This is a genomic window from Cryobacterium sp. TMN-39-2, assembly GCF_004402745.1.
GTDB classification, from domain to species: Bacteria; Actinomycetota; Actinomycetes; order Actinomycetales; family Microbacteriaceae; genus Cryobacterium; species Cryobacterium zongtaii.
In genome coordinates, this window is record NZ_SOFX01000024.1 from 1 (window position 1) to 56,499 (window position 56,499).

At 66.1% G+C, this 56,499-nt stretch carries 54 protein-coding genes and 1 tRNA gene; 36 read left to right on the forward strand and 19 right to left on the reverse strand.

Annotated elements, in window-relative coordinates; all coding sequences use genetic code 11:
- Positions 1 to 489: 489 nt before the first annotated feature.
- Entirely contained in the window at positions 490 to 1,326 is an 837-nt protein-coding gene (locus E3O57_RS07445) for a hypothetical protein (RefSeq protein WP_133159712.1), read from the forward strand.
- Entirely contained in the window at positions 1,320 to 1,676 is a 357-nt protein-coding gene (locus E3O57_RS07450; RefSeq protein WP_103460698.1) for a GntR family transcriptional regulator, read from the forward strand. The genes E3O57_RS07445 and E3O57_RS07450 overlap by 7 nt, the downstream gene beginning before the upstream one ends.
- Before the next feature lie 116 nt (positions 1,677 to 1,792).
- Here the strand turns inward: E3O57_RS07450 and E3O57_RS07455 are convergent, their stop codons facing one another.
- The 4 genes from E3O57_RS07455 to E3O57_RS07470 form a co-directional block, all read right to left on the reverse strand.
- Positions 1,793 to 2,227 carry a hypothetical protein gene (locus tag E3O57_RS07455; protein WP_103460697.1) on the reverse strand — a complete coding sequence of 145 codons (435 nt, stop codon included), beginning with the start codon at positions 2,225 to 2,227 and terminating at the stop codon, positions 1,793 to 1,795.
- A 288-nt stretch (positions 2,228 to 2,515) separates the two neighbouring features.
- Complete coding sequence (locus E3O57_RS19235; protein ID WP_103460695.1) at positions 2,516 to 3,001, reverse strand: HXXEE domain-containing protein; 486 nt, start codon at positions 2,999 to 3,001, stop codon at positions 2,516 to 2,518.
- A gap of 247 nt (positions 3,002 to 3,248) precedes the next feature.
- A complete protein-coding gene (locus tag E3O57_RS07465; RefSeq protein WP_133159714.1) occupies positions 3,249 to 3,515 on the reverse strand; it encodes a hypothetical protein in 267 nt (88 codons plus the stop codon).
- Positions 3,516 to 3,783: 268 nt separating this feature from the next.
- Positions 3,784 to 4,287, reverse strand: a complete 504-nt coding sequence (locus E3O57_RS07470) for a hypothetical protein (protein ID WP_103478775.1) — start codon at positions 4,285 to 4,287, stop codon at positions 3,784 to 3,786.
- A 1,237-nt stretch (positions 4,288 to 5,524) separates the two neighbouring features.
- Between E3O57_RS07470 and E3O57_RS07475 the strand changes: the two genes are divergently transcribed.
- Entirely contained in the window at positions 5,525 to 5,890 is a 366-nt protein-coding gene (locus E3O57_RS07475) for a hypothetical protein (protein WP_133159715.1), read from the forward strand.
- A gap of 1,323 nt (positions 5,891 to 7,213) precedes the next feature.
- Positions 7,214 to 7,843, forward strand: coding sequence for a recombinase family protein (locus E3O57_RS07480; protein ID WP_103478777.1), 630 nt, complete (start codon positions 7,214 to 7,216; stop codon positions 7,841 to 7,843).
- A 291-nt stretch (positions 7,844 to 8,134) separates the two neighbouring features.
- Here E3O57_RS07480 and E3O57_RS07485 read toward each other — a convergent pair whose 3' ends face one another.
- From E3O57_RS07485 to E3O57_RS07500, 4 genes are all read right to left on the reverse strand, one after another.
- A complete protein-coding gene (locus E3O57_RS07485; RefSeq protein ID WP_103460685.1) occupies positions 8,135 to 9,502 on the reverse strand; it encodes an NAD(P)-binding protein in 1,368 nt (455 codons plus the stop codon).
- 204 nt (positions 9,503 to 9,706) lie between these two features.
- Positions 9,707 to 9,778, reverse strand: a tRNA-Arg gene (locus E3O57_RS07490).
- 100 nt (positions 9,779 to 9,878) lie between these two features.
- Positions 9,879 to 11,396: an HNH endonuclease signature motif containing protein gene (locus tag E3O57_RS07495; protein WP_103478778.1), complete on the reverse strand. Its 1,518-nt coding sequence runs from the start codon at positions 11,394 to 11,396 to the stop codon at positions 9,879 to 9,881.
- Between the two features lie 106 nt (positions 11,397 to 11,502).
- Positions 11,503 to 12,144 (reverse strand): iron ABC transporter ATP-binding protein, encoded by a 642-nt coding sequence (locus tag E3O57_RS07500; protein WP_103478779.1) that lies wholly within the window; start codon positions 12,142 to 12,144, stop codon positions 11,503 to 11,505.
- A gap of 43 nt (positions 12,145 to 12,187) precedes the next feature.
- On the opposite strand from E3O57_RS07500, the gene argS reads away from it, so the two are divergent.
- From argS to E3O57_RS07550, 9 genes are all read left to right on the forward strand, one after another.
- A complete protein-coding gene (gene argS / locus E3O57_RS07505; protein ID WP_103478796.1) occupies positions 12,188 to 13,864 on the forward strand; it encodes an arginine--tRNA ligase in 1,677 nt (558 codons plus the stop codon).
- Between the two features lie 16 nt (positions 13,865 to 13,880).
- Positions 13,881 to 14,675 (forward strand): DUF2993 domain-containing protein, encoded by a 795-nt coding sequence (locus tag E3O57_RS07510; protein WP_165787870.1) that lies wholly within the window; start codon positions 13,881 to 13,883, stop codon positions 14,673 to 14,675.
- Positions 14,676 to 14,820: 145 nt separating this feature from the next.
- Complete coding sequence (gene lysA / locus E3O57_RS07515; protein WP_103478780.1) at positions 14,821 to 16,287, forward strand: diaminopimelate decarboxylase; 1,467 nt, start codon at positions 14,821 to 14,823, stop codon at positions 16,285 to 16,287.
- Entirely contained in the window at positions 16,284 to 17,621 is a 1,338-nt protein-coding gene (locus E3O57_RS07520) for a homoserine dehydrogenase (protein WP_088455436.1), read from the forward strand. Before lysA ends, E3O57_RS07520 begins: the two co-directional genes overlap by 4 nt.
- Complete coding sequence (gene thrC / locus E3O57_RS07525; RefSeq protein WP_370028224.1) at positions 17,621 to 18,742, forward strand: threonine synthase; 1,122 nt, start codon at positions 17,621 to 17,623, stop codon at positions 18,740 to 18,742. The genes E3O57_RS07520 and thrC overlap by 1 nt, the downstream gene beginning before the upstream one ends.
- A complete protein-coding gene (thrB, locus tag E3O57_RS07530) occupies positions 18,739 to 19,692 on the forward strand; it encodes a homoserine kinase (RefSeq protein WP_088455437.1) in 954 nt (317 codons plus the stop codon). The genes thrC and thrB overlap by 4 nt, the downstream gene beginning before the upstream one ends.
- A gap of 295 nt (positions 19,693 to 19,987) precedes the next feature.
- Positions 19,988 to 22,666, forward strand: coding sequence for a transcription termination factor Rho (gene rho, locus E3O57_RS07540; protein WP_174776320.1), 2,679 nt, complete (start codon positions 19,988 to 19,990; stop codon positions 22,664 to 22,666).
- On the forward strand, positions 22,666 to 23,745 hold the full coding sequence (gene prfA, locus E3O57_RS07545; protein WP_088455438.1) for a peptide chain release factor 1: 1,080 nt from the start codon (positions 22,666 to 22,668) through the stop codon (positions 23,743 to 23,745). Before rho ends, prfA begins: the two co-directional genes overlap by 1 nt.
- A 107-nt stretch (positions 23,746 to 23,852) precedes the next feature.
- Entirely contained in the window at positions 23,853 to 24,335 is a 483-nt protein-coding gene (locus E3O57_RS07550; protein WP_103478781.1) for a GNAT family N-acetyltransferase, read from the forward strand.
- Positions 24,336 to 24,342: 7 nt separating this feature from the next.
- Here the strand turns inward: E3O57_RS07550 and E3O57_RS07555 are convergent, their stop codons facing one another.
- The 3 genes from E3O57_RS07555 to cysK all read right to left on the reverse strand — a co-directional run bounded on the left by E3O57_RS07555 (position 24,343) and on the right by cysK (position 27,041).
- On the reverse strand, positions 24,343 to 25,356 hold the full coding sequence (locus tag E3O57_RS07555; RefSeq protein WP_103478782.1) for an isopenicillin N synthase family oxygenase: 1,014 nt from the start codon (positions 25,354 to 25,356) through the stop codon (positions 24,343 to 24,345).
- A gap of 126 nt (positions 25,357 to 25,482) precedes the next feature.
- Complete coding sequence (gene epsC / locus E3O57_RS07560; RefSeq protein ID WP_103478783.1) at positions 25,483 to 26,061, reverse strand: serine O-acetyltransferase EpsC; 579 nt, start codon at positions 26,059 to 26,061, stop codon at positions 25,483 to 25,485.
- A 41-nt stretch (positions 26,062 to 26,102) separates the two neighbouring features.
- On the reverse strand, positions 26,103 to 27,041 hold the full coding sequence (cysK, locus tag E3O57_RS07565; RefSeq protein ID WP_088455442.1) for a cysteine synthase A: 939 nt from the start codon (positions 27,039 to 27,041) through the stop codon (positions 26,103 to 26,105).
- Positions 27,042 to 27,258: 217 nt separating this feature from the next.
- Here cysK and prmC point away from each other — a divergent pair, with 217 nt between their 5' ends.
- The 15 genes from prmC (at position 27,259) to E3O57_RS07640 (ending at position 40,022) form a co-directional block, all read left to right on the forward strand.
- Entirely contained in the window at positions 27,259 to 28,101 is an 843-nt protein-coding gene (prmC, locus tag E3O57_RS07570; RefSeq protein ID WP_103478784.1) for a peptide chain release factor N(5)-glutamine methyltransferase, read from the forward strand.
- Positions 28,098 to 28,589 carry an N-acetyltransferase gene (locus E3O57_RS07575; protein WP_198416815.1) on the forward strand — a complete coding sequence of 164 codons (492 nt, stop codon included), beginning with the start codon at positions 28,098 to 28,100 and terminating at the stop codon, positions 28,587 to 28,589. The genes prmC and E3O57_RS07575 overlap by 4 nt, the downstream gene beginning before the upstream one ends.
- A gap of 118 nt (positions 28,590 to 28,707) precedes the next feature.
- Entirely contained in the window at positions 28,708 to 29,406 is a 699-nt protein-coding gene (locus tag E3O57_RS07580; RefSeq protein ID WP_103478785.1) for an L-threonylcarbamoyladenylate synthase, read from the forward strand.
- Positions 29,406 to 30,632 carry an MraY family glycosyltransferase gene (locus E3O57_RS07585; protein ID WP_088455445.1) on the forward strand — a complete coding sequence of 409 codons (1,227 nt, stop codon included), beginning with the start codon at positions 29,406 to 29,408 and terminating at the stop codon, positions 30,630 to 30,632. The genes E3O57_RS07580 and E3O57_RS07585 overlap by 1 nt, the downstream gene beginning before the upstream one ends.
- A complete protein-coding gene (locus E3O57_RS07590) occupies positions 30,629 to 31,129 on the forward strand; it encodes a hypothetical protein (RefSeq protein ID WP_103478786.1) in 501 nt (166 codons plus the stop codon). The genes E3O57_RS07585 and E3O57_RS07590 overlap by 4 nt, the downstream gene beginning before the upstream one ends.
- A 178-nt stretch (positions 31,130 to 31,307) precedes the next feature.
- On the forward strand, positions 31,308 to 32,093 hold the full coding sequence (gene atpB / locus E3O57_RS07595) for a F0F1 ATP synthase subunit A (protein WP_088455447.1): 786 nt from the start codon (positions 31,308 to 31,310) through the stop codon (positions 32,091 to 32,093).
- Between the two features lie 57 nt (positions 32,094 to 32,150).
- Entirely contained in the window at positions 32,151 to 32,381 is a 231-nt protein-coding gene (atpE, locus tag E3O57_RS07600; RefSeq protein ID WP_088455448.1) for an ATP synthase F0 subunit C, read from the forward strand.
- Between the two features lie 11 nt (positions 32,382 to 32,392).
- Positions 32,393 to 32,950 (forward strand): F0F1 ATP synthase subunit B, encoded by a 558-nt coding sequence (locus tag E3O57_RS07605; RefSeq protein ID WP_088455449.1) that lies wholly within the window; start codon positions 32,393 to 32,395, stop codon positions 32,948 to 32,950.
- Positions 32,951 to 32,955: 5 nt separating this feature from the next.
- Positions 32,956 to 33,753: a F0F1 ATP synthase subunit delta gene (locus E3O57_RS07610; protein WP_103478787.1), complete on the forward strand. Its 798-nt coding sequence runs from the start codon at positions 32,956 to 32,958 to the stop codon at positions 33,751 to 33,753.
- 87 nt (positions 33,754 to 33,840) lie between these two features.
- Positions 33,841 to 35,478: a F0F1 ATP synthase subunit alpha gene (gene atpA, locus E3O57_RS07615; RefSeq protein WP_103459663.1), complete on the forward strand. Its 1,638-nt coding sequence runs from the start codon at positions 33,841 to 33,843 to the stop codon at positions 35,476 to 35,478.
- An 88-nt stretch (positions 35,479 to 35,566) separates the two neighbouring features.
- Complete coding sequence (locus E3O57_RS07620; RefSeq protein WP_088455451.1) at positions 35,567 to 36,466, forward strand: F0F1 ATP synthase subunit gamma; 900 nt, start codon at positions 35,567 to 35,569, stop codon at positions 36,464 to 36,466.
- 18 nt (positions 36,467 to 36,484) lie between these two features.
- On the forward strand, positions 36,485 to 37,948 hold the full coding sequence (atpD, locus tag E3O57_RS07625; RefSeq protein WP_088455452.1) for a F0F1 ATP synthase subunit beta: 1,464 nt from the start codon (positions 36,485 to 36,487) through the stop codon (positions 37,946 to 37,948).
- Between the two features lie 2 nt (positions 37,949 to 37,950).
- Entirely contained in the window at positions 37,951 to 38,217 is a 267-nt protein-coding gene (locus E3O57_RS07630) for a F0F1 ATP synthase subunit epsilon (RefSeq protein ID WP_088455453.1), read from the forward strand.
- Between the two features lie 23 nt (positions 38,218 to 38,240).
- Positions 38,241 to 39,011 (forward strand): YaaA family protein, encoded by a 771-nt coding sequence (locus E3O57_RS07635; protein WP_103478788.1) that lies wholly within the window; start codon positions 38,241 to 38,243, stop codon positions 39,009 to 39,011.
- Between the two features lie 9 nt (positions 39,012 to 39,020).
- The gene (locus E3O57_RS07640; protein ID WP_103478789.1) at positions 39,021 to 40,022 is read left to right on the forward strand and encodes a malate dehydrogenase; all 1,002 of its coding nucleotides are present in this window, start codon (positions 39,021 to 39,023) and stop codon (positions 40,020 to 40,022) included.
- On the opposite strand, the gene E3O57_RS07645 is transcribed toward E3O57_RS07640, so the two are convergent.
- Together E3O57_RS07645 and E3O57_RS07650 are read right to left on the reverse strand one after the other, a co-directional pair.
- A complete protein-coding gene (locus E3O57_RS07645; RefSeq protein WP_103478790.1) occupies positions 40,019 to 40,624 on the reverse strand; it encodes a DNA-3-methyladenine glycosylase I in 606 nt (201 codons plus the stop codon). The two genes, E3O57_RS07640 and E3O57_RS07645, sit on opposite strands and share 4 nt — an antisense overlap.
- Positions 40,621 to 41,130, reverse strand: a complete 510-nt coding sequence (locus E3O57_RS07650; protein WP_088455457.1) for a methylated-DNA--[protein]-cysteine S-methyltransferase — start codon at positions 41,128 to 41,130, stop codon at positions 40,621 to 40,623. Before E3O57_RS07650 ends, E3O57_RS07645 begins: the two co-directional genes overlap by 4 nt.
- A gap of 132 nt (positions 41,131 to 41,262) precedes the next feature.
- Between E3O57_RS07650 and E3O57_RS07655 the strand changes: the two genes are divergently transcribed.
- From E3O57_RS07655 to E3O57_RS07665, 3 genes are read left to right on the forward strand one after another with little or no spacing between them, the layout of a single operon-like run.
- Complete coding sequence (locus tag E3O57_RS07655; protein WP_088455458.1) at positions 41,263 to 42,225, forward strand: aldo/keto reductase; 963 nt, start codon at positions 41,263 to 41,265, stop codon at positions 42,223 to 42,225.
- Positions 42,225 to 43,958 (forward strand): ABC transporter ATP-binding protein, encoded by a 1,734-nt coding sequence (locus E3O57_RS07660; RefSeq protein WP_103459631.1) that lies wholly within the window; start codon positions 42,225 to 42,227, stop codon positions 43,956 to 43,958. The genes E3O57_RS07655 and E3O57_RS07660 overlap by 1 nt, the downstream gene beginning before the upstream one ends.
- Positions 43,955 to 45,913, forward strand: a complete 1,959-nt coding sequence (locus E3O57_RS07665; RefSeq protein ID WP_103459630.1) for an ABC transporter ATP-binding protein — start codon at positions 43,955 to 43,957, stop codon at positions 45,911 to 45,913. Before E3O57_RS07660 ends, E3O57_RS07665 begins: the two co-directional genes overlap by 4 nt.
- Before the next feature lie 86 nt (positions 45,914 to 45,999).
- On the opposite strand, the gene E3O57_RS07670 is transcribed toward E3O57_RS07665, so the two are convergent.
- Positions 46,000 to 46,644 carry an acetate uptake transporter family protein gene (locus E3O57_RS07670; protein WP_103459629.1) on the reverse strand — a complete coding sequence of 215 codons (645 nt, stop codon included), beginning with the start codon at positions 46,642 to 46,644 and terminating at the stop codon, positions 46,000 to 46,002.
- Between the two features lie 133 nt (positions 46,645 to 46,777).
- Here E3O57_RS07670 and E3O57_RS07675 point away from each other — a divergent pair, with 133 nt between their 5' ends.
- Positions 46,778 to 48,007: a DUF4192 family protein gene (locus E3O57_RS07675; protein ID WP_103478791.1), complete on the forward strand. Its 1,230-nt coding sequence runs from the start codon at positions 46,778 to 46,780 to the stop codon at positions 48,005 to 48,007.
- Here the strand turns inward: E3O57_RS07675 and E3O57_RS07680 are convergent.
- The 5 genes from E3O57_RS07680 to E3O57_RS07700 form a co-directional block, all read right to left on the reverse strand.
- On the reverse strand, positions 48,002 to 48,877 hold the full coding sequence (locus E3O57_RS07680; protein ID WP_133159716.1) for a hypothetical protein: 876 nt from the start codon (positions 48,875 to 48,877) through the stop codon (positions 48,002 to 48,004). The genes E3O57_RS07675 and E3O57_RS07680 overlap by 6 nt on opposite strands.
- A gap of 73 nt (positions 48,878 to 48,950) precedes the next feature.
- Positions 48,951 to 49,367, reverse strand: a complete 417-nt coding sequence (locus E3O57_RS07685; protein ID WP_103459626.1) for a VOC family protein — start codon at positions 49,365 to 49,367, stop codon at positions 48,951 to 48,953.
- 9 nt (positions 49,368 to 49,376) lie between these two features.
- Entirely contained in the window at positions 49,377 to 49,835 is a 459-nt protein-coding gene (locus tag E3O57_RS07690; RefSeq protein WP_103459662.1) for a helix-turn-helix transcriptional regulator, read from the reverse strand.
- Between the two features lie 32 nt (positions 49,836 to 49,867).
- Positions 49,868 to 51,292, reverse strand: a complete 1,425-nt coding sequence (locus tag E3O57_RS07695; RefSeq protein WP_103459625.1) for an aspartate aminotransferase family protein — start codon at positions 51,290 to 51,292, stop codon at positions 49,868 to 49,870.
- Positions 51,293 to 51,297: 5 nt separating this feature from the next.
- Entirely contained in the window at positions 51,298 to 51,780 is a 483-nt protein-coding gene (locus tag E3O57_RS07700) for an Lrp/AsnC family transcriptional regulator (protein ID WP_088455464.1), read from the reverse strand.
- Positions 51,781 to 51,874: 94 nt separating this feature from the next.
- Between E3O57_RS07700 and E3O57_RS07705 the strand changes: the two genes are divergently transcribed.
- The 4 genes from E3O57_RS07705 to E3O57_RS07720 all read left to right on the forward strand — a co-directional run.
- Complete coding sequence (locus tag E3O57_RS07705; RefSeq protein WP_103459624.1) at positions 51,875 to 53,302, forward strand: gamma-aminobutyraldehyde dehydrogenase; 1,428 nt, start codon at positions 51,875 to 51,877, stop codon at positions 53,300 to 53,302.
- A 46-nt stretch (positions 53,303 to 53,348) separates the two neighbouring features.
- Complete coding sequence (locus E3O57_RS07710) at positions 53,349 to 54,386, forward strand: FHA domain-containing protein (protein ID WP_103478793.1); 1,038 nt, start codon at positions 53,349 to 53,351, stop codon at positions 54,384 to 54,386.
- 48 nt (positions 54,387 to 54,434) lie between these two features.
- Positions 54,435 to 55,325 carry a PP2C family serine/threonine-protein phosphatase gene (locus tag E3O57_RS07715; RefSeq protein WP_103478794.1) on the forward strand — a complete coding sequence of 297 codons (891 nt, stop codon included), beginning with the start codon at positions 54,435 to 54,437 and terminating at the stop codon, positions 55,323 to 55,325.
- 130 nt (positions 55,326 to 55,455) lie between these two features.
- Positions 55,456 to 56,499, forward strand: a 1,044-nt coding sequence (locus E3O57_RS07720; protein WP_134456581.1) for a serine/threonine-protein kinase, incomplete at its 3' end; no start/stop codon positions are given.

The following is a 56,499-nucleotide window of genomic DNA, read 5'->3' on the forward strand; positions in this document are numbered from 1 at the left end:
CCGGCTCAGTGACTTCCTCATTGTTAACCCGGACGCCAAGAGCTAATTGCCCCGCAGCTCGTCATCGAGCCCGGAACGAACGCCGGTGGATTTGAGTCGTCTTTCCCGCCATTCGTCGCGCATCGACGAATGACAGCTTGGTCTCGTATCCCATGGGTTATGAGGCACTAGGTTATGCGACAGCTCTCTCCAAAAATTGCATTCGCGGAGGCCTTCATGGTGGCGAACACCAGAGACCTGTCTTGAATCGCAAATCACTGGATAGCCGAAGGCCAGGCCTCGGTAGAGGGCGACGTCCCACCCTGATCGACCTCGCGTGCGGCACTAACCGAGTGAGCGCCGGCAGACTGCCAGAGCGATGGCGTCCCGGACCGGCACGCGCGCGGCATCGTCTAGTTGTACGCTCGGTCCCCGAACGAGTACCTTGGTACAAGGTTGCGACAATTGGGGGTATGGTCCATGGGCTTTGTGTTGGGATTCATTGGCGCGATGACAGCGCTTCTCCTTGTGACGTTCTGGTACGGATCCACCAGGAGGCGCCGTGAAGTTGAAGTTTTCGCTTTCATAGAGCGCATTGGCCTGCCCATGACTGATCACGTGTATAGCCGCGTGGATCGACGCCTGCGTGCGCGTTCCAAAGGGGCGACGGCCGGTGGTCTGATCTCGCTGTTCGCGTTTGCCGTTCTCTTCGGAATCACGCTGGACTATTGGCCGATCGGCGTCGCGGGAGCATCTACGACTGGCATTCTTACGGCCGCGCTGGCCCTGGGAGGAGCAGTGTCTGCCCTCGGCCAATTCACCGCGCCGCAGCCGGGCGCTCCGCGATTCGCTCGAGCACAATCGCCTTCCCTCGGTGACTATGTGCATCCAGGCTGGGTGCTTGGCGCGGCAGTTCTGGCCGTGGTCAGTGCAGCGCTTTCGATCGCGCTCTTTATCGGTCTCAGGCCAACGACGCTGCAAGGCGGCTTACCGCTAGGGGCAGTGCTCGCTCTGGCGGTTCTGGCCTTGACCGGAATCGTAGCTGTCGCTGCTCTGAGTTCGATGCTCTTGGCGGTTCCGCAGCCAGCGTCGAGTGAGCTTGAGCTCCAGTGGGACGACGCTCTTCGGGCGTACGCTCTTCGCGACCTGTGGATCGCTTCCATTGCCCTTAGCACTGCGGCGTTCGTAGCGGGCTTCTCGTGGCTATTCGACTACAGCTCGCCGTTCGTCTTCGTGGGACTAGTCGTCGGGCTGTCACCTTTGTGGTTGGTGAACCTTCCCGTCAGCCGCCGGCCCATTGGGCGGCTATGGGAGCCCTCCGCTACCACCGATCCGAGCCGATGCTGACAATCGACCCGACCTCGTCAACTCCGCCGTACGAGCAAATACGAATACAGATAGCTGACCTAGTACGAGACGGAGAGCTCGTTCCCGGAACACGTCTGCCGACCGTGCGTCGGCTCGCTGGTGACCTTGGGCTAGCGCCCAACACGGTGGCGCGTAGCTACCGAGAGCTTGAGCGGGACGAAATCATCCAGACGCGCGGTCGGCATGGTTCCTACATCGCGATGCACGGCACCTCCAATCAGCGTCACGCCCAGGCAGCCGCGCAAGCGTACGTCCTGCGCCTTGTAGAACTTGGCATCGGCATGGACGAAGGTCTCGAATACGTTCGGGCTGCGTTCCAATCGAGATAAATCGACGCGACGAGAAAGGGTGTCTCGTTTCCCATGGGTTTCGAGGCGCTCAGGTTGCGAGACATTTCGGCCCGTTGGATCACCGAAACACTCCCCGGCCGTCACCGCAGGGCAGGTCATTCCACCAGCCGGTAACCCTGCACTTCTGGAGCTCCGCGCAAGACGTGCTTCATGATGACCCGGCCGTACCAGCCGATGTCGAACTCGTACTCGGCGCCAACTTGAAAAGAGGACGCTAGCTCCTCTTGCTCATCGGAAGTCACACCTCTGGAAATTCCCAAGGGACCGCAGTTCGCCGTCAAGATGACAACCGCAGGCGTCGACACCGACCCTCTCAAACCGCCCGACGCCGTCCTCGGCTCCGCCGATACCACCACACAGCGCACGCTTTCAACATCAAAGGTGTTCCACACCGGGCTGAACAATACACCCACAGCAACCACGACCGTAAAAAGGAAAACTGCCCAGGACAACGACCTGACGATTCGCTTAGTGGCCTTCGGTTTTGCAGGGCTACCCGTTGTCGGCATTTCGTTGTACACCTTTTCCATTACCAGCCACCTGTATGGAGGCCCGATGACGGTCCGGAAGGCCCGCTCCCGAATCATTGAATGGCACCGTCTGCTAAACCTATCGAATGCGGCACCCCAGGCCACGGGGACAGCCGTTCGGCAAGTCCCAGCGTCTCGAAACCCTACCGATGCGAGGCAGGTCCAGATACGAGACAAGTCAGCTGCCGCTTGTCGCTTGAGCAAGCGATCTTTGACGTCTCATATCCGATGGGTTACGAGGCGCTCAGGTTACGAGACAAACGCTGTTGGGTGGTGGCCCCGTGACAGTCATGATGAAGGTCGGGACCCGGGGCATGCAAGTCTGGCGACGAAATGAGATGCAAGAGCTGCGCTCAACATCAGGGCAGCTCCTCGCGCGGTGTCGCGCGCGGCGAGAGGCGTGCCGCTGCGTCTGAGGGAGGCGCGGGAGATCCGGGCCCCGGGCAGCATTACGAATGGTGCGGTAACCAGTCCGGCGGTATATCGCTTGAGAACAACGGAGGCCAGGACGTGGGTGGCCACATGCGCTTCTAAGCCCGCTGTGACAGCGCGATACAGTCGTGACTTGCCGTTGCTCTGTATACCCCGAACGCACGCCCCTCCGACGAGCAAGCCCATTAAAGCAATGGCGATCAAGGACTGGGCCGGAGTTACCAGAATGCGGGAGGATCCCAACCGCGCGGCGATGATCCTTGATGTAGCCGGGAACGTGAACGCCTCCTCCGCATCGTGTATCAGCCACGCAATGAAGAGCGATGCTGCGGAGGTTCGCATGCCAACGGGTGTTCTCTTCACGGGGGAATCGTACTGCGCAACAGGAGCAACCCGAGGATGAACGATTCTGGCTGTCAGAGTCAATCAGCGACGGTTCAGACGGTTTCTGGTGCCTCATATCCCATGGGTTTCGACACACGGGTGTTACGAGACAAGACCGAAGTGCCCAATGAGCGAAATATAGGACAGGGGATTCGACCCGGCCCATCGCACGGCAATGAATGACGCTGCGGCAGGCCTAACTCTCTCAGTCGCGCAGCGGCCGGCCATACGGATAGTCCACCCATTCGCCCGGCACGCCATCACCGGCCACTGCCTTCGCACCGTCCACGACCGTGTGATAATCAGCTGGAAAACGGGCGCCCTGTAAAACAGCATCGATGTTCACGTCCTGTTGAACCTTGCCATCCTTGAATCGGACGTCGTACGAAAGGTGCGTACGACCAAAAATAAGTGAACGGCGCTTCCTGGTGACAACGGTGGCCCTAACCGCAACAGGCAGAGTTTCTCCCACTTCAGATCTGTTCATCAATTTCGACCAGGAGACTCGGCAACGCGCAGATTGCTATTCGGTTGAAAGTCTCCTGAGGGCCCAGCATGCCCATTGACTCCTAAACAAACCATTGCCCACGCTCCAGTCCTGTTGTCTGTCCTGACGGTACCGTGTCGCGGCGGCGATCTTCGACGTCTCATAACCCATGGGTTTTGAGGCAGGTCGGTTATGGGACAACAGCGCGCTGCAAGAAATCTCGCCTAATAGCCGATTGGCAAGCGACGGCGCGCTACTCAGGGGTGTCGAAGTCTTCTACATTTACCAGCACAAGGAATGTCGGCGCATTCGAGTCGCACTCATCGAAACCTGTTAACCGTGCAGGTTCTGGGGACTCGTCGATCACCTCGCGATCAATGAGGTAGCCCCTACTCTCAGTCAGCTTTTCGCCGAGAGCGACGGTGCCATGCGCGCTACTGACAGAAGCTTCGTCGGGCAGATACTGGTAACCGAGCGGCCAAATTATCGGGTAAACCGCACCGTCTGACAGCTCCAGAGCTACGCAGCCATCTACCGCCGTGACCGTGCCAGCAACATCCTCGTACTCGTACTCGTACTCTCCAGGAATGCTGCCTGTAATGATGCGCGCACCACTGACCGTTGTGGGGTTAGCGTCCGTAACGGTGGCCGAATCGCTATCCGCTGACTCCACACATCCCGCAAGCAGAATCGTGGTTGCAAGCAACATCCCGGCTCCCCAACGCTCAGACACTTTCATCCCGTCACGGTTGAACACTAAGCCACCTCCGCTGCGCATGGACCTGAACCTAACAGGCTCCCAACCCATGGGGCATGACGCGCGGAGGTTTCAAGACATCTAGCGAGCGATGCCCTGCAGGCGACGAGGCAGAAGCACCTCCCGCTGTTCTAGACGGATGATGCTGTCTCGTATCCCTACCGATACGAGACAGGTCAGGATGCGAGACAAATCAACTGCCGCTCGTCGCTTAAAGGGTTAAAGGGTGAGTTCCCGCGTCTCGAAACCCATGGGTTATGAAGCAGCTGGGTTGCGAGACACATCAGGGGGCCGCTCAGGGACGAAGTGAGCTCGTCAACTCGTCTAAAATGACCAGGGTATTACTCGACGTTGTCGGGATTGACCGGAATGTTCGAGCGCAATGTGCCCCCTGATTAGGGCTAGAGCTTCCATCGGCGCTTTTTCTGATTGGGTTCCCAAAGGGGACGCCACCCGAAAAACTGTCGCTCCAATGCCTCTTCGTCGAGACCGCGCGGTATCCACTCGAATTGCCACTCACTCGCCCGCTCTTCGAGATAGCTTCCATCGTCGATATACAAATTGCCAGGGGATCCGGGAGTTGGTGTCGGGGCGATAACCATTCCCCACCAGTCGCCCACGTACTCGGGATAGATAAGGACGTACCGCCCCGCCCAAGGGCCAGCGTTGATCCGCGCCACACGCCCTTGGTGGCCCCAAAACTCTTCTCCCCCTAGCCACACGCGAAGCACCACGTCCCCCTGTGAAACGACTTCATAGTCATGGTGCCCATTCAACCCGGTTGTCGAGAGAACCGGGTACCTACAGGCACCGGCGTCCTGCAGCGAGACGTCGCATATCCCAACAGATGTGAGACAGGTACCAGATACGAAACAAGTCACCTGCCGCTCGTCGGGTGAACAGGAGGGATTCTTCTACGTCTCCTATCCCATGAGATATGAGGCAGTTAGGTTTCGAAACACAACACCCGCGTGGGAACGCGGCGAGCAGTGTCGTTTTCCGTACTTGGCGGCACGAATATGGCATTCGCTTGTACAGCCCGTCTGGGCCCGTAGCTGGGGTTGAAGGCCCAGGAGAGGCGGATGGTGCGAGGTTTTGGGGCGAGGCAGGCGTGAGCGAATATTCCGCGAGGCCGAACACGCCGTTCCAGAAATGCTCTCCATGGTCGGTTCGAGGGCTGCAGGGACGAAGCTGGCGTTGGACCTAGTTGCAGCTACAACACTACGTATGCGCAATCGTGGTAGCCACGCCCGGCCTCGATGCTGGCAAAAGCACCTCCGGCATCAAGGCCTCGGCTAACCTGTGGTCTGGTTCGACCTTAAGGATTTCCCAATTTGAGAGTTGGACAGGGTTGACAGCATTGGACGTGAATCTGTTCCAGATAGTCGCTGGCTGTGTCTGTTTTGGCTTTGGCATCCTGCTGATAATTACCAGGGTTCGTGTTGCTCGTTTGAATGCCGACTTGCTCAGAGGTCTTTTCGGCAGATTCGGGGAATCGTCGGCCCGCAAAAATACGCCCAAGAGCACTGCATGGACTGCTGCGGGTTGTGCAGCCATAGGGAGCGTGATTGCTATCAACGGCCTCGTCAAACTGCTCCAATGAGTGCTTGTTGCACTGACAACGCCGTCCAAAGAGAGCGACGGCGCGCTCAGCGACACCCCACTCTTGCTCGCCCAGCGTTGGTCGCTCCACGTCTCCCATCTGAAGGCTAGTTAGGTCGAAACACTGGCGCCGAGCCCACCTGACTCGCCCGACATGAAGCTCGATGACGGAACGTCCTGCGAAGGAGCTCCAGCACGTCGCCGGTTGTCTCGAAACCCTAGGGATGCGAGACAGGTCCAGATACACGACAAGTCACCTGCTGCTCATGACGTGCACAGCAGTGATCTGGTGTGTCTCGTATCGCATGGGTTCTGAGGCACTCTGGTTGCGAGACAGGTCCCATAAGGGCTTCGGTCCGATTCCAGTTCTGGGCACCGACGCTTGGAGAGCGTTCCTAGTGGAGGAACACCTGAGGATGGGAGGGGCCCGTTGGGTCGCGACGGCCCTCCCCGGCCGTCAATACAACCTCATTCACTCGACCAGCCGATAAGCCCCCACTGATTGAATTTGGTGAAGGACGTCTCTCATGATGACCCGGGAGAACCAACCGATGTCGAACTCATACTCGGCGCCAGCTTCAAACGAGGACGCTAGCTCTTGTCGCCCGTCGAAAGTCACTCCCTCGGTGATTGCGAGCCGACCGCAGTTCGACGTTTGGATGAGAACCGAGGGTGTCGATGCCGACCCTCTCGATCCGCCTGACGACGACCTCGGCTCCGCCGACACCACCTCACAGTGCACGGTTTCAACAGCCACCGAATCCAACTGCTGGCTGAACATCACACCCACAAAAACCACGACCATAAGAAGGAACGCGACCCAGGACAACGACCTGCGGATTCGCTTAGTGGCCTTCGGTCCTGCAGGGTTACCCGTTTTCGGCATTTTTTGTTCACCTTTTCCACTGCGACACTTGCATGGAGGCACGTTGACGGTCAGGAAGCCCCGCTCCGCCCGGCTCCAATCCCGTGTTCCCCGGAGCAGCGCCGAGCCCGCCAAAACGCTCGACCAGCGGCTCCGCTGAACTTCTCGAACGGGCCTTACTCCAGCTGTGCAGAAGAGCATTAACTGGTGCAGACGACCTCTAATACAGAAACCGCTCGCTAAACCTATCGAATGCAGGACCCCAGGCCACGGGGACAGCCGCATGACGAGTTTTCGTGTCTCGAAACCCTAGGGATTCGAGACGTCTCCTCGCCGTGATCTGGACTTCCTCCGAAATCACCTGAATCTCACTACGGGTCGAGTCTTACAACTACGGTGCATAACCCTCGACGTGAATTACAGTGCGCATCGTTAGTTATGAGACGACTAAGGAGTGCTGTGATCAAGCTGATTGGCTATGCGCGGATATCGACTCGGCAGCAAGATACTGACGTGCAGCGGGCCGAGCTCTTGGCGGCGGGTGTGCGGCGTGACGACCTATATATCGATCAGGGGAGTTCCGGAGCGCGGGCAGCTCGTCCTCAGTTTTATGCCGCACTCGCAGCGCTTGAACCTGGCGACACATTCGTGATCGCGACGCTGGATCGGCTGGGGCAGTCGACGCAGAACGTTCTTGCCGTCTCCAAAAGGCTTAGCGACCGAGGCGTTGAGCTTCGCGTCCTCGATCTGGGCGGCGAAGACGTCGACACAGGGACACCGATGGGATCCATGTTGTTCACAATCTTGGCTGCTCTCGGGCAGATGGAACACGAAATCAAGCGTGAGCGTGTGCTCGACTCGATCGATAGACGCCGCAAGGCCGGCAAGAACCTTGGTGGCCGACCGCGAAGAATCACGAACCGACAAATCCGCAACGCCAACCGACTCATCGAAGCCGGAGAACCAACGGCACAGGTCGCACGCGACTTCGGGATGTCCCGCGCCACGTTCTACCGCCGGGCCCGCACCCTGGGACTGTTGCCAGATCAGTCCGGTGACGAGACCCCGGAAAATGACGGTGCGAGTTAACGAGTACAGAACTCCCACGAGCTGGTCTGCGGTGTGTTCGAACTAGATGGCAGAAGTCCGAAGTTGCGTGTCACGTGACAAATGTTGTCGCGTGACAGTCCAGTCCGGACAAATTGCCAAGGTCGGACACGCGTAATTGCGCGGAAGTAGCTCCGTGCAAGGTCGATGGTTTTGCCACCGCACATCGGACACGCGATCCTGCCCCACCCCACAGTGAGCAGAAGCGCGCAGCCCCGCACGGCCAGCTCGGGCGGTGGCGCGACTCAAAGAGCGACCGAGCACAGGCTGAGCTCACATCAGCTCGACGAGCCTCGCCAGCGCCGGACGGGTGTGGATCGCAAGACGTTCGCGAGCGTCGTCCAACGCAGCGGAATGCGGGTATCCCGGCGGCACTCGCGCAGGGTTGAGCGCAACCCCGTCCGACCACGCCTTGATGTCGGGCTGGGCAGTGAAGTTGATCGCGGCCCGGGTGCCGAGAACGGTCGCTTTCGCCCACTGGGACATCGAATTGCCGTAGTTCGAAGGCGGGCAGAGCCGGTTCTTTTCGGCATCGTCGGTGCGGGTGGCCTCGACGTACCCGATCAGGGCGGCGCCGAAGCACGGGAAGCCCGTCCGGATCGGCTGAAGCGTGATGTCCTCCTGTCGCCACACTGGGACGAGGGGTGGGTACTTCAGGCCGTCCGCCGCGGCGTGCACGACGAGGGCATCATCCGCAACCCGCATGGCGCCGTCGGCGAAGGTGAGCTTGCCGCGATCCACAGACTCGATGTGCCCGCGGCGGACGACGTTTGAAATGGAGCGAAGCTGGTCGAGCTCCCACGACGCGAGAGTCGGTGTTTTGGCCATTGTCGGCATGACCGAGCGGTCGATACGCAGAAGGATCCCGGCGTCCTCGAGCTGCAGGAACAAGCTGCTGAGCGAGGCCGCGCCCTCGGACATCTGCATGACGTCGGCGGCCATGCTGAGGAAAATTGCGGGCTCGGGTTGGATGAGCGCGCGGTTGAACATCCACGGGTCGCGAGGCCGGACCCAGCAGATCGCGTCGGGGTCCACTCCGCGAGCAAGCAACCAGATGCAGGCGTCGCTCGCGGTCTTGCCGGCGCCCACGACGACGTACCGGCTCGGCGCCTCCTCCAGCCGCGCGAGGTCGTTGATGGGCAGGACGCGAGCCGCGTCGGCGACATCGAAAGGCGGTGCCGTCTCGGCCGGGATGCTGGGAGCGAGGTAGTGGGCGTTCACGATCCGGCATGTCTCGGGCACCTCGAGCTGAACCCCTGCGATATGCGAGACGACGGTGTGGTCGCCGTCGAAGTGACTGTTGGGCAGAAAGTCGACCTTGCCCGTCTCCAGCATCCGGTCGAGCATCTGCCCGTAGTACGCGGTGATCTCGGCCTGGTTCGCCCGCTCCTGAAGCCCGGTCTCCGGTCCGCTCACCTGGAGCTTGCCGCCACCCAGCATGCGCGAGGCGACGCCGTAGAACGCCGAGGCCTGATGCAGCCTGATGAACGGGTACGCCTCCAGCCAGTGCCCGCCGACCCCGTGACGGCGGTCGACCATCGCGACGCGCACGTCGGCGTGGTCGATTAACGTGTCGGTGAATGCCATCCCCATGGCACCCGCGCCCACCACAAGGTAGTCGGCTTCAAGGGTTCGAGCCATGTGTTAACGGTGGCACTCGCTGGGGGCCGCGTCAACGGCACAGGAGTCGACGCAACGAGGAGCAATCCGCTCCTACCCACGGGGAATGGAACGGAGTCGTCGCAACAGTTTCATGGACTGCCGCGGGATGAACTCCCGGAAGTGGCATGCCGTTTGTCCGAACTAGGTGGCAGGAGTCCGAACTGGCGTGTCACGTGACAAATGTGCCCCCAGGCAGATTCGAACTGCCGCCCCTGCCTCCGGAGGGCAGTGCTCTATCCCCTGAGCTATGGGGGCCCAGGAACCTCTAGGTTAGCATCCCTGGGCGGACGTCTTTGCGCCGATTGGTACGCCGGTTACTGGGCGGCTGACGAACACGCGCAGCTGGACAGGGCGGTTAGAACGGGGGAGGCTCTTCGCCGCTGCGTCGAGACGCGGAGGCCGACCGCTTGGCCGGGGCCGGCAGCTGTGGTTCCGGTGGCGTCGCTGGCGTGGCCGCCGAGCTGCTGGGGCCGACTGGTCGTCCGTCGTACCCGGCGAGGTACGCGGCGGGGTCGTAGGTGGTGGGGTCGGTGTTGGTGGGTGCTGAGGTGTAGGTCTTGCCGGCGGGGGTGGTCCAGGTGAGGGCGCCGCCGGGGCCTTGGCGGGTGGTGAAGCTGGATTGGTGTTTGAGGCGGTGGCAGGCCTTGCAGAGGTGGACGAGGTTGTCGACGTCGGTGGGGCCGCCGGTGCACCAGGGCCGGGTGTGGTCGATTTCGCTGAGGGTGGCTCGCCGGTTGCAGCCGATGCCCTGGCAGGTTCGGTCGCGGGCGGCGAGGTAGCGGCGCATGTCGGCGGGCGGGTTGTAGGTGTCGCGACCCATGCTGAGTCGACAGCCGGTTTCGGGGTGGGTGAGGATGCGGGACCAGCTGGTTGCCGTGCCCGCGATCCGGCGGGCGGTTTCCGGGTCGATGGGGCCGTAGCCGTCGAGGATGGCGGGTTCGTCGCTTCTCCCCAGCAGGGTCAGGGCCGGCACCGTGATGCTGACCGTGCCGCGGATGCCGTGGCCGAGGCCACCGGGTCCGACACCGTCCAGGAGCAGGTCGCGGTAAGCGTCCGCGCGGCGCTGGTCCTTGCTGCGGCAGGGGACGGGGGAGTCGGAGCCGGGCGCCGGGGCGGCGTCAGCGTCGAGGTCGAGGTCGAGGTCGAGGTTGGTGGCGATGTGGCTGAGCCGGTCATAGATCGCTTGGGCGTCTTCGGCTTTGAGGTAGGCGTTCAGCCACGCCATCCCGTCGGCGTCCGGGCTGAGCACCACCCGGCGCTTGACGAAGCCGGCGTCGGCACGGTCCGGCAACGGCACCGGATGCATCCGCTCCAGGATCCGGCCGGCGACCCGGACGAACTGGGTCGAGGTCAGTTTCTCTGCCGCGGGCAGGACTTTGGCTTCGAACGCACCCAGGATCTCTTCGGGGACGCCCTCGGTGAGGGTGAGCATCTTCACCGCGTGGCCCCAGGTGATAGTGCCGCGGCTCAGGGCCTGGTGGAAGCCGGGCAGTTGGCCGGTGAGGCGGGCGGCGTCGAAGATCATCATGCCCGCCGTGGTGGCCGTCAGCCGCAACGCCCCGGCCGCCTCGGCAGCCATACTGCGGCGGGCGAGCTCCTCGTCATCCCAAGCCGGACCGTGCGCGCCGGTATCGGGGTCGTTCCGGCCGGACTCGACAGGGTCCCCGGACAGCCCCTCGATGATGCGCCGCTGGTGGCCGAGCCGGTCCAGCTCGGTCAGCAGCCGGCTGCGTTCGGCGTAGCCGGCCGCGATGACTTTCTCGTTCTCGATCAGCGGGTCGATGACCGCGCTGATCTCCGCCGCGACAGGATCCACCGCGGGGTGCGCAGGGTCATCGGGGGTGTGATCGGGAGTGGCAGCTGAGGTGGCCATAGGGACAGTGAAGCACCCAGCACCAACACACCCCGGCCCAGAAACCAAGCTGTGGAGAGGTCGCAAAAGTCCGCCCTGTGGAGGAGGGGCGAACGACCGAATAGCCCTACAAGTTACCGAGAACCGTGCTCATGACGCGCTCGGCGTCGCCGGGCTCGATCATGGCGGGGGAGGAGACGGCCACCCAGTACCCACCGGTGAAGACCTGAGCGGTCCCGGTACCGGCACTGAAGTAGCCCTCCACGTCGGGAGCGCTGCCGTAGGTCGGCACGACTTCGCCGCCGGCCAGGGCCGCATCCTTCAAGGTATTGGCGAGCGCCTCGTTCGGCATCGCCACTGATACCTCGATGACCTCGCCGCTGGAATTGTTGATCCAGCCGCAGGCGATGCCGTTATAGGTGGTCGCGGTCACGGCCGTGTCACTCGACGCTGAATAACCCGGGTCGACACTCACATTGGGGTTGATCTCGTAGACGTCGTCCGCCGTGAGGACCTGGTCGCAGCTCTTGTCCACGGCGGTGCCTTCGGCTGCCGGCGCAGGGGTGGCCGACGCCGTGGGCTCCGCCGTGGCGGTGGGCTTCGACGTGGCAGTGCTGGTCGGCTTTGCGGTGGCTGACGCGGTGGGCTCCGTGTCGCCTGCCGGTGCGCATCCGGCCAGGGCGATCAGAGCGAGCGAAGCGCCGGTGAGGGCGAGTGCGGCGCGCAGTCGGCGGCCGGTGGCGAAGGAGGACGAGCTGGAGTGGGTCACTCGTTGACCTTACCAACCGGGACGGCGGGTAAGCTTGTTCGCCGTGACCCCTGCCGAACTCTCCCAGTCCCTGCTCGACCTCGTCAACACCCTGGTCGAGCGCCGACGAGTCGAAGGGGCGGAGATCGCAGATCTCGGTCTGGTCGCAGCCGACATGTCGCTGGAGCGCCCGCGCAACCGCGACCACGGTGACTGGGCCTCGAGCGTCTCGATGAAGATCGCCAAGCCGCTGGGCACCAACCCGCGCGCCGTGGCCGCCGAACTCGCCGCCGGCCTCGAAGCCATGCCAGAGGTCGCCTCCGTGGAGATCGCCGGCCCCGGCTTCATCAACATCCGCCTCGAGGCATCCGCCGCCGGTGCCCTCGCGCAGACCATCGTCAACGCCGGCCCGGTCTACGGCACCGGCCACCTCTACGACGGCATCAAGATCAACCTCGAGTTCGTCTCGGCCAACCCCACCGGCCCCATCCACATGGGTGGCGTGCGCTGGGCAGCCGTCGGCGACAGCCTCGCCCGCGTGCTGATCGCCGAGGGCGCGGATGTGACGCGCGAGTACTACTTCAACGACCACGGCTCGCAGATCGACAGGTTCGCCCGCAGCGTGCTGGCCGCCTACCTGGGTGAGCCCACCCCAGAAGACGGCTACGGCGGAGCGTACATCGGCGACATCGCCGACAAGGTCGTCGAGATCTACGAGGGTGACATCGCCGTCCTGCCCCGCGACGAACAGCAGGAAATCTTCCGCTCCATCGGCGTGGACCTCATGTTCACCGAGATCAAGGAGAAGCTGCACGGCTTCGGCGTCGACTTCGACGTGTTCTTCCACGAAGACTCCCTGCACGAATCCGGCGCCGTCAACCGCGCCATCGAGCGCCTGCGCGAACTCGGCCACATCTTCGAGGAAGATGGCGCCATCTGGCTGCGCACCACCACCTTCGGCGACGACCGCGACCGAGTCATCATCCGCTCGAACGGCGAACCGGCGTACATCTCCGGCGACCTGGGCTACTACCTCGACAAGCGCGAGCGCGGCTTCGACCAGAACCTGATCATGCTCGGCGCCGACCACCACGGCTACATCGGCCGCATGATGGCCATGGTCGAGGCGTTCGGTGACGTGCCCGGCGTGAACCTGCAGATCCTCATCGGCCAGATGGTCAACCTGCTCAAGGGCGGCGAGCCGGTGCGGATGTCCAAGCGCAACGGCACCATCGTCACCCTCGACGACCTCGTCGACGCGGTTGGCGTGGACGCCGGCCGTTACTCGCTGGTGCGTTCCTCGAGCGACTCCCAGCTGGACATCGACCTGGACCTGCTCGGCAAGCGCACCAACGAGAACCCGGTCTTCTACGTGCAGTACGCGCACGCCCGCACCTGCTCCGTCGGCCGCAATGCCGCCGATTCCGGCGTGGACCGCAGTGCGTTCGCCCCCGAACTGCTCACCCACGACAGCGAGTCCGCGCTTCTCGGTGTGCTGCAGGAGTACCCGCGCGTGGTGGCCCAGGCCGCCGAACTGCGCGAGCCCCACCGCGTGGCCCGCTACATCGAAGAGGTCGCCGGCTACTACCACCGCTGGTACGACAACTGCCGGGTCATCCCGCTCGGCGACGAGCCGGTCACCGATCTGCACCGCACCCGGCTGTGGCTGAATGACGCCACCGGCCAGGTCATCCGCAACGGCCTGGGTCTGCTCGGCGTCTCGGCGCCGGAGCGCATGTAGGTCGGAGCGCTCCTTCGTGACGAGCTCGACACTGCCCAAACGCCGCCGGCCCGCTCGCCGGCTGCTGGTGACGTTGGTGGTGTTGCTTGCGCTGGTGGGCATCTTCTTCGCCGCCGACGCTGGCCTCCGCGGCTATGCGCAAGACCGCATCGCCAGCGAGATCGATGCCGGCCTGCCCGCCGGTGTCGCCGGCGATGTCGAGGCGGCGATCGGCGGCACCTCGGTGATCGTGCAGTACCTCACCGGCAGTTTCGAACGTGTGGTGCTCACCGCGCCGACCCTGACCGTCAACGACGTGCCGGCATCCGTCTCGATCGTCGCCACCGGCGTGCCCACCGACACGACCCAGCCCATCGACCATGTCAACGGCACCATCGACCTCGACCAGGCCGCCCTCAACACTTTGCTGCAGTCCGCACTGGCCGAAGCGGATGCCGCCCCTGCCGCGCGCAACGCGGAACTCGAGCTCGGTACCGACCAGGTCACCTACACCGGCGAGCTGAGCGTGTTCGGCCTGGCCGTCGGCTACCAGGCCACCGCGACCCCCAGCGTCACGGACGACTCACTCGTGCTCACCCCGACCGACGCGCGGGTGACCTCCGGTGCCGGTGGCCTGGACGTGAGCGGACTGCTGGACCTGGTGCTCGGCAACGAGCCGATCAGCGTGTGCCTGGCCGGTTACCTGCCGCAGGGCGTCACACTCAGCGATGTGCAGACCACAGCGGAGCGCGCACGCATTACGCTGGAGTCGAGCACATTGACGCTCACCGAACAGTCGCTCACCACCCTGGGCAGCTGTTCCACCGCTTGATTCGGCGCGCGCAACTCGCAGTCGCTAGAATTCCGGTAGATTCCCGCGCCTCTTTCGGCGCGTCTCTTCGCTGGCTTCAGGGACCAATCCGGGTTCGCTCGCCACTTCGTGAGACACCCACTTGACTCCTGTGAGGTTTTCACCCGTGGCCCATAATCCACTCGCCCCCGAGTGGCTCAGCTCTCCAGCTGATGCCAACACGCTCGCCGACGGCCTCTGGCCCTCCTCCGCGCACCGCTCCGACGCCGGCGCGATCACGATCGGCGGCGTCAGCGCCCCCGAGCTGGCGGCCGAATTCGGCACCCCGCTGTACGTGATCGACGAGACGGATGCCCGCACCCGCGCCGCGGAGCTGCGCGCCGCGTTCGACACCGAGTTCGCCCGCATCGGCACCACCGTCAAGGTGTACTACGCCGCCAAGGCGTTTCTCTCTACCGAGGTCGCCCGCTGGATGGTGGACGCCGGCCTGAACATCGACGTCTGCAGCGGCGGCGAACTCGCCGTTGCCCTGGCCGCCGGTGTTGAACCCGGCCGGATCGGCTTCCACGGCAACAACAAGTCGCACGCCGAGATCGACGACGCCACCCGCCTGGGTGTGGGCACCATCATCATCGACAGCCCGGTCGAGATAAACAGGGTCGCCGCGGCCGCCGCCCGGCACGGGGTCGTGCAGAACGTGCGCCTCCGCGTGAACAGCGGCGTGCACGCGCACACCCACGAATTCCTGGCCACCTCGCACGAGGACCAGAAGTTCGGTGTGGTCTTCGAGGACGCCCCGGCCCTGGTCGCGGCGATCCGCGCCGAACCGAGCCTGAACTTCCTCGGCCTGCACTGCCACATCGGCTCACAGATCTTCGGCGTCGACGGCTTCGCCGAGTCGGCGTCGCGCCTGCTCAGCCTGCACGCCGAGCTGCTGACCGACGGCCCGGTCCCCGAGCTCAACCTCGGCGGCGGCTTCGGCATCGCCTACACGAGCACCGACGATCCCAGCCCGATCGCCGACCTGGCCGCCGGCCTGGCCGACATCGTCGCCGCCGAATGCGCGCGCCGCGGCATCGCGGTGCCGGTGATCGCCATCGAACCTGGCCGGGTCGTCATCGGACCGGCCGGCGTGACCCTCTACGAGGTGGGCACCACCAAGCCCGTGCGCATCGGCGAGAACACCCGGCTCTACGTGAGCATCGACGGCGGCATGAGCGACAACGCCCGCCCCGCGCTCTACGGCGCCGAGTTCTCGGTGCGGCTCGCCGACCGGGTGTCGGATGCCGAGCCCGCGCTGGTACGCATCGCCGGCAAGCACTGCGAAAGCGGCGACATCGTCGTGGACGCAGACTACCTGCCCGGGGACGTGGCGCCGGGAGATCTGGTGATGGTGCCCGCGACCGGAGCGTACTGCTGGTCGTTGGCGAGCAACTACAACTATCTGGGTCGGCCGGCCGTTGTGGCCGTCTTAGACGGAAAGGCCAGGGTCATCGTGCGCGGGGAGACGATTGACGACTTACTGGCGCGGGACGCAGGTCTAGCGAGGTCGACTCACAAGGTCACGACAAGCTCGACCAACGGAACTGGGGCGACAAGCTCGACCAATCAAATGAAGGAAACTACCCGATGATCGAATACCGCAATCTGCGTGTCGCCCTGCTCGGCGGTGGTTCGGTCGGTGCCCAGGTGGCCCGCCTGCTGCTCGAGCACCGCGACGAGCTCGCCAACCGGGTGGGCGCGAGCCTCGAACTCGTCGGCATCCTGGTGCGCGATCTCGACGCCCCACGCACCGTCGACCTGCCCCGTGAGCTGTTCACCACCGACGCGGACTCGCTGATCCTCGGCGCCGACATCGTCATCGAGCTGATGGGCGGCATCGAGCCCGCCCGCAGCTACATCCTCACGGCGATCAACTCCGGCGCCGACGTCGTGACCGCCAATAAGGCGTTGCTCGCCCAGCACGGCGCCGAGCTGTTCGAAGCCGCCGACCAGGTGGGCGCCCAGCTCAACTATGAAGCCGCCGTCGCCGGCGCCATCCCCATCGTGCGGCCGCTGCGGGACAGCCTCGCCGGTGACACCGTCAACCGGATTCTCGGCATCGTGAACGGCACCACCAACTTCATCCTCGACCGGATGGATGTGGCCGGCGACAGCCTCGAAGAAGCCCTGGCCACCGCGACCGAACTCGGCTACGCCGAAGCCGACCCCACCGCCGACATCGAAGGTTACGACGCCGCGCAGAAGGCCGCCCTGCTGGCCAGCCTGGCGTTCCACACCAACGTGCCCCTCGAGAAGGTCTACCGGGAGGGCATCACCCAGGTCACCCCGCAGCAGATGGAGTCGGCACGGAAGGCCGGCTACGTCGTGAAGCTGCTCGCGATCTGCGAACGCCTCACCGACCCGGAGACCGGCGAACAGGGTGTCTCTGCCCGCGTCTACCCGGCCATGGTGCACCGCGGCCACCCGCTCGCTTCGGTGCACGGCGCGAACAACGCCGTCTTCGTCGAGGCCGAGGCCGCCGGCCCGCTGATGTTCTACGGCGCCGGGGCCGGGGGAGTGCAGACCGCTTCCGCCGTGCTCGGCGACCTCGTCTCCGTCGCCCGCCGCCACGTGATGGGCGGCCCTGGCTACGCGGCCTCCAGCCACGCCGACCTGCCGGTGCTCGACATCGGCAAGGTCACCACCCGATACGCCGTCACCCTCGAGGTGACGGATGAGCCCGGCGTGCTCGCCACGATCGCCGGAGTGTTCAGCAAAAACCACGTCTCGCTCGCGCAAGTCGAACAGTCGATGACGCTCGAGCAGCCCGGAACCGCCAGTCACGAGCCCGTGTCGGGCACAGCTACCCTAGTCATTGGAACGCACGAGGCCACGGAGGCTGCGCTTGCCGCGACCGTGAACGACCTTGCCGCGAACAGTGTCGTCACCAATGTCGCATCCGTTTTGAGAGTTGAAGGAGTCTGATGTCCAGCGAACGAGAGACCGGTCAGCACCAAATGGTCAAGACCCCGTCCCGTCAGTGGCGCGGTGTGCTGCGCGAGTACGCCGACAGGCTGAACGTCAGCGACGCCACCCCGATCATCACGCTCGGCGAAGGCGGCACCCCGCTGATCCCCGCCGCCGCGCTCTCCGCGCGCACCGGCGCCAAGGTCTGGGTCAAGTACGAGGGCATGAACCCCACAGGGTCGTTCAAGGACCGTGGCATGACGATGGCCATCTCCAAGGCCGTCGAAGACGGTGCCAAGGCCGTCATCTGCGCCTCCACCGGCAACACGTCCGCGTCGGCCGCCGCCTACGCCACCCACGCCGGCATCAAGGCCGTCGTGCTGGTGCCGGAGGGCAAGATCGCCATGGGCAAGCTCAGCCAGGCCATCGCACACAACGCACAGCTGCTGCAGGTGCAGGGCAACTTCGACGACTGCCTCGACATCGCCCGCGACCTCGCCAAGAACTACCCCGTGCACCTGGTCAACTCGGTCAACCCCGACCGCATCGAGGGCCAGAAGACCGCCGCGTTCGAGGTCGTCGAGGTCCTCGAAGACGCCCCGGACATCCACATCGTCCCGGTCGGCAACGCCGGCAACTACACCGCCTACTTCCGCGGCTACAGCGAAGAACTCGCTCGCGGCGCCACCACCAAACTGCCCCGGATGTTCGGATTCCAGGCCGCGGGCAGCGCCCCGATCGTGCTGGGTCACCGCGTGGAGCACCCGGAGACCATCGCCAGCGCCATCCGCATCGGCAACCCGGCATCGTGGGACCTCGCCCTGAACGCCCGCGAGGTCAGCGACGGCTACTTCGGCGCGATCAGCGACGAGAAGATCCTCGAGGCGTACCGCATCCTCTCCGCCGAGGTGGGCATCTTCGTGGAGCCGGCCTCCGCGATCAGCGTGGCCGGCCTGCTCGAACGTGCCGACGCCGGCCAGATCCCCCAGGGCGCCACCGTGGTGCTCACCGTCACCGGCCACGGCCTGAAGGACCCGCAGTGGGCACTTCGCACCGCGGACGGCAGCGACGTGAAGCCCACGATCGTTCCCGTCGACACCGTCGCCATCGCCGAGCTGCTGGGTCTGGGCCAGAAATGACCACGGCGCTCCCCGTCGTGGGACGCAATGCGCTGGCGGGCCGTTCGGTCGTCGTGAAGGTTCCGGCCACCACCGCAAACCTGGGCCCCGGCTTCGACACCCTCGGCCTGGCCCTGGCTCACTATGACCACCTGCAGGTCGAGGTGACCGACGAGTCCGGCGTGTTCGTCGAGGTTCACGGCGTCGGCGCCGGGGAGGTGCCCACCGACGAGACCAACCTCGTGGTGCGCGCCATCGCGCACACCTTCGCCGCCTACGGGATCCCGTTGCCGGGGCTCAAGTTGGTCGCCGAGAACGTGATCCCGCACGGGCGTGGCATGGGGTCATCCGGTGCCGCCATCGTTTCGGGCATCATGGCTGCCAAGGGCCTGCTCGAGGGCATCGTGGAGATCGACTCCGACGCGCTGCTCGTGCTGGCCACCGAGATGGAGGGGCACCCGGACAACGTGGCGCCCGCCCTGTTCGGCGGCCTGACCATCGCCTGGATGACGCCGGAGGGCCCCAAGCACAAGAAGCTGATGGTGCACCGCGGCGTCTCGCCGATGGTCTTCGTGCCCGTGCACGCCATGTCCACCGCTCTGGCCCGCAGCCTGCAGCCGGAGTCGGTGCCGCACGAGGACGCCGTCTTCAACCTGTCGCGCTCGGCGCTGCTCATCGCCGCGCTCATTCAGAGCCCGGAGCTGCTGCTCGCCGCAACCGAGGACAAGCTACACCAGAGCTACCGGGCCGCGGCGATGCCGGAGACCAACCGTCTGATCACCCTGTTGCGCGAGCACGGTTTCGCGGCCGTCGTCTCCGGCGCCGGTCCGTCGATCCTGGTCCTGGCCAGCGACCCCGGCCAGCGCCTGGTGGCCGCCGACCTGGTGGCCCGGACGAGCGAGACGCCCTGGGAGACGTTGATGCTGGCCGTCGACTTCAAGGGTGCCACGGTCATCCGCACCGACGCCTAGCTTCGGCCGAGACCAGAGCCCTTTCCCGCTTGGCGGGAAGGGGCTCTTCTCGCGTGTCGGCGCACGCGCACTGCCGACCGAACCTGCTAGAGTGGTTGCGCACCCGATAGAAACCGCCACCGCGGATCTGTTCTCTGGTGTATTCCCTGTAACTCACTGCTATCGCGTTTTTGTGCGTGGCTGTGTGTGTTCACTCCAATCCGCCACTGTGTGGGACTGGATCACCCGCAGCCCACCGGCGCTGCAACATCTTCTCTGGCCAATTCGTAAGAGCCAGGGGGAAGGATAAAACTTCGTGACCAACGTCAATCTCCACGCCAACGGCGTGGACATCTCACGCCTGACCACCCTTCGCGTCGCCGAGCTTCAGGCTCTGGCGGGCGAACTGGGTATCCAGGGCGCATCCAAACTTCGTAAAGGAGAGCTCGTGGACGCAATCACCGCGAACCAGTCCGACACGACCGAGTCGGCTGCAGCTACCGACGCCGCCGTCATCGACACCGCCGTCACTGACGCACCCGCGCAGGCCGCCCCGGTGGAGGCCGCCGCTGTCGTCACCGACGTACCCGCCGAGACCGCGCCCAAGAAGCGGGTCTCCCGCCGGGTGAGCACCGCCACGTCGGCTCCCGCCGTCGCCCACGTCAACGCCGACGGAGATCTGGGCCTCGGCCTGATCGTCCCGGAGACCGCGAAGACCCGCAAGACCACGGCCCCCACCACCTACGCCGGTGCCACCGACAACATCGTCGCCGACGCACCCGTCGTGGAGAAGCCGGTCCGCCAGGCCCGCAAGCGCGCCAGCACCGCCACCATCACCGAGGCCGCCATCGCCGAGGCCGTCGCAACCGCGAACGCCGCCGAGGCCGCTGCTCCGGTCGCCGAGACCACCGCAGCCGTCGCCGCCCCGGCCGCAGAGCCCGCCACCGAGGCGCAGGCCGGTTCCGGCCGCAACCGTCGCGGCAACGGTCGCAACGAGAACCGCAACGAATCGCGGAACGAAAACCGCAACGAATCGCGCAACGGCGGACGCAACGGCGGCAACAACCGCAACAACAACAACAGCGCCGCCACCGCCCGCAACGCCTTCGATGCGCGCAGCATGATCGACGCCCAGAACGCCGAAGACGGCTACGAGGCTCCTGAAGAACTCGAAGCCGCACCGGCTGCGACCGACTCGGCCGACTCCGCCGAGAGCACCGAGTCGCGCATCCAGCGTCCGGAGGGCGTCGTGCGCGCCGAACGCTCCGAGCGTGGCGGACGCCAGCGCAACCAGCGCGGTGCACGCGCCGAGCAGACCGAGCAGGCCGAACCGACCGAGCAGGTTGAACCGGCCGAGCAGGTCGAACCGACCGAGCAGTCCGACAGCAGCTCCACCGAGCAGTCCGACGAGCAGGCCGAGCAGCCCCGCCAGGGACGCAGCCGCAACCGCAGCCGCGGCGGCGACCGCAACCAGCAGGGCGACCGCAACCAGGGCGACCGTGCCCAGGCTGACCGTGCCCAGGGTGACCGTGCCCCGCAGACGTCGGATGACCGTGGTGCCGAGCGTGGCGACGACCGCCAGCAGAACCAGCGCCAGGCCGGCAACCGCGGCCAAGACCGCCAGCAGCAGGACCGCCAGCAGCAGGATCGCCAGGGCGACCGCCAGCAGAGCGATCGCGCCCAGCAGGAACGCCAGGGCCAGGACCGCAACCAGGGCCTGGACCGCAACTCCGGCCCGGAGGACGAGCTGAACGGTCGCAACAACCGCAGCCGTTTCCGTGACCGCAAGCGTCGCGGCGCCACCGCCAACGACGACTTCGAGCCCGAACTGACCGACGATGACGTGCTCATCCCGGTCGCCGGTATCCTCGACGTGCTCGACAACTACGCCTTCGTGCGCACCTCCGGCTACCTGCCGGGTGCCAGCGACGTCTACGTCTCGCTCGGCCAGGTCAAGAAGTACAACCTGCGCAAGGGTGACGCCGTCGTCGGCTCGATCCGTCAGCCGCACGAGGGTGACCAGAACGGTCGTCAGAAGTACAACGCGATCGTCAAGGTCGACTCCATCAACGGCCTGACCGTCGAGGAAGCCGCCAGCCGCGTCGAGTTCCAGAAGCTCACCCCGCTCTACCCGCAGGAGCGTCTGCGCCTCGAGACCGAGCCGGGCAAGCTGACCCAGCGCATCATCGACCTCGTCGCCCCGATCGGTAAGGGCCAGCGCGGCCTGATCGTCGCGCCGCCCAAGGCTGGCAAGACCATCGTCATGCAGCAGATCGCCAACGCCATCGCCACGAACAACCCCGAGGTCCACCTCATGGTCGTCCTGGTCGACGAGCGCCCCGAAGAGGTCACCGACATGCAGCGCACGGTGAAGGGTGAGGTCATCGCCTCCACCTTCGACCGTCCCGCCGAGGACCACACCACGGTCGCCGAACTGGCCATCGAGCGCGCCAAGCGTCTCGTCGAGCTGGGTCACGACGTTGTCGTGCTGCTCGACTCGATCACCCGTCTGGGCCGTGCTTACAACCTGACGGCCCCGCCGAGCGGTCGGATCCTCTCCGGCGGTGTCGACGCATCCGCGCTGTACCCGCCCAAGCGTTTCTTCGGCGCTGCCCGAAACATCGAGAACGGTGGCTCGCTCACCATCCTCGCCTCCGCACTGGTGGAGACCGGGTCCAAGATGGACGAGGTCATCTTCGAGGAGTTCAAGGGCACCGGCAACATGGAGCTGCGCCTGTCGCGCCACCTGGCCGACAAGCGGATCTTCCCGGCCGTCGACGTCAACGCATCCGGCACCCGCCGCGAAGAAATGCTGATGAGCGCCGATGAGGTCAAGATCACCTGGAAGCTGCGCCGTGCGCTGGCCGGACTCGAACAGCAGCAGGCTCTCGAGGTCATCCTGGGCCGGCTGAAGGAGACCTCGTCCAACGTCGAGTTCCTGATGCAGGTTCAGAAGTCGATGCCGACCCCGAACGGGTCAGACAAGGATCACTGATGTTCGAGTCTGTCCTGACTCTGCAGGCTGAGCACGACGAACTGCAGTCCCAGCTGGCGGACCCGGAATTGCACGCGAATCCGGCCCGTTCCAAAAAGGTCAACCGTCGTTACGCCGAGCTCAGCCGCATCATCGCGGCGTGGAACGAGTGGAAAGAGATTGGCGACAATCTCGAGGCCGCTCGGGAACTCGCCGACGAGGATGAATCGTTCGCCGACGAGATCCCCGGTCTCACCGACCAGCTGGAGGAGGCAGCCGAGAAGCTGCGTCGCCTGCTGATCCCGCGTGACCCGCTGGACGCCCGCGACGTGATCATGGAGATCAAGATGGGGGAGGGCGGTGCGGAATCCGCACTGTTCGCCGCCGATCTCCTACGCATGTACCTGCACTACGCGGAGTCCAAGCGTTGGAAAACCGAGATCATCGAGCAGACCACCAGCGACCTCGGCGGAATCAAGGACATCCAGTTGGCCATCAAGGGCAACTCGGCTGACCCCGCCGAGGGTGTCTGGGCGCACCTCAAGTACGAGGGTGGCGTGCACCGTGTTCAGAGGGTGCCGGCCACCGAGTCGCAGGGACGCATCCACACCTCGGCGGCGGGCGTTCTCGTCTTCCCCGAGGTCGATGAGCCCGAAGAGGTCGAGCTGCACCCCAACGACCTCAAGATCGACGTCTATCGTTCCAGCGGCCCCGGCGGCCAGTCGGTGAACACCACCGACTCCGCCGTACGGATCACCCACCTTCCCACCGGGATCGTGGTGGCCATGCAGAACGAGAAGAGCCAGCTGCAGAACAAGGAAGCGGGTATGCGGGTCCTCCGCGCCCGCGTCCTCGCCCGGCAGCAGGAAGAGATCGACGAGGCCGCCTCGCTGGTGCGTAAGGGCCAGATCCGCACCATGGACCGGTCAGAGCGCATCCGCACGTACAACTTCCCGGAGAACCGCATCGCGGATCACCGCACCGGGTACAAGGCATACAACCTGGACACCGTGATGAACGGCGCCCTGGATGCCGTCATCGACTCGTGCATCACCGCCGACGAGGCCACCCGCCTCGCCGAGATCGGCGACCACGACTAGCACCTGCTGCACCAGAAAGGGCGCCCCTGCTTCGGCCGGGGCGCCCTTTTTTGGTGGCCCGCCGCCCTAAGAAAGCGGTGCGGTCGGGGAACGCTAGGATCTCAATCATGCCTGGGCCGACCTTTGTCACTACCGACCCGGGTTCAGCCGCTGCCGCCGCCATGTTGTGGGCCTACTACGAGGACATCGTCGGCCGTTATTGGGGGCGGCTCGCGCTGCCCGCTGAGGTCGAGTCCGCGATGGCGGATGAGCCGAGCCACGACCTGCAGGGCGGCACCGGTCTGCTCGTGCTCGGGATGCTGGACCGCGTCCCGGTCGCGTGCGGCGGTGTGCGGTTCGTCGGCACCGGCATCGGCGAGCTGACTCGCGTCTACGTGGCCGCACAGGCGCGGGGGACCGGCACCGGGGCCGCGCTCCTCGATCATCTGAGCGAGCTGGCGGTGGATGCCGGCCTCACCCAACTTCGGCTCGCGGTGCGCACAGACCTCATCGAGGCCCGGCGCCTGTATGCCAGAGCCGGCTACGCGGAGGTCGCTCCGTTCAACACCGAACCCTACGCCGAGCACTGGTTCGCGAAGGACCTGCGCTGACCGCTGCCTACTTGAGCAGGTCGGCGTGGTGGATGGCCGCGACGTCCGGGTGCGCGCGCATCCGGCTCTTCAACGAGTTCTCGCCGTAGGTGGTGAAGATCGGGTTCTCCGGGTCCACGGTGATGCCGGGGGCGTGCAGTTCCTCCGGCAGGGTGAGCACCGGGATGGTGGCATCCAGCGCCGGGCTGTAGAAGAACGGGATCGAGATGCGGTCGTCGCCGATCAACGGCGAGATCACCCTGTGCACCGTCGCCTTGAGGTAACCGTCGGTTGCGACCTCGAGCAGTTCGCCGATGTTCACCACGAAGGCGCCGTCGAGTGGGGGAGCGTCGATCCACTCGCCGTCTTTCTCCACCTGCAGCCCGCCCTTGCCCGGCTCGACGAACAGCAGCGTCAGCACGCCGGAGTCCTTGTGGGCGCCGACGCCCTGCCGCGGGGTGGGGTCTGACTTGCCGGGGTAACGCACGATCTTGATCAGCGTGGACGGCTTCACCGCGAACGCCTCGTCGAAGACGTGCTCGTCGGCTCCGAGGGAGAGGGCCCAGGCCTGCATCAGGCGCAGCGCCACGGCGTTGAGCTCCTCGCGCCAGGAGGTCATGACCTCTTCCAGCGCGGGCAGGGTCACCGGCCACTGGTTGGGGCCCTCCAGGCGGAGATAGTCGGCGCTGTCCGGGGTGAGCTCCAGGGCGGGGCGCTCCGGTCCGATGTCGATCTGCTCGCGCCAGTCCACCTTGCCCTGGGTGAGTTCGCCGCCCACCCGGGTGTAGCCGCGGAAGTGGGGGCTCTGCAGGTTCTCAATGGCCATTTTGTCGTCCTCGGGCAGGTTGAAGAAAGCCCGTGAGGTGGTCATCACCCGTTCGATGAGATCGGCCGGCACACCATGCCCGGTGAGGTAGAAGAACCCGTACTCGTGGGTGACTTCGCGCAACTGGGCGCGGAACGCCTCGGCTTCCTCCGCTCCGGCGTCGAGGCGGGATAAGTCAAGGATCGGGAGCGACGGTGCGGCGGCTGAGGTTGTCATGACAACTATTCTGCCAACAACCAAACGAATTCAGGCCGGTGTTACACCGGATTGCCGCGGTCGAAGAATCTGCGGGTGAACGTCCGCGGAGGCGCCCGTGTTCGCAGAAAACCTGACGAGCCGGGTTCAGTTGCCGGATTTGAGCAGGCCCCGCGCTGCCTTGATTTCCTCGGCGGTGCCGTGCTGCGCGCGCGCGGGGATTCCGAGCAGGATCGACCGGGCCGGGGCGTCCTTGGTGACGACGGCGTTGGCACCCACGGTGCTCCATTCGCCCAGCGTGATGGGGCCGAGGATCTTGGCGCCTGCGCCCACGGTGACCCCGTCGTGCAGATGGGGGTGCCGCCGGGCGCCGACAACAACCCCGTGCCGGCTCTTCCCGCCCAGGGTGACCCCGTGGTACAGCATCACGTCGTCCCCGACCACGGCGGTCTCACCGATCACGACGCCCATGCCGTGGTCGATGAACAGGCGCCGGCCGATGGTGGCCCCGGGGTGGATCTCCACGCCGGTGAGGAACCTGGTGAACTGCGACAACAGCCGGGCCGGCAGGCGCAGGCCTGCCAGCCACAGCCGGTGAGTGATCCGGTAGGCCCACACAGCGTGCACGCCGCTGTACGCGAGCACGACCTCCGCCTTGCTGTGCGCGGCAGGGTCGTGCGTCTGCGCCATCGCGATATCCTCGCGAACGCGTGCGAACACTCCCATGCCGGGCACCTGTCTGTAGTCGATTGAGCAGCGGATGGTGCCTAGTCGACGAGGTCTTCGTACAGGACTGTGCTGATGTACCGCTCGCCGAAACCGGGCACGATCACGACGATGGTCTTGCCGGCGTTCTCGGGCAGCTTGGCCTGCTCCAGAGCGGCCCACACTGCGGCGCCTCCCGAGATTCCGGCGAGGATGCCCTCTTCGGTGGCCAGGGCGCGGGCCGTGGCGACGGAGTCGGCGAGGGTCACATCGGTGACCTCGTCGTAGACGTGGGTGTCGAGGACGCTCGGCACGAAGTTGGCGCCGATGCCCTGGATCTTGTGCGGGCCGGGGGCGCCGCCGGTGAGGATAGGGGAGTCCTTGGGCTCGACACCGATCACGCGGACGGACGGCTTCCGCTCCTTGAGCAGCTGGCCGGCGCCGGTAATGGTGCCGCCGGTTCCGATTCCCGCCACGAGCAGGTCCACGGCGCCGTCGGTGTCGTCCCAGATCTCCACCCCGGTGGTGGCCTTGTGGATGGCCGGGTTCGCCGGGTTGTCGAACTGACGGGCCCAAATGGCGCCGGGGGTGGCCGCGACGATTTCCTTGGCCTTCTCCACCGCGCCGCGCATGCCCTCTGAGCCGGGCGTGAGCACAAGCTCGGCGCCGTAGGCGCGCAGCAGGATCTTGCGCTCCTTGCTCATGGTCTCCGGCATCGCCAGGATGACCGAATAGCCGCGGGCGGCGCCGACCATGGCCAGGGCGATGCCGGTGTTGCCGCTGGTGCCCTCCACGATGGTGCCGCCGGGCTTGAGCTCACCGGAGGCTTCGGCGGCGTCGACGATGGCGATGCCGATGCGGTCCTTGACGCTGCTGGAAGGGTTGTAGAACTCGAGCTTCGCGAGCACCGTCGCGGTGGAGGTGCCGGGCAGGCGGTTGAGCTTCACCAGCGGGGTGCCGCCGACAGTTTCGGTAATGTCTGAGTAAATCCGTGCGGACATCGGTAGACCTTTCCTGGGGCTCTCCTGGAGCCGACTGGTGCGGATGCTCCGCAGGTGGGTGGTGCCGTAACGAAAGCCGTGCTCTGGCGCGCCTCGTTCAGCCTAGAGCCCCGACGATACCCAGTGGGTGCCCCGGAGTTGCGTAAGATTCCAGTTTGTGACGCCTTCCCCTAGCAACTCCGGCTCCCTGTCCGATATTCCAACGACGATCGAGCGGATGCGGGCTTTCGCCACCTCGGCCCTGACCGGAGCGGGAATCGAAGGCGCCGAGATTGACGCCGACCTACTGATCGGTCACGTCCTCGGCCAGAGCCGCGGGCAGGTTCAGGCCGGCGCCATTATGGGCACCGTCCTCAGCGACACCGATGCGGCGGCCATCGTCGCCCTCGTTCAGCGGCGTGAGAAGCGCGAACCCCTGCAGCACATCACCGGCCGGGCGCCGTTCCGCGGTCTCGAACTCAACGTGGGACCGGGGGTCTTCGTGCCGCGCCCCGAAACAGAGGGGGTCGCCCAGCTGGCCATCGACGCCCTGCGTTCGATGGCCGACCCCGAGCCGATCGGGGTGGACCTCGGCACCGGCAGCGGCGCCATCGCCCTGGCCCTGGCCACCGAGGTGCCGCACGCCCGCGTCTATGCCTGCGAGAACTCGGCCGACGCGTTTCCGTGGACCAGCCGAAACTTCACCGAGGTGGGCGCCGAGAACGCCACCCTGGTCTTCGCCGACCTCGCGGGCGCCTTCACCGAGTTGAACGGCACCGTCTCCGTGGTGGTGTCCAACCCGCCCTACATCCCGGCCGACGCCATCCCCCGCGACCCCGAGGTGCGGCTGTTCGACCCGGCCCACGCCCTCTTCGGCGGGCCGGACGGCCTCGACATCGTGCGCCTGGTGTCCCAGACGGGCCTGCGCCTGCTGCGCGCCGGGGGAGTGCTCGTGATCGAGCACGGCGAACTGCAGGGCGCCGAGATCCGTGCCCTCCTCGACGCCGACGGCTGGCGGGCCACCGCTACCCACCGCGACCTCACCACCCGCGACCGCAGCACCACGGCCCTGCGCCCGTGAGCGTGCACACGACGGGCGAACTCGCGCTCCTCGGTCAGGAGCAGCTCGCGGGCTGGCTACTATCGAGCACCGACGACTACGTCAACGACCTGGAGGCAGGCGGGCTCAGCCGGGCTGCGGCCGAGAACAAGGCCAACGAATCCACCCGGCGCGAATTCCCGGGTGGAGTGCCCGCCGCCGGTCAGCATGTCTATGCCATCACGGTGGCGGGCGAGCAGGTTGGCGTGATCTGGCTCTCTGCAGGGCCGGCGGATGACCCCACCAACTGGTGGATCCTGGACCTCGTGGTCTTCGAGCAGTTTCGGGGCCGTGGACACGGCCGCCTGGCGATGCTGCTGGCCGAGACCGAAGCCGCCAGGCACGGTGCGGCCAAGCTCACCTTGAACGTCTTCGCGCGCAATGCCACGGCCCGGGCCCTCTACGCATCCCTGGCCTACGCGCCCACGAAGATCGTGATGGAAAAACTCCTCACCGACCCCGCGACCTGAGAGCAAAGCACCCAAAACCCGCCGAAACCGGGCCTTGACTCACAGTTCGCGGCGCCTAGAGCCCGCCCCGGCTCCGTCGACGGGCCCTCACAGGCTGGCTGCACTAGAATCGTGCCCGATGACACGTATCTATGACTGCTCGGTCGATGAGGAACGCTCGACGGGCATGAGACTGGCACGCTCGGCGATCGGCCGCGGTGCGCTCGTCGTCATCCCCACCGACACCGTCTACGGCCTCGCCGCGGACGCATTCAACCCCGAGGCCGTGCAGAAACTGCTCGACGCCAAGGGTCGGGGCCGCCAGTCGCCCCCGCCGGTGCTCATTCCGGGCATCCCCACCCTCGACGCCCTCGCCCAGGACGTGCCAGAGCCCGTGCGCGCCCTGGTCGCCGAGTTCTGGCCCGGCGGTCTCACCGTGGTGCTCACCGCGCAGTCCTCCCTGGTCTGGGACCTGGGTGAGACCCAGGGCACCGTCGCCCTGCGGATGCCCCGCAACCAGGTGGCCCTGGACCTGCTGGCCGAGACCGGCCCACTCGCCGTCTCGAGCGCCAACACCAGCGGCCTACCCTCGGCCATCGACGTCATCGGCGCAGAAGAGATGCTCGGCATCAGTGTCGCCGTCTACCTCGACGGGGGAGTCGCGGGACTGGACTACGAGCCGATCGGCGACCGCGCCGGCGACACCTCCTCCACAATCGTGGATGCCACCGGCTTCGACACCAACGGCGGCAAGTTGGTCATCGTGCGGAACGGTGTGATCTCCCGGGCCGCGATCGAGGCCGTCATCGGCGACGCTCTCGCCCCAGTGGACGTGTAATGACCCTTTTCTTCCTGTTGGCTGTGGTGTCGGCGGTCGTGACTTTCGTCATGTCGATCGTGGTGCTCAAGCTCACCCACAAGTACCGGCTGTACCCCAAGATCCGTGAACGTGATGTGCACACCCGGCCCACCCCGCGGCTGGGCGGCATCGCCATGTTCCTGGGCATCCTGGTCGCCTTCGGGGTGTCCTACCTGGTGGCCTCCCAGTTCGCGCCGCTTCGGTTGATCTTCGCCGACCCGCACCAGATCATGGCCATCCTCGGCGCGGCCCTGCTCATCGTGCTGCTCGGTGTCGCGGACGACATCTGGGATCTCGACTGGATGACCAAGCTGCTTGGCCAGTTCATCGCCGCCGGCCTGGTGGCCTGGCAGGGCGTGCAGGTCTTCTCCCTGCCGATCGGCGGACTCACCGTCGGATCGTCCTGGATGTCGATCGTGATCACGGTCATGGCCATCGTCATCGTGATGAACATGATCAACTTCATCGACGGGCTCGACGGGCTGGTCGCCGGGGTCGCGCTCATCGCCAACGGTGTGTTCTTCATCTACAGCTACCTGCTGGTGCGCGACACCTCGCCCACCAACTACTTCAACCTCGCCTCCCTGATCGCCGCGATCCTGGTCGGCGCCTGCGTGGGGTTCCTGCCGGTGAACTGGCGCCCCGCCAAGATGTTCATGGGCGACGCCGGCGCCCTCCTCGTCGGGCTGCTGATGGCCACCTCGGCCATCGCGATCACCGGCCAGGTCGACCCAACGGCCGTCAACCGGTCCCAGCTGTTCCCGGCCTTCATCCCGCTGATCCTGCCGGTGGCGATCCTCATCATCCCGCTGCTCGACTTCGGCCTGGCGGTGTTCAGGCGGGTTCGCGCCGGAAAGTCGCCGTTCAGCGCCGACCGCAAGCACCTGCACCACCGGCTCCTGGACATGGGGCACTCACACTTGCACGCCGTGCTGATCTTCTACGCCTGGACCGCCGCCGCATCGGTGGGCTGCCTGCTCTATTACCTGCTCCCGGTGTTCTTCGGTCTGCCCACCTGGTGGGCCACCGTCTTCCTGGTGAGCGCCCTGGTTATCTGCACGGTTGTCACCCTCGCCCCGCTGAGCCGCCGCAAGGCCATCGAGGCCGCCAGCCAGCTCGCCCCGGCGACCGGCGCCATCGGCGTCCCCACCATTGCCCGGCTTGATCCCCTCGACGAAGCGTCTGACGCCAAGGAGCCCGTATGACCCCCGCACCCGATTCCCCCGACTCCGCAGGCGCGCCAGCCACACCGACCAGGACGACGCCGGTGGATGCCAAGAAGATCCTCACCGAGGTCCTCAAGTACACCGGACTACTGGCCATCGCGATCGCCGTGATCGGCGGCGGCCTCGGCTACCTGTTCGCCGGAACGGAGGGCCTCATCAGCGCCCTCATCGGCACCGCTCTGGCTGTTCTGTTCGCGTCCATCACCGCCGCCAGCATCATCGGGGCGATGAGGTTCGACATCGCGGCGTTCTTCGGAATCGTCATGGGTGCCTGGCTGCTGAAGATCGTCGTCTTCATCGTCATCCTGGCCCTGCTGCGCGATGCCCCCTTCGTGCAGACGATGGTGCTCTTCCTCACGGTGATCGCCGGGGCCGTCGGCACCATGCTCATCGACGTGATCGTGGTCTTCAAATCACGTCTGGGTTACGCGAGCAATGTCACGCTTCCGAGCGCACCGAATGAGACCGCGCGCTGACCGCGCACCGGTCACGTCGATTAGTCCCCAAGAGCGATTGTTGGTAAAGTGAAAACACTCTCAGGTGGCAGTGTGCGCCCCCGAGCCGTAGACCGAATTCCCCCACTGTCGCCTATGTGCGTCCGCACAGAAACAGGAGATAGCGCTGTTGTCTAACGCTGCGTACTTGCTGATTCCCATGGCATCCGAGGAGGGCGAATTCCACGCTCCGGGGATTGGCGAATTCCTGGGCCTCCCCGCGCTGTTCTTCGCAGACACGCCCTTCGAGATCAACCGCATCATCCTGGTTCGACTGCTGGCCATCGCGCTCATGCTGTTCCTGTTCTGGTTCGCACTGCGCAAGCCCACCCGGGTCCCGGGTCGCAACCAGAGCATCGCGGAGCTCGCCCTCGGCTTCGTCCAGGTGCAGATCGCAGACCAGATCCTGGGCAAGGACATGGGCCGGCGTTACCTGCCCCTCCTGGCCGGGCTGTTCTTCGGCATCCTGGCGATGAACATCACCGGTGTGGTGCCGTTCATGAACATCTCGGGAACATCGATCATCGCGATGCCGCTGCTGCTCGGCCTCGTCGCCTACGTCGTGTTCATCTACGCCGGCATCAAGGCGTTGGGACCGGGCAAGTTCTTCAAGAACTCGCTCTTCCCCGCCGGTGTGCCGTGGCCGATCTACATCCTGCTCGCGCCGATCGAGTTCATCAACATCTTCATCGTCCGGCCGCTCTCGCTGGCCCTGCGACTCCTACTCAATATGATGGTCGGGCACCTGCTGCTCGTGCTGTGCTTCAGTGCCACGAACTTCTTCTTCTTCACTGCCGGTGGATGGGTCGGACTCTTCGGCGTTGGAACACTCGCGTTCGGGTTCATCTTCACCTTTGTTGAATTCGCCGTCTACATCCTCCAGGCGTACATCTTCACCCTTCTGACCGCCGTGTACGTGCAACAAGCCGTGGCTGAAGAGCACTGACACAACTGAACTGGCTACGTCGACCGACGTCGTTTTTCGATTGAAAGGAAACACCTAGTGGAACCCACCATCCTCGCCGAGATCACCGGCAACATCGCGACCGTCGGTTACGGCCTTGCCGCGATCGGCCCCGGCATCGGCATCGGTATCGTCGCCGGAAAGACCGTTGAAGCCATGGCTCGCCAGCCCGAGCTCGCCGGCCGTCTCCAGGTCACCATGTTCCTCGGCATCGCGTTCACCGAGCTCCTCGCGTTCATCGGTGTTGCCGTATTCTTCATCTTCGTCTAGGGATTACCACAATGCCTGAGCTTGTTCTCGCAGCAGAAGCGGAAACCAACCCGTTTCTTCCTGCCATCTACGACATCACCTGGTCGCTTGTCGTCCTCCTGGTTGTCATGGTCTTCTTTGTACGCTTCGCGATCCCGCGTTTCCGTCAGATCCTTGACGACCGTGCGGAGGCCATCGAAGGGAACATCGCCAAGGCAGACGACGCCCAGCGCAAGGCCGAAGCTGCTCTCGAGCAGTACACCGCCCAGCTGGCCGTTGCCCGCGTCGAAGCCGGCCAGATCCGCGAGCAGGCACGCGCCGACGGTCAGCGCATTCTCGCCGAGCTGCGGGAACAGGCCACGTCAGAGGCCAACCGCATCACGGCAACCGCGAAGGCACAGATCGAGGCCGAGCGTCAGTCCGCTGTCCAGTCGCTGCGCAGTGAAGTCGGATCCCTCGCCATCGACCTCGCCTCCGGCGTGATCGGGGAGAGCCTGAACGACGATGCGCGTGCAAGCGCCATGGTCGAGCGGTTCCTCGCTGACATCGAAGCCACCGAGAACACGGCCCCTTCGGCCGGAAAGAACTAAGACACATGGGAAGCGCCACCAGAGAAGCCTTGGCCACGTCGCGGGCGGCACTCGCCGCCCACGCCGACTGGGCTGATCTGGCGACGGGTGAGAACCTGTTCGACGCCGGCCGGGTCATCGGTGAGTCGTCTCAGCTTCTCGCCGCTCTCGGCGATTCGTCTGCGGAGGAGTCACACAAGATCGCGCTCGTTCGTGCGGTCTTCGGTGCCACCGTCACGCCCGCCGCTCTCGAATTGCTGCTGAGCGTGGCTGTCGGCCGCTGGTCGAGCCACCAGGATCTGCTGGCCGCGCTCGAAGAGCTGGCGTTGCGGGTGACGGCGGATTCGGCCGAGCCGAACGTGTCGATCCGATCCGAACTGTTCCAGTTCGGTGCGGCGGTGTCCTCGGATGCCGAACTCGAGTTGGCCCTGACCAGCAAGCTGGGTAAGTCCTCAGCCAAGGTCGGACTCATCCAGGCGCTCCTCGCCGACAAGGTGTCGCCCCAGACCCTCGTCATCGTTCGCCACCTGGTGCAGCAGCCTCGCGGCCGCCGTATCGGCGAGCTTCTCACGGATGCGGCCACCATCGTCGCCGATCAGGCCGACAGCATCCTTGCGACGGTCACCGTGGCGGCAGCGCTGCAGCAGGGGCAGTTGGACCGCCTCGCCGCGACGCTCTCGGCCCGGTACGGACGCAACGTCGCCCTCAACCAGGTCATCGACGCATCCGTCATCGGTGGCCTCAAGGTACAGATCGGCGATGACGTCATTGACGGCAGCGTCTCCACCCGTCTCAAGGACTTGAGACTGCAGCTTGCTGGCTAACCTTCGGGTTGCCAGAACACACATATCTCGAGACGGTAACGTGTCGAAAAGACAAAGCCTGTACTGCTGTACAGAAAAGGGAAGATGATGGCAGAACTAACGATCAGCCCCGATGAGATCCGTGACGCTCTCCAGGACTTCGTCAAGTCCTATGAGCCGAACAAGGCCGCAACGACCGAGGTCGGCTACGTCACCACCGCGGGCGATGGCATCGCCCACGTGCAGGGTCTCCCCGGCGTGATGGCCAACGAGCTCATCAAGTTCGCGGACGGCACCCTCGGCCTTGCGCTGAACCTCGACGAAGACGAGATCGGTGTTGTCGTCCTCGGCGAGTTCGCCGGCATCGTCGAAGGCATGGAGGTGTACCGCACCGGCGAGGTCCTCTCCGTTCCCGTCGGCGACGGTTACCTCGGCCGTGTCGTCGACCCGCTCGGCGCCCCGATCGACGGTCTCGGTGAGATCGCCACGGACGGTCGCCGCGCCCTCGAGCTGCAGGCTCCCGGCGTCATGCACCGCAAGAGCGTGCACGAGCCGATGCAGACCGGCATCAAGGCCATCGACGCGATGATCCCGATCGGCCGTGGCCAGCGCCAGCTGATCATCGGTGACCGCCAGACCGGCAAGACCGCCATCGCGGTGGACACCATCATCAACCAGAAGGCGAACTGGGAGTCCGGCGACTCCAACAAGCAGGTTCGCTGCATCTACGTCGCAATCGGCCAGAAGGGCTCCACCATCGCTTCGGTGAAGGGTGCGCTCGAGGATGCCGGAGCGATGGAGTACACGACCATCGTCGCGGCTCCCGCGTCCGACCCGGCCGGCTTCAAGTACCTCGCGCCGTACACCGGCTCGGCCATCGGCCAGCACTGGATGTACGCCGGCAAGCACGTTCTCATCATCTTCGACGACCTGTCCAAGCAGGCCGAGGCCTACCGTGCGGTGTCGCTGCTGCTGCGTCGCCCGCCGGGACGCGAAGCGTACCCCGGCGACGTGTTCTACCTGCACTCCCGTCTGCTCGAGCGTTGTGCCAAGCTCTCCGACGAGCTCGGTGCCGGATCGATGACCGGCCTGCCGATCATCGAGACCAAGGCCAACGACGTTGCCGCGTACATCCCGACCAACGTGATCTCGATCACCGACGGTCAGATCTTCCTGCAGTCCGACCTCTTCAACGCCAACCAGCGCCCCGCGGTCGACGTGGGAATCTCGGTTTCGCGTGTTGGTGGCGACGCCCAGGTCAAGTCGATCAAAAAGGTCTCCGGTACCCTCAAGCTCGAACTGGCCCAGTACCGTTCTCTCGAGGCGTTCTCGATGTTCGCATCTGACCTCGACCCGGCCAGCCGTCGCCAGCTTGCTCGTGGCGCCCGTCTCACCGAGCTGCTCAAGCAGCCGCAGTACTCGCCGTACCCCGTCGAAGACCAGGTCGTTTCGATCTGGGCCGGCACGAACGGCAAGCTGGACGAGGTTCCCCTCGAGGACATCCTGCGCTTCGAACGCGAACTGCTCGACTTCCTCGGCCGCACCACCAGCATCCTCACGACGCTCCGCGACACCAACGTGCTCAGCGACGACACCGTCGCCGAACTGACCACCGCGGTTGACACCTTCAAGCGCGAATTCCAGACCGGTGAGGGCAAGCCCCTTGCTTCCGTCGGCCGCGAAGAGTTCGTCGCAACCAAGGCAGAAGACGTCAACCAGGAAAAGATCGTCAAGCACAAGCGCTAACCGCGCATCCGGTCCGAGCCGCCCCAGGTGGCTCGGACCGGGTACTTGACACTCATCGACACGATATCTAAGCAAGCACAGGAGACACATGGGAGCGCAACTTCGGGTCTACCGGCAGAAGATCAAGTCTGCCCAGACGACCAAGAAGATCACTCGGGCCATGGAGTTGATCTCCGCTTCGCGCATCCAGAAGGCGCAGGCGCGAGTCGCGGCTTCCACCCCGTATTCGCGTGCGATCACGCAGGCGGTGTCGGCCGTCGCCACCTACTCGAACGTCGAGCACGTGCTGACCACCGAACCCGAGGTCATCAACCGTGCCGCGGTCGTCATCTTCGCCTCGGACCGTGGACTCGCGGGCGCGTTCAGCTCGCAGGTACTTCGTGAGGCTGAACAGCTCAGTGAGCTGCTGCGCAACCAGGGCAAGGACGTCGTCTATTACCTCGTCGGCCGCAAGGCCCTGGCGTACTTCAGCTTCCGCCGTCGTGTGTCCGAGCAGTCGTGGACCGGCGGAACCGACCGTCCCGAGTTCGACACCGCCCAGGAGATCGGCGACGCGCTTCTGTCGGCCTTCCTGCGCGAAGCCGATGACGGTGGCGTCGACGAGATTCACATCGTCTACAACCGCTTCGTGAGCATGGTCACCCAGGTTCCCCAGGTTGTGCGCCTTCTGCCCCTGGAGGTCGTCGAGGGTGAAGCCGGCGACGTGCCGGCCACGCTGCCGCTCTACGAATTCGAACCGGACCCCGAGACCGTGCTCGACGCCCTGCTGCCGGTCTACATCGAAAGCCGCATCTTCAACGCCATGTTGCAGTCCGCGGCCTCGGAGCACGCCAGCCGCCAGAAGGCGATGAAGTCGGCCAGCGACAATGCCGACAAGCTCATCAAGGACTTCACCCGGCTGTCGAACAATGCGCGCCAGACCGAGATCACGCAGCAGATTTCCGAGATCGTGGGTGGAGCCGACGCGCTCTCATCCGCCAAGAACTAATCCAGAGAAGAGAGAGCAATGACTGACACCGCAATCGCGCCAGTCCTCGAAGAGGGCACAGCCGGCGCTGTGGGCCGCATCGCACGCGTCACGGGCCCCGTCGTGGACATCGAGTTCCCGCACGACTCGATCCCTGGCATGTACAACGCGCTCAAGACGACCATCGTCATCGGCGACGAGTCGACCGAGATCACCCTCGAGGTCGCCCTGCACCTCGGTGACGACCTGGTTCGCGCCATCGCCCTGAACCCGACCGACGGCCTCGTCCGCGGCCAGGAGGTCCGGGACACCGGCTCGCCCATCATGGTTCCGGTCGGCAACGTCACCAAGGGCCGCGTCTTCAACGTCATCGGCGAGGTCCTCAACGCCAAGCCCGGTGAGAAGATCGAGATCACCGAGCGCTGGCCCATCCACCGCAAGCCGCCGCCCTTCGACCAGCTGGAGTCCAAGACTCAGCTGTTCGAGACCGGCATCAAGGTCATCGACCTGCTCACGCCGTACGTGCTCGGTGGAAAGATCGGCCTCTTCGGTGGTGCCGGTGTCGGCAAGACCGTCCTGATCCAGGAAATGATCCAGCGTGTTGCGCAGGACCACGGTGGTGTGTCGGTGTTCGCCGGCGTCGGAGAGCGTACCCGTGAGGGCAACGACCTTATCGGCGAAATGGAAGAGGCGGGCGTCTTCGACAAGACCGCCCTCGTGTTCGGCCAGATGGACGAGCCGCCGGGAACGCGTCTGCGTGTCGCGCTCTCCGCGCTGACCATGGCCGAGTACTTCCGTGACGTCGCCAAGCAGGACGTGTTGCTCTTCATCGACAACATCTTCCGCTTCACCCAGGCCGGATCCGAGGTGTCGACCCTGCTGGGCCGCATGCCGTCCGCCGTGGGCTACCAGCCGAACCTGGCCGACGAGATGGGCATCCTGCAGGAGCGCATCACGTCGACCCGTGGCCACTCGATCACCTCGCTGCAGGCCATTTACGTGCCTGCCGACGACTACACCGACCCGGCTCCGGCGACCACGTTCGCGCACCTCGACGCCACCACAGAGCTGTCGCGTGAGATCGCGTCGAAGGGCCTGTACCCGGCCGTCGACCCGCTCACCTCGTCCAGCCGTATCCTCGACCCCCGCTACTTGGGCGCCGACCACTACAACACGGCCGTTCGCGTCAAGGCGATCCTGCAGAAGAACAAGGAACTCCAGGAGATCATCGCGATCCTCGGTGTTGACGAGCTCTCTGAAGAGGACAAGGTGACCGTGGCCCGCGCCCGGCGCATCCAGCAGTTCCTGTCGCAGAACACCTACATGGCGAAGAAGTTCACGGGCGTCGAGGGTTCGACGGTGTCGCTCAAGGACACCATCGAGTCGTTCACGGCCATCGCCAACGGTGACTTCGACCACGTGTCGGAGCAGGCATTCTTCAACGTCGGTGGCATCAACGACGTCGAAGAGAAGTGGGCTCAGATCCAGAAGGAGAACGGCTAAGCATGGCTTCGGCTTCGCTCACCGTGACTCTCGTCTCGGCGGACCAGCAGGTCTGGTCCGGCGAGGCGTCCATGGTTGTCGCGCGCACGGTGGAAGGCGAGATCGGTATTCTTGTCGGCCACGAGCCGTTGCTGGCCATCCTGTCCAGCGGCGAGGTTCGCATCACGCTGCTGGACGGAACCAAGGTCGTCGCCGAGGCTGACGACGGGTTCCTGTCCGTGGACAACGACATCATCTCCATTGTCGCCCGCCGGGCCGCACTCGTTTAGGCGCCGCCTGATTTAGGATCCTCGTGTTTGTATTGCTACCGCCGTCGGAGACGAAACGCTCCGGCGGCGTTTGCATGCCCCTGGCGATTGACTCCCTGGCCTTCCCTGCGCTGACCGGTCGCCGCCACATGCTCACTACCGCCCTGGCCGCGCTGGCCGCCGACCAGGACGCCACCGTGCGCGCCCTCAAGCTCGGCCGCACCCAACTCGCCGAGATCGACCGCAACGCCGCCCTGCTGTCCTCCCCGACGACCCCGGTCATCGACAGGTACACCGGGGTGCTCTATGACGCGTTGGCCGCCGACACCCTGTCGCCGGCGGCCCGCGACTTCGCAGGCCGGCACCTGCTGGTGCACTCCGCGCTACTCGGACCCGTCGGGGGGCTCGACCTCGTGCCCGCCTACAGGCTCTCGCACGACTCCCGGCTGCCGGGCCTGCCCCTCAAGAAGCACTGGGCTGCCGACGTGTCCGCGGCGCTCGAGGCCACCGCGTCCGATGGTTCGGGCGGGCTGCTGCTCGACCTGCGCTCGGAAGGGTACGTGTCGCTGGGACCTGCGGCGGGGCATCCGCGGCGGTTCTACCTGCGGGTGGTGACCGAGAGCGCCGACGGTCGCACCCGCGCCCTCAACCACTTCAACAAAAAGGCCAAGGGCGACTTCACCAGGGCGCTGCTGCAGCACGGCCAGGCCTTCGACACCGTCGACGCGCTCCTCGCCTGGGCGCCGACGGCCGGATTCGCCCTGCGGCCCGGCGCTGCCGGCGAACTCGAACTCGTCGTCGCCGGTCACCTCTAGTATGAATTCGTGCAGAGACAACGAGTAAACGTCACCGTCACCGGCGCCGGAGGCAACATCGGCTATGCGCTGATGTTCCGCATCGCCTCGGGCCAATTGCTCGGACCTGACGTTCCCGTCGCGCTCCGCCTGCTCGAGATCCCCAGCGGTCTCCGGGCCGCGGAGGGCAGCGCCTTCGAACTGCAGGACAGCGCCTTCCCGCTGCTGCGCGAGGTGCTCGTGACGGATGACCCGGTGCAGGCCTTCGACGGCGCCAACGTGGCCATCCTCGTGGGCTCGCGGCCCCGCGGACCCGGCCAGCAGCGTGCGGACCTGCTCGAGGGCAACGCCCGCATCTTCGGCCCGCAGGGCGCCGCCATCAACACCGGCGCCGCCGACGACATCAGGGTGGTCGTGGTGGGCAACCCGGCCAACACCAATGCCCTGGTCACGGCCAGCCACGCGCCGGATGTACCCGCCGACCGTTTCACCGCCCTGACCAGGCTCGACCACAACCGCGCGGTCGCCCAGCTCGCGGCGCACCTGTCGGTGGCGGTCACCTCGGTGAGCGGTGTGGCTATCTGGGGCAACCACTCGGCTCTGCAGTACCCCGACGTGTCCCACGCCACCATCGACGGACGCCCGGTGCGGGAGCTCGTCGACGAGGCCTGGCTGGTGAACGAGTTCATCCCGCGGGTGGCCAACCGCGGCGCCGAGATCATCGCCGTGCGCGGAGCGTCCTCGATGGGGTCTGCCGCCAGCGCCACGGTCGACCATGTCTACGACTGGGTGAACGGCACCGGTCACGACTGGACCAGCGCCGGAGTGTTCTCCGACGGGTCATACGGCGTGCCGGCCGGCCTGGTGTCGTCCTACCCCGTGCGCTCCCTGGGCGGCCGTTGGGCGATCGAGCCGGGGCTGGCTGTTGACGACTTCTCCCGCGCCCGGATCAACACCTCGGTGGCCGAACTGCAGGCGGAGCGCGCCGCCGTCGGTGCACTGGGGCTGCTCGGCCCGCGAGAATCCGCCTAGGCCGGCGCCGGCGCCAGGTGGCAGCCGAGAACGTGGTCGTTCACGAGCCCGCTCGACTGCATCAGCGCGTACATGGTGGTCGGGCCCACGAACCTGTAGCCGCGGGCTCTGAGTGTCGTGCTGAGCGCGGTGGACTCCGGCGTGATCGCCGGCACCTCGGCCAGATCAGTGAGCGGCGTGCTCCGCGGTGCTGGTGCGAAGCTCCAGATCAGCTCGGTCAGGCTCTCGCCCAGGGCCAGGGTGGTTCGGGCGTTGTCGATGGTGGCGGTGATCTTGCCCCGGTGCCGGATGATGCGCTCATCGGTGAGCAGCCGCTCCACATCCGCCTCGGTGAACGCGGCGACGGCATCGACGTTGAAACCGGCGAACGCGGCCCGGAACGCCGGCCGGCGCCGGAGGATCGTGATCCAGGACAGCCCCGCCTGGAATCCCTCCAGGCACAGCTTCTCGAACAGGCGCTGCTCATCGCGCAGCGGGCGGCCCCACTCCTCGTCGTGGTAGCGCCGGTACTCGGCGTCGTTCGCGGCCCAGCCGCACCGGGCGACTCCGTCGTCACCGACGACGACGGATGGCCGCGGAATCACGGTTTCCTCGGTTGTCATCCGACGTACTCGATGCCCTCGTGCCGCAACAGCCACTGTTTGGTGGGGATGCCCTCGCCGGCGCTGAAACCGGTGATGCGCCCGTTAGAGGCGAGCACCCGATGGCAGCCCACCAGGATCGGCGCCGGGTTCGCGCCGACGGCGCCGCCGATCGCCCGGCCGGCGCCGCTCCTGCCGATCGAACGGCCCAGCTCACCGTAGGAAAGATGATCGCCGAAGGGGATGGCGGCCAGACCCCGCCAGACGCTCTGCTGGAACTCGGTGCCGCGGTTCAACCGCACCGGCACATCGAAGGTGACCCTCGCGCCGGCGAAGTACTCGCCGAGTTCAGCGGCGGCGCGTCCAAGCAGCGCGTTGGGAGCCTCCGGCAGGCCTTCCAGGGGGAGGTGGCCGTCCCTGACGATGGCCAGGGACCAGACCTCGGTGTCATCGCCCGTGAGCTCGAGGTCGCCGAGGGGACTCTGCACGCGGATCAGGTTCGGGGGAGTGGGGGCTGCGCTGGTCATAGTGTGACTGTAGTCGGCGGTCCCGAACGGTTCCGGCGGTTTTCGGACAGGGGAATATCCGGCCGGTCAGGGGCCTGTGGAGGAGGGGCCGTAGGTGGTCACATCATCGCCGCACAGGAATAGTCTGTAGCAATGGCTCAGATCGACTATCGCACTCTCGGCAACTCCGGCCTCGTCGTCTCGACGATCGGTCTGGGCTGCAATAACTTCGGCCGTAACGGCACCAGCACCGAGACCCAGGCGGGTACCTCCCTGGTGATCGATGCGGCCATCGACACCGGTGTGACCCTGTTCGACACCGCGGACATTTACGGCGCGGAACGCGGACTCAGCGAAACCCTGATGGGCAACGCCCTGCGCGGCAAGCGCGACCAGATCGTGCTCGCCACCAAGTTCGGCATGGACATGGCCGGCGCGAACGGCCCCGACTGGGACGCCCGCGGCTCCCGCCGCTACATCCGTCTGGCCGTCGAAGCGTCGCTCACCCGGCTGCAGACCGACTGGATCGACCTGTACCAACTGCACCGGCCCGACGCCAACACCCCCATCGAGGAGACCCTCGAGACCCTGGACGACCTCATCCGTGAGGGCAAGATCCGCTACATCGGCCACTCCAACCTGGCCGGCTGGCAGATCGCCGAAGCCGAATTCACCGCCAGGATCAACCATCACCCGGCCTTCATCTCGGCACAGAACGAGTACAGCCTGCTCGTGCGCGACGCCGAAGACGAGGTCCTGCCCGCCGTGAACGCCTACGGCCTGGGCTTCCTGCCGTTCTTTCCGCTCTACAACGGTCTGTTCACCGGCAAGTTCAGTCGTGAGGGCGGCCCGGCGGACAGCCGCATCATGACCATCCGCCGGCACCTGCTCGACGACGCCCCCTGGGACACCATCGAGCGTTACCAGCAGTTCTGCGACGACCGCGGCGTGAGCATGCTGGCCGCGACCCTGGCCTGGCTCCTGGCCCAGCCCGGTCTCACCAGCGTGATCGCCGGCGCCACCAAGCCGGAGCAGATCGTGCAGAACGCCGAGGCCGCCACCACCTGGCGGCCCACGGCTGAAGACGTCGCCTACATCTCCGCCCTCTTCGCCTGATGCTCTGGACACTGCTCGTTCGCTACCTCCGGCCGCACTGGCGCCTGCTGGTGGCCGTCGTCGTCTTCCAGCTGGCGCAGTCGATCGCGTCGCTCTACCTGCCATCGTTGAACGCCGACATCATCGACGAGGGCGTGGCCACCGGCGACACCGGCTACATCCTCCGCGTCGGCGGGATCATGCTGATGATCACCCTCGGCCAGATCATCTGCGCCATCATCGCCGTCTACTTCGGCGCCAAGGCGGCCATGGCCCTCGGCCGTGACCTGCGCGGGGCGGTCTTCACCAGGGTCGGCGAATTCTCCGAGCAGGAGGTCAGCCGATTCGGCGCCCCCTCGCTGATCACCCGCTCCACCAACGACGTGCAACAGGTGCAGATGCTCGTGCTCACCACCTGCACCCTGCTGGTCTCAGCGCCCATCCTCTGCATCGGCGGGGTGATCATGGCGATGCGCCAGGACCTCGAACTGTCCTGGCTGATCGCCGTCAGCGTGCCCGTGCTGCTCGTGGCCGTCGGGCTGATCATCGTGCGCATGGTGCCGCTGTTCAGGGTGATGCAGGTGCGCATCGACACCGTCAACCGGGTGCTGCGCGAACAGCTCACCGGCATCCGGGTCATTCGCGCATTCGTGCGCGAAGACGTGGAGACCCGCCGCTTCGGCCAGGCCAACACCGACGTCACCCACACCGCCCTGCAGGCCGGCCGGCTGATGGCGCTGATGTTCCCCGTGGTGATGCTGGTGCTCAACGTCTCCAGCGTCGCCGTGATTTGGTTCGGCGCGTTCCGCATCGAAGACGGATCGATGCAGGTGGGCACCCTGATCGCGTTCCTCAGCTACCTGATGCAGATCCTGATGGCGGTGATGATGGCGACCTTCATGGCCGTGATGATTCCCCGCGCCACAGTGTCGGCCGACCGGATCGGCGAGGTGCTCGACACCGCCTCCAGCGTGCGTCCGCCAAAGAACCCCGTGAACCAGACGCACGGGCACGGCGAGCTGGAGCTTCGGGGCGTGAGCTTCGCCTACCCCGGCGCCGAACAGCCCGTGCTCAGCGACATCAGCTTCGTGGCCAGACCCGGGTTCACCACCGCCATCATCGGCAGCACAGGTTCGGGCAAGACCACCCTGGTCAACCTGCTGCCGCGCCTGTTCGATGCCACCAGCGGCACCGTGCTGTTCGGCGGTGTCGACGTGCGCGAGCTGAACCCCGACCTGCTCTGGGGCCACATCGGCCTTGTTCCGCAGAAGCCCTACCTGTTCTCCGGCACCGTGCGCAGCAACCTGCTCTACGGCAAGCCGGATGCCACCGAGGCCGAGATCTGGCAGGCGCTGGAGACCGCGCAGGCCCGCGACTTCGTCGAACGGCTCGACGGTGGCCTCGACGCCGCCATCGCCCAGGGCGGCACCAACGTTTCCGGCGGGCAGCGGCAACGCCTCGCAATCGCCCGGGCGCTGGTGAAACGGCCAGAGCTATATATCTTCGATGACTCATTCTCGGCGCTCGACCTCGCCACGGATGCCCGGCTGCGGGCGGCCCTGGCCGCGGACGTCGCCGACGCCACCATGATCATCGTGGCCCAGCGGGTGTCCACGATCCTCGACGCCGACCAGATCCTCGTCGTCGAAGACGGCCGCATCGTCGCGAGCGGCACCCACGAACAGCTGCTTGCGACCTCGTCGACCTACCAGGAAATTGCGGCATCCCAGCTGGCAGCGGAGGCCACCTCATGAGCGACACCGAAACCGCCGACGACAAGGTACCGGCACGCCCACCGCGGGGCGGCGGCCCGTTCGGCGGCATGAACATGCCGGCCGAGAAGGCGATGAACTTCGGGCCGAGCGCCAAACGCCTGATCGGCACGCTCCGCCCCGAGCGGGTGTGGCTGGTGCTGGTGCTGGCGCTCGCCGTGATCAGCGTCACATTCTCGGTGATCGGCCCCCGACTGCTCGGCGAGGGCACCAACCTGATCTTCTCCGGCGTCGTGAGCAAGGCCCTGCCGGCCGGGGCCACTCAGGCCGAGGTGATCGCCGGACTGCGCGCATCCGGCGACACCGCGCAGGCCGACATGCTCAGCGCCATGACCCTCACCCCCGGCCTCGGCATCGACTTCGCGGCCCTGTCTGCCGTGTTGTTCTGGGTGCTGGCGCTCTACATCCTCGCGTCGGTGTTCAGCTGGCTGCAGGCGCTGGTGCTCAACGCCGTCGTGCAGCGCACGGTGTTCAGGCTGCGCGAGGAAATCGAGGCCAAGATCAACCGGCTGCCGTTGGGCTACTTCGACACCGTCAAGCGCGGTGAGCTGCTCAGCCGGGTGACCAACGACGTCGACAACATCTCGCAGAGCCTGCAACAGTCGCTCAGCCAGGTGGTCACGTCACTGCTCACCGTCATCGGCGTGATCGTGATGATGCTGCTTCTCTCGCCGCTGCTCGCCGTGATTGCGCTGGTCACCGTGCCGCTGACCCTGGTCACCACGGTGCTGATCGCCAAGCGGTCGCAGAGGCTCTTCGTGGCGCAGTGGGCCCACACCGGGGAGCTCAACGGCCAGATCGAGGAGACCTTCTCCGGGCACGCCCTGGTCAAGGTCTTCGGCCGGCAGAAGGAGGTGGAGCAGCGCTTCGCCGCGAAGAACGACGAACTCTACGAGGCCAGCTTCGGCGCCCAGTTCGTCAGCGGCATGATCATGCCCGCCATGACCTTCATCGGCAACCTGGTCTACGTGGCCATCGCCGTCGTCGGTGGCCTACAGGTGGCGTCGGGGGCCATGCAGCTCGGTGACGTGCAGGCGTTCATCCAGTACTCCCGGCAGTTCACCCAGCCGCTGGCGCAGCTGGGCTCGATGGCCAACCTGCTGCAGTCCGGCGTCGCCAGCGCCGAGCGGGTCTTCGAGCTGCTGGATGCCGACGAGCAGACCCCGGACGCCGACCCGGCCGAGACGCCCGCGGAGACCCGCGGGCGACTGGTGTTCGAGGACGTGTCGTTCAGCTACAGCGCCGACAAGCCGCTCATCCAGGGCCTGAACCTGGTGGCCGAACCCGGCCAGACCGTGGCGATCGTGGGCCCGACCGGCGCCGGCAAGACCACCCTGGTGAACCTGATGATGCGCTTCTACGAGCTCGACGGGGGCCGGATCACCCTGGACGGTGTGGATATCGCCGGGATGACCCGCAACGACCTGCGCGGCCGGATGGGCATGGTGCTGCAGGACACCTGGCTGTTCGGCGGCAGCATCCGCGACAACATCGCCTACGGCCGGCCGGACGCCACCGAGGAGCAGATCCTCGAGGCCGCGACGGCCACCTACGTGGACAGGTTCGTGCACTCGCTGCCGGACGGCTACGACACCGTGCTCGATGACGAGGGCGGCAACGTCAGCGCCGGGGAGAAGCAGCTGCTCACCATCGCGCGGGCGTTCCTGGCCCGGCCCAGCGTGCTGATCCTCGACGAGGCCACCAGCTCCGTCGACACCCGCACCGAGGTGCTCGTGCAGCACGCCATGAAGGCACTCCGCGCCGATCGCACCAGCTTCGTGATCGCGCACCGACTGTCGACCATCCGCGACGCCGACCTGATCCTGGTGATGGAGGCGGGCCAGATCGTGGAGCAGGGCAGCCACGCCGAGCTGCTCGAAGCCGACGGCGCATACAGGTCCCTCTACGACTCCCAATTCGCAGCAGCCATCGAGTAGCCCCGGCCCCGCGAACTGTGAGAAAAGCCCCAGAAACGTCGAGTTTCTGGGGCTTTTCTCACAGTTCGCGAGGGGGAGGGAGTGGGTTACTTGGCGGGCCAGACGGGGAGGACGGCGCGGCCGGCGGTGGAGTTGTAGACCACGGCGAACGAGCCGTACCAGGCCAGCAGTGCGGTGAGGATGCCGAACCAGCCGCCGAGCTGGTGGATAGCGGTGATCCCGGTGTACGCGCCGATGGCCAGCAGCACGAAGGTGATCGAGAGGGCGACGAAGACGATGAAGATCGAGCCGTTGGTCTTCTTGGCGGCCACGGTCATGTAGAGCGTGAAGATCGCCCAGGCCAGCAGGAAGGTGCCCATGCCGGCGGCGCCGGCCTCGACGTTGCCGCCGGTGCTCTCCAGGTACCAGAACGCCAGCCAGAACGCACCGAACGAGGTGAACGCCGTGGCGCCGAAGGTGTTGCCGTTGCGCAGCTCCCAGATGCCGGCAATGACCTGGGCGATGCCGCCGTAGAACAGCGCGAGGCCGAGGACGGCGACGCTGGAGGGAACGATTCCGGTGTTGGACATGCTGAGCACGAAGGTCGTGAGCGCGAACGCGCCCAGGCCGAGGGCGCCGGGATCGGCGAGGGGGCCGTGGGACGGGGCTGCGGGGGCTGCGGACACGGGTGCGGCGGGTGCTGTCGCGGAGACCGCGGGGGCCTCCGGATACGTCGTATTGATCTGATTCATTTGTTTTGAGATTATCAGCCGCACCCGGCCCCACCCCGCCGACCGAGTAGTGCACAGGCCACCGGCCCGGCAGTTTCTGCACAGGTCAGCCGGCGTCCGGTCGCCCTGGCCGCATCCGGCGCACCGTCGATGCATGCAGAAGACAATCGTGAAGACCCCGACTCCCCAGGATTTCCTCGCCCTCGTGCCCCAACTTGTGGGCTTCCACCCCGCCCAAAGCCTGGTGCTCGTCGCGTTCCGCGGCAACCGCACCTGCGGTGCGCTGCGGTTCAACCTCCCCAGCCCCGACGCCGGTCCGCAGGAACTCCGACGCATCGCCGGCGCCCTGCTCGGCACCCTGTGCAAGATTCCCGGCGTTGACGCCCTCGTACCGGTGAGCTACACCGACGAGTCGATCGGCGACGCCCCGGCGACCGACGTGGCCGACCTGCCGCAGGGCGCGTTCCTGCGGGCGATCCTCACCCGCGCCGGCCAGGCCGGCTTCCTGGTGCGCGACGCCCTGTGCGTGGCCGCGGATGGCTGGGCCTCCTACCTGGACGCTGCACCTGACCGTGGCCGGCCACGCAAGCAACCGCTGCGGCATCCGCTCCGCGAAATCGAGGACTCCAGCGTCAGCGAGGGAATCCCAGGCGACGCCCGCCGTGAACTGGGCCGGCTGCACACCGGCGCCGAGTTGCCCAGGGTGGACCTCGCCACCCGGGAACGCTGCGCCAGGCGCCTGGCCCGCTACCAACGGCTCGGCCCCGACCTGGGGCCGGTCCCTGAGCTGATCGAGATGGTCGGCGACATGCTCGACCCTGTCGGCACCGCGGAATCCGCGCTGGGCGTGAACCCCGCCGAGCTCAGCATCGACGAGGCAGCCGCGCTGCTCTTCCTGATTCAGGGTCCGGCCACCCGCGACCAGATGATGCTGCAGTTCGCCTTCGGCGAGGCCGAGGGCCACCGCAGCCTGGCGCTGAACCGGCACTACGCCAGACGGCAGCGGGAGACGGGCCTGAGCATGGACGACGTCGTCGAGGCCGACATGGCGGCCGGCCGGGCCCTGCAGGAAGACTCGCCGACGACCGGGGACCTGATGCTCGGCCTCAGTCGGGACCGGCCGGACCCGGAACGGGTCAGCCGGGGCATCCGGCTGCTCAAGCTGCTCGTGGCGATGGCACCCCGGTCGGCCAGGCCGGCGCCGCTGTGCATGCTGGCCTGGCTGAGCTGGACGCTGGGCCACGGGTCGGTCGCGGGAATCTACATCGACACGGCCCTGGACATCGACGGCGAGTACGGCATGGCACGGCTGCTGTTGCAGCTGATCGGCAGCGGCCACCTGCCGGAGTGGGCCTTCGAGGTGCCCGACGAGAGAGCTCTATAGGCGTTCTCGGTCTCTCACGATTGTGAGAACTTCAGTGTCGGTGAGACGGCTCAAGTGCTCGGCTGCGGGGAACTCGTCGGCCCATTGTCGCGACAAGGGGTTCTTATAGATCAGGAACCAGCCGCACACGCAGACGTAGAGGCCTTCGTTGGACCCGACGTTGTGTAGCGTCTGCTCCTCGGCCGTGCCTGAGCGGAGGAGATGCGCCTGGCGGACACGCCGTTCCGCCTCGAACACCACGGTCAGGTCAGGACGTGTCGCGAGCACATCCCGGCCCGCCTGAGTGATGACAGCCCCGTCCTCTCTCTGCTGCGCGTATCCGCGATCGACGAAGTCGGGAACATAGACGAGCGCTTGGCGCGAGCTCGGTACCCGGTAGCTCTCGTTCTGCAGGTCTCGCGAGACCCCCTGATCGTTCCACGCCGTGTCTCGTCTCCGCACTGCCGGACCGTCCAGATCGAGAAGCCACAATTGGCGGCAATAACTTTCCGCGTGAAACCAATCTCCCGCGATGTGGTGCTCGAGCCAGGCGGGGCTTTGGCGATCGAACAAGGAACGGGTGCTCAGTGGCGCGAGTTGAGGAGGCGGCCGGTGCTCTGCTGCGACGGAGGAGTTCAGAGCGCGCCGTCCTCGGGCCGTGAGAATCACTGGTCGAGCGCCGGGAAAGCGTGAATGTGAGCTTGCTTGGCCGGGCTCGAACGAGGACAACCTCACCATTCCCCCGTTGAGAAGAGCTCCCGCAGCGCTGTTGTTTCCGGGGATCCCGTCCCACTGGCTGTAAAACCAGATGACGGGAGCGCCCTCGATCAGAGTGAAAATCGGCTTGCTTTGTGAAATCTGCCACAAAGTGCGCCACTCCAGACTCGTCATGGGGCAACGTCTCGGGTGTGCTCGAAGTGGCGGCCAGATCATGGTCACCATTCTGGCCGAGTCTCCTCGAGGGCTAGGCAGCCGGGGCCTGCGCGATGCGCACGATGTTTCCGGACGGATCCCGGAAGGCGCAGTCGCGTGGGCCCCAGGGCTGGTCGGTGGGCTCCTGGAGCACCTCGGCGCCGGACGCACGCACGGTCTCGAACGTCGCGTCGACGTCGTCCGAGCGGAACACGAGCATCGGCAGGACCCCCTTGGTGAGCAGCTCCTGGAGCGCATCGCCGTCGGCCGGCGACCGGCCGGCGTGCGGCTCCGACAGCACGATCTCGAGACCGGGCTGGGCATCGCTGCCGAGCGTGACCCAGCGGAATTTTCCGGACGGCACGTCGCTGCGCACCTCGAGCCCGAGCGCGTCCCGATAGAACGCGATCGCCTCGTCGACATCGTTGACGGTGATGTTGCAGTACTGGAGTGAGATTGTCGTTGTCATGCGACGAATCTAGGCCGCTACCGTCCCGTGCGCTTCTTGGATCCTGCTCGATTCGCGGGCAGTGCCCGGCGGGCGCCGAACCGGGCGGGTGTGAGTCTGGGCGACACAGGCCGGCATGGCCGTCACGGACGCGTGCGTGCGCGCCCGATAGGCGCTCGGAGCCTCGCCGACGATCTCGGCGAACCGGGTGCTGAACGAGCCCAGCGAGGTACAGCCGACCCTCATGCAGGCATCCGTGACGCTCGCGCCACCGCGGAGCAACGCCATCGCCCGCTCGATCCGGCGGGTCATCAGGTAGCTGTACGGCGTCTCGCCGTACGCCGCCCGGAACCGGCGGGAAAAGTGCGCGGGCGACATCAGCGCCCGGCGCGCCATGGTGGGGACGTCGAGCGGGTTCGCGTACTCCCGATCGATCAGGTCCCGGGCCCGGCGCAGGCAGGCGAGAATCTCGAGTTCCTGCGGAGTCACCATTTCACGCTAGCACCGGGCCGAGCGACCGGCTAGAGGTGCTTCGGCGCCTCCGACAGCACGCCGTGCAGAATGTCGCCGATCTCGCGGATCTCGGCCGGGCCGATGGTCAGCGGCGGTGCGAGCTGCACGACCGGGTCGCCCCGGTCATCCGCCCGGCAGTACAGCCCCGCCTCGAACAGCGCACCGGACAGGTATCCGCGCAGCAACCGCTCGGACTCCGCGTCGTTGAAGGTCTCCTTGGTGGCCTTGTCCTTGACCAGCTCGATGCCGAAGAAGTACCCCTCGCCGCGCACATCACCCACGATCGGCAGTTCGAGCAGCTTCTCCAGCTCCGCCCTGAACACCGGCGAATTCTCCCGCACGTTCTCGTTGAGCTTCTCCTCCTCGAAAATGTCGAGGTTGGCCAGCGCCACCGCTGCGGACACCGGATGGCCGCCGAAGGTGTAGCCGTGATAGAACGCCGTGTCGCCGTGCTTGAACGGTTCGTAGATGCGGTCGCTGATGATCGTCGCGCCGATCGGAGAGTACCCGCTGGTCATGCCCTTGGCGCAGGTGATCATGTCCGGTTCGATGCCGAAGGTCGTCGAGGCGAACATGTTGCCGATCCGGCCGAACGCCGTGATGACCTCATCGGCCACCAGCAGCACGTCGTAGGTGTCGCAGATCTCGCGCACCCGCTTGAAGTAGCCCGGCGGCGGTGGGAAACAGCCGCCGGAGTTCTGCACGGGCTCCAGGAACACCGCGGCCACGGTCTCCGGCCCCTCGAACTGGATCATCTCTTCGATACGGTTCGCCGCCCACAGGCCGAACGCTTCCACGTCGTCGCCGTGCCCCGAACCCATCTCATCGGCTCGGTAGAAGTTGGTGTTCGGCACCCTGAACCCGCCGGGGGTGACCGGCTCGAACATCTCCTTGAGCGCCGGGATACCCGTGATCGCCAGGGCACCCTGGGTGGTGCCGTGATAGGCGACCGAACGGGAGATCACCTTGTGCTTGGTGGGCCGGCCCTGCAACTTCCAGTAGTACTTGGCCAGCTTGAACGCGGTTTCGACGGCCTCGCCACCGCCGGTGGAGAAGAACACCCGGTTGAGGTCGCCCGGGGCATGCTCGGCCAGCCTGTCGGCGAGCTCGATGGCGCTCGGGTGCGCGTAGGACCAGAGCGGGAAAAACGCGAGTTCCTCGGCCTGCGTTGCGGCCGCCTGGGCGAGGCGTTTGCGGCCGTGACCGGCGTTCACCACGAACAACCCGCTCAGGCCGTCGATGTAGCGCTTGCCGGTGGAGTCCCAAATGTGGTGGCCGAGCCCCTTGGTGATGACGGGAACACCGGCACCGGATTCCAGCACCGACTGGCGGGCGAAGTGCATCCAGAGGTGGTCCTTCGCCTTCTGCTGCAGGTCGGCGTTCTCGGCGTCGGTGTAGACGCGCGGGCCGATGGTGGGCTCTGTGATGGTCATCGCGGTTACCGTGTTCCCCAGTTGTACAACTGTTTGTGAAGCTTGAGGTAGACGAAGGTCTCGGTCGAGGCGACCCCCTCAAGCGCGCGGATCTGTGAATTGAGCAGGGCGATCAGTTCGTCGTCGTTCTCGCAGACGACCTCGGCCAGGATGTCGAAGGAACCTGCGGTGAGCACGACGTAGTCGACGGCGGCGATCGCGGCGAGCTGATCGGCCAGGACCCGGGTGTCTCCGGTGGCGCGGATGCCGATCATGGCCTGCCGGTAGAAGCCCAGCTGCATGGGGTCGGTCACCGCGACGACCTGCATGACCCCGGCCTCGGTGAGTTTCTGCACACGTTGGCGCACCGCGGCCTCGCTCAGACCGACAGCCTTGCCGATCTCGGCGTAGGACCGCCGGCCGTCCACCTGCAGCTGCTCGATGATCTTCTTGGACACATCGTCCAGTTGCGCGGGCCGACCCGCACTGCCGCGTCCATTGCTGCTCATCACCCGATTGTGACAGTGAAGGGGCTATGCGGCAAGTGAATCAGTCGTGAAACACGAGTTTCACAACGGATTCCGGGCGGCTAGGCTGACGCGCATGAGCGCGCTACGCAACTTCATCAACGGCGACCACGTCGAGTCCACCTCAGCGACCACCATCGACCTCATCGACCCTGCCACCGAGCAGAGCTACGGCTCCAGCCCGGTGTCGACCGCCGCCGACGTGGATTCGGCCTACCGGGCCGCCGCGGCCGCGTTCGAGGGTTGGGGCGAATCCACCCCCGCCGAACGCCAGCTGGCCCTGTTCCGCATCGCCGATGCCGTCGAGGCGCGCGCAGAGGAATTCGCCGACGCGGAATCCCGGGACACCGGCAAACCGCGCAGCACCCTCGTCGACGACGAAATCCTGGTGTCGGTGGACCAGATCCGGTTCTTCGCCGGTGCCGCCAGGGTGCTCGAGGGCAGAAGCGGCGGCGAGTATATGAAGGACCACACCTCTTTCATCCGCCGGGAGCCGATCGGCGTCGTCGGTCAGGTGACACCGTGGAATTACCCGCTGAACATGGCGGTGTGGAAGTTCGCCCCGGCGCTCGCCGCCGGCAACACCACGGTGCTCAAGCCCTCCGACACCACCCCGAGCGCCACCCTGCTGCTGGCGGAAGTGGCTGCGGAGTTCCTGCCGCCGGGCGTGTTCAACGTGGTGATGGGGGATCGCAGCACCGGAGCGGCGATGATCGACCACAAGATCCCGCAACTGGTCTCGATCACCGGTTCGGTGCGCGCCGGCATGGAGGTGGCCAGGGCCGCCGCCACCGACCTCAAACGGGTGCACCTGGAGCTCGGCGGCAAGGCGCCGGTCGTCGTCTTCGACGACGCCGACATCGCGCAGGCCGTTGAGGGCATCAGCGCGGCAGGCTTCTTCAACGCCGGCCAGGACTGCACGGCAGCCACCCGGGTGCTCGTGCAGGCCGGCATCCACGACGAGTTCGTGGCGGCGCTCGCCGCCCACGCCGCCCAGAACGCCCGCACCGGGCCGCCGAGCGAGGCGGGCTTCCTGTTCGGACCGGTGAACAACCGCAACCAGCTGGACCAGGTGACCGGCTTCATCGACCGGCTGCCCGACCACGCCGTGGTCGAGCTCGGCGGCCACCGGCAGGGCAGCACCGGCTATTTCCACGAGGCCACCGTGGTGAGCGGGCTGCGGCAGACCGACGAGGCGGTGCAGCGGGAGATCTTCGGCCCGGTGATCACCGTGCAGAGCTTCACCGATGAAGCCGAGGCCCTGGCCTGGGCCAACGACGTGCAGTACGGGCTGGCCTCGTCGGTGTGGACCTCCAATCATGGGCGGGCCATGCGGATGGCCAAGCGCCTGGACTTCGGCTGCGTCTGGATCAACACCCACATTCCGATCGTCGCCGAGATGCCGCACGGCGGGTTCAAACACTCCGGCTACGGCAAGGACCTGTCAATGTACGGCTTCGAGGACTACACCCGGATCAAGCACGTGATGAGCTACATCGGCTGAGTCGACTCGGCCGTCGGGTTTAGCATCAAAGGAACGAGGGAGCCTGATGCAACTGGGACGGGTCGGCTGCGAGACCGCGCCGTTGGAGAGCGCCGAATGGACGTTCGTGGTGGGCCGCGGGTTCCTGGCCGTTGTGCCCGCCAGCACCGCCAGCCCCGTCGTGGCCGCCCTGCACGCCCTCGCCGCTGAGACCGCCGTCACACTCGAGGCGCTCGTGTCGCTGATCCCGCTTGGCGGTGCTGGAGAACCGGACGCGTTCGCGGTGATCGTGCCGGGCGTCCGCCGCGCCGGCGACGGGACAAACGGAGACGACCCGACGCAAGACGGCATCCCCGTGCACGCCGTCGTGCGTGGAGCCATCGCCGTGGACGTCTTCTCGATCGGGGGATCCCGCCGGTTCACCGACCGCAACATCAGGCCCTGGCTGCTGGCGGAGTTCCAGTCCGTGACCGGGCTGGTGATCGGCTCGCCCCTGGCCGCCGTCGCTCGGTCCGACCGGCTGGCTGCCGGGCGGATGCTGGGCACGGGCATCGACGCCGGCGACACCCTGTTCTGGTCGGTCGCCGGCGAACCGGACGACACCGCTGACACGGTGCTTCGCCCCAGACGGATCGTGGACGACACCGTCGTGCTCGACCGGCGGATGCGTGACCGCGTTGTCGTCGTGGCCGCCGGTGCACCGGCCGTCGAGCCCTCGGACGAACCGGCCGACCCATCCGCCGACGAACCCGTCGACCGGCCGGGGCCCCACGGGTTCAGGTTGGCCACCGGCGAGGTGGTGCGACTGGGCGCGGTGTACCGGATCGGGCGAAGCCCCCGGCCTCGGCGCATCCAGCCCGGTGAGCGGCTGGAGCTGATCGTGGTGGCCTCAGCGACAGCGCTCGTCTCGGCGAATCACCTCGAAATCCGGCAGGACGGCGACGCCGTCGTCGTCACCGACCTCGGTTCGACGAACGGCACACTGGTTCATTTTCCCCTCGGTCGCACCCAGCGGTTGCGCTTCGGAGCCTCGCTCACGGTGTTGCCCGGTACAACGGTGGACATCGGGGACGGTAACCTGATCGAGATACTGCCAGCGGACTGACCGTCGTTCGCTGCGTTGCCGCACGTTTGTATTCGGAAGGCACCACCCGTGACCCAGATAGGTCAAGGCTCACCCAGCCACACGATCGCGCTCCCCGCGGTGAAGAAATCCGTCACCCTGGCCTGGTCCGCGCTCACCGACGTTGGTCATCGCCGCGAAGTCAATGAAGACAGCCTGGTGACCCGATCACCCATTTTTGCGGTGGCCGACGGCATGGGCGGCCACTCCGCCGGCGATGTCGCCAGCAAGGCCGTGGTGACCCGGCTCGCCGAACTGGGCAGCGACGCTGATACGACGGCAGAGGCCATCAACCGGGCCCTCGCCCTCGCCGTTGACGACATGAAGGCCGGCGAAGGCGTCACCGACCTGGGCACCGGCACCACCGTCACCGGCGTTGCCGTGGCCATCGTCTCGGATGCCCCGCAGTTCATCGCGTACAACATCGGCGACTCGCGGGTCTACCAGCTCAGCTCCGGGGTCCTGGAGCAGGTGACGGTCGACCATTCGGTGGTGCAGGAGCTCGTCGACGCGGGCCGGATCACCCGTGAGGAAGCGGATGTGCATCCGCACGGAAATGTGATCACCCGGGCCGTCGGATTCCACGAACCACCGGTGCCCGACTATCGCATCCTGCCGCTGACGGCGGGCCAGCGCATCCTGGTCTGTTCGGACGGTCTCACCAAGGAGCTGACCGCATACGGCATCCGGCATTTTCTGCTGTCGAACCCGAAGGCCGAGGACGCCGTCGCGGCCCTGGTGACCGCGGCGCTGGAGAACGGCGGCCGCGACAACGTGACCGCGATAGTCCTGGACGTGCTCAGCGTCGACGATCTCGACGGTAGTCATGACGAGAGTGTTCATGACGCCGGTGTTCATGACGACGATGTTCATGACGCCGGTGTTCATGACGACGCGGCCGACGCCGCTGCCGGGGCCTGACGACCCGCAGCCGTAGAATTGTGCAGGGTCGTCGATACCCGTGACGACGACCACATCCTGCGATCAGGCAGGGCAAGCAGGCAATCCGGTCGGTTCCTTCGACCGTTCGAGACGATTCACGGGAGGCGCCATGGCGGTAAGACTGCCGTCGACGCCCCCGGCCCTGCCGGGGTTCTCCTACCTGAGGCCGTTGGGTGCCGGTGGCTTCGCCGATGTGTTCCTGTACGAACAGAACCTGCCGCGGCGCCAGGTGGCAGTCAAGGTCCTCATCGCCGAGGTTGTCAGCGACCCGGTCAGGCGTCTGTTCCAGGCCGAGGCGAACCTGATGGCTCAGCTGTCAGCCCACCCGTCGGTGCTCACGGTGTTCCAGGCCGGGGTGTCCGCCGACGGCCGCCCGTTCCTGGTGATGGAGTACTGCTCCAACGCCCTCGAGCAGCGCTACCGGTCGGGCCGCCTGCCGGTGTCCGAACTGCTCCGGATCGGGGTGACCATCGCCAGCGCCGTGGAGACCGCCCATCGGGCCGGCGTGCTGCACCGGGACATCAAGCCGTCGAACATCCTGATCACCGCGTACGGGCATCCGGTGCTGTCCGACTTCGGCATTGCGGCCACCCTCGGTGAGGTGGAGGAGAGCGACCAGGTCGGGCTCTCGATCCCGTGGTCGGCGCCCGAGGTGCTGTTCGACGAGAGCCCGGGCTCGGTGGCCGCCGAGGTCTGGTCACTCGGGGCGACGCTCTACACGCTGCTGGCCGGCCGGTCGCCGTTCGAACTACCCGGCGATCGCAACGGGCCCGCCCAGCTGATGGCCCGCATCCAGAAGATGGCCCTGCCGCCCATCGGTCGGCCCGACGTGCCGGAGCGCCTGGAGCTGGTGCTGGCCCGGGCCCTCTCCAAACGCCCCGAGCGGCGCCAGGCCAGTGCGCTCGAGCTGATCCGGGAGCTGCAGGCCGTAGAGGCCGAGCTCGGGCTCGCCCAGACTCCGCTCGAGCTCGCGACGGCCGAGTGGGAAGCCCAGGCCGCCGGGGACGCCGACGATCAGACCCGCATCACCGGCCTGGTCTCCGTGGACGCTCAGCCGGCCCGCCGCCAACGTCGGGAGTCGGGCGCCGCCCGCACCGCTGCTTCGCCGGCCCGCGCCGACCCGACCCGCGCCGACCGTCCGCGCCCCGCCCAG

Bases quoted from the DNA above. Each gene is read 5' to 3' on its own strand.
- atpD (WP_088455452.1), top strand. From the start codon at position 36,485: ATGACTGACACCGCAATCGCGCCAGTCCTCGAAGAGGGCACAGCCGGC.
- E3O57_RS07680 (WP_133159716.1), bottom strand. From the start codon at position 48,877: ATGACGAGTCTGGAGTGGCGCACTTTGTGGCAGATTTCACAAAGCAAG.
- E3O57_RS07605 (WP_088455449.1), top strand. From the start codon at position 32,393: ATGCCTGAGCTTGTTCTCGCAGCAGAAGCGGAAACCAACCCGTTTCTT.
- E3O57_RS07485 (WP_103460685.1), bottom strand. From the start codon at position 9,502: ATGGCTCGAACCCTTGAAGCCGACTACCTTGTGGTGGGCGCGGGTGCC.
- atpA (WP_103459663.1), top strand. From the start codon at position 33,841: ATGGCAGAACTAACGATCAGCCCCGATGAGATCCGTGACGCTCTCCAG.
- E3O57_RS07650 (WP_088455457.1), bottom strand. From the start codon at position 41,130: ATGACCAGCGCAGCCCCCACTCCCCCGAACCTGATCCGCGTGCAGAGT.
- E3O57_RS07655 (WP_088455458.1), top strand. From the start codon at position 41,263: ATGGCTCAGATCGACTATCGCACTCTCGGCAACTCCGGCCTCGTCGTC.
- E3O57_RS07450 (WP_103460698.1), top strand. From the start codon at position 1,320: ATGCTGACAATCGACCCGACCTCGTCAACTCCGCCGTACGAGCAAATA.
- atpB (WP_088455447.1), top strand. From the start codon at position 31,308: ATGGCATCCGAGGAGGGCGAATTCCACGCTCCGGGGATTGGCGAATTC.
- E3O57_RS07675 (WP_103478791.1), top strand. From the start codon at position 46,778: ATGCAGAAGACAATCGTGAAGACCCCGACTCCCCAGGATTTCCTCGCC.
- E3O57_RS07710 (WP_103478793.1), top strand. From the start codon at position 53,349: ATGCAACTGGGACGGGTCGGCTGCGAGACCGCGCCGTTGGAGAGCGCC.
- E3O57_RS07670 (WP_103459629.1), bottom strand. From the start codon at position 46,644: ATGAATCAGATCAATACGACGTATCCGGAGGCCCCCGCGGTCTCCGCG.
- E3O57_RS07555 (WP_103478782.1), bottom strand. From the start codon at position 25,356: ATGACAACCTCAGCCGCCGCACCGTCGCTCCCGATCCTTGACTTATCC.
- prfA (WP_088455438.1), top strand. From the start codon at position 22,666: ATGTTCGAGTCTGTCCTGACTCTGCAGGCTGAGCACGACGAACTGCAG.
- E3O57_RS07590 (WP_103478786.1), top strand. From the start codon at position 30,629: ATGACCCCCGCACCCGATTCCCCCGACTCCGCAGGCGCGCCAGCCACA.
- E3O57_RS07550 (WP_103478781.1), top strand. From the start codon at position 23,853: ATGCCTGGGCCGACCTTTGTCACTACCGACCCGGGTTCAGCCGCTGCC.
- E3O57_RS07630 (WP_088455453.1), top strand. From the start codon at position 37,951: ATGGCTTCGGCTTCGCTCACCGTGACTCTCGTCTCGGCGGACCAGCAG.
- E3O57_RS07645 (WP_103478790.1), bottom strand. From the start codon at position 40,624: ATGACAACCGAGGAAACCGTGATTCCGCGGCCATCCGTCGTCGTCGGT.
- E3O57_RS07685 (WP_103459626.1), bottom strand. From the start codon at position 49,367: ATGACAACGACAATCTCACTCCAGTACTGCAACATCACCGTCAACGAT.
- prmC (WP_103478784.1), top strand. From the start codon at position 27,259: ATGCGGGCTTTCGCCACCTCGGCCCTGACCGGAGCGGGAATCGAAGGC.
- E3O57_RS07520 (WP_088455436.1), top strand. From the start codon at position 16,284: ATGATCGAATACCGCAATCTGCGTGTCGCCCTGCTCGGCGGTGGTTCG.
- thrC (WP_370028224.1), top strand. From the start codon at position 17,621: ATGTCCAGCGAACGAGAGACCGGTCAGCACCAAATGGTCAAGACCCCG.
- E3O57_RS07700 (WP_088455464.1), bottom strand. From the start codon at position 51,780: ATGAGCAGCAATGGACGCGGCAGTGCGGGTCGGCCCGCGCAACTGGAC.
- E3O57_RS07695 (WP_103459625.1), bottom strand. From the start codon at position 51,292: ATGACCATCACAGAGCCCACCATCGGCCCGCGCGTCTACACCGACGCC.
- E3O57_RS19235 (WP_103460695.1), bottom strand. From the start codon at position 3,001: ATGCGAACCTCCGCAGCATCGCTCTTCATTGCGTGGCTGATACACGAT.
- E3O57_RS07620 (WP_088455451.1), top strand. From the start codon at position 35,567: ATGGGAGCGCAACTTCGGGTCTACCGGCAGAAGATCAAGTCTGCCCAG.
- epsC (WP_103478783.1), bottom strand. From the start codon at position 26,061: ATGGGAGTGTTCGCACGCGTTCGCGAGGATATCGCGATGGCGCAGACG.
- E3O57_RS07660 (WP_103459631.1), top strand. From the start codon at position 42,225: ATGCTCTGGACACTGCTCGTTCGCTACCTCCGGCCGCACTGGCGCCTG.
- E3O57_RS07455 (WP_103460697.1), bottom strand. From the start codon at position 2,227: ATGGAAAAGGTGTACAACGAAATGCCGACAACGGGTAGCCCTGCAAAA.
- E3O57_RS07495 (WP_103478778.1), bottom strand. From the start codon at position 11,396: ATGGCCACCTCAGCTGCCACTCCCGATCACACCCCCGATGACCCTGCG.
- thrB (WP_088455437.1), top strand. From the start codon at position 18,739: ATGACCACGGCGCTCCCCGTCGTGGGACGCAATGCGCTGGCGGGCCGT.
- cysK (WP_088455442.1), bottom strand. From the start codon at position 27,041: ATGTCCGCACGGATTTACTCAGACATTACCGAAACTGTCGGCGGCACC.
- E3O57_RS07705 (WP_103459624.1), top strand. From the start codon at position 51,875: ATGAGCGCGCTACGCAACTTCATCAACGGCGACCACGTCGAGTCCACC.
- E3O57_RS07445 (WP_133159712.1), top strand. From the start codon at position 490: ATGACAGCGCTTCTCCTTGTGACGTTCTGGTACGGATCCACCAGGAGG.
- E3O57_RS07585 (WP_088455445.1), top strand. From the start codon at position 29,406: ATGACCCTTTTCTTCCTGTTGGCTGTGGTGTCGGCGGTCGTGACTTTC.
- E3O57_RS07665 (WP_103459630.1), top strand. From the start codon at position 43,955: ATGAGCGACACCGAAACCGCCGACGACAAGGTACCGGCACGCCCACCG.
- E3O57_RS07610 (WP_103478787.1), top strand. From the start codon at position 32,956: ATGGGAAGCGCCACCAGAGAAGCCTTGGCCACGTCGCGGGCGGCACTC.
- E3O57_RS07580 (WP_103478785.1), top strand. From the start codon at position 28,708: ATGACACGTATCTATGACTGCTCGGTCGATGAGGAACGCTCGACGGGC.